Here is a 55505-nt window from a genome sequence, read left to right as displayed (position 1 = left end):
TCGTCTCGCCCCGGCAGCCCACTGCAGAGAAGGCGGCCATCGGGCAGGGCGGCGCCCAGATTGTGGAGATCGATGAAGGACGACAGCAGGCGCGCGGCAATGGCGCCGCATTGGTCGGGATCGAGGTCGCGCAGATTGTCCGACTTCGCCATCACGCTAAGCACCTTATCGATGCTCCGCAGCGCCCGATCTTCCTCGTGCTGCGCCACCGACAGCATGCGCATCACCTGCAGCTCGGCCTCATTGATCGCCTGGATGCGGTGCTCCCGCGAGTCCAGGACAACCATGGCCAGCACCGGCAGGACCGCAATCACGATCACGGCCCACAGCCTGACGCTGAGCGAAGTCGAAGCAGTTGCGGCCATCGGGAGAAGCGCAGACGCGGTCGATTGGGAGGCCAAAGAGGCTGCCAGCATAATCGCGTTGGCCCCAATATGGGCAGCCTGGATGGCCGCGACTGCCAACTCCGACACGCGGATGCGCTGAAGCCGCCCCCCGGCGCAGGCTCAGGACGGGCGCGTGGCAGCGCGCCACAGCGGGCGCAGCGCCAGCAGGCCGAGCAGCGGACCGGGCAGCAGCAGCCAGGCCACGCGCTCGCCGATCAGGGGCCAAAGGCGCATCGCCATCTCGATCGATACCATGCTGATGGCAAAGCCGATGGCATTCTGGAAGGCGAGCGCGCTGCCCACGATCTCGGGTGCGCAGGCGCGCGCCGACAGCGCGGAAAAGTGCGGCGAATCCGCCACCACGCTGGCGCCCCACACGAGCATCAGCAGCGCCAGCCACAGCGGCGGCCCGCTGACGGCAAGCGGATAGAGCGCGCAGCACAGCGCCGACACCACCAGCGCCGCGGCCGCCACCCGCGCGCTGCCGAAGCGGCGGCTCAGCGCCCCGCCCAGCACGCAGCCCGCCGCGCCGACCGCGATCACCGCGAAGGCCGGCCCTGACACGCCGCCGCCGGCGGGCGCGGCCGCGAGCACGAGCAGCGGCACCAGCGTCCACATCGCATACAGCTCCCACATGTGGCCGAAGTAGCCGCCCGCGGCAGCGCGAAAGCGCGGCTCACGCAGCGCCATCAGCACCGCGCCGAGCCTGAGCCGCGGCGCATCGGGCCGGCGCTTCAGCTGCGGCCCGTCGCCGAGGCGCAGGATCATGCCGGCTGCAATCAAGGCAAGAGCGGACGACACCAGGACCGTGGCCTGCCAGCCAAGGCCCGCGTCGAGCGCGCGCACCCCGTGCGGCAGGGCGGTGCCCAAGGTGAGCATGCCGACCAGCCAGGCGAGCGCCGCACCGGCCTGCTCGGGCACCCAGCTCACCACCAGCTTCATGCCGAGCGGATAGACGCCGGCGAGCGCCAGGCCGACGACGAAGCGCCACGCCAGGCCATCGCCCAGATCGCGCGCGAACAGCGCGAAGCCGGCATTGGCCAGCGCGCCGAGCAGCGCGCAGCAGGCGAAGATGCGGCTCGCGGCGAAGCGGTCCGCCAGCCCGCTGAGGGCGAAGCCGAGCGTGCCGAGGATGAAGCCGAACTGCACGGCATTGGTGAGGCGGCCGATGTCGGCCGCGCTCAAGCCCCAGGCGAGCATCAGGTCGGCGCCAGCGCTGTTGGCGGAGAACCACAGCGAGGTACCGAAGAGCTGGGCGAGGACGATGTGTGTGAGGGGCGAGGCGCGCATGGGCATGCAGTGTGCGATGCAAGCGCGGCCGCGCTCAAGCAGGGTCATCCCTCGCCCGCCGCGGGCGCGAGCGGCTGCGCCCGAAAAAAAAGCCCGGTCGCTTTCGAGACCGGGCTTCAATCCACATCACGAGGAGAGTGGAGGAGACGGAACGGATCATACACGCGGATTTTGTGCAATGCAACATGAGCAATTGCGAATTTTGCCTGGCGGAACAAAAAGTGTGTCGATGACTGCCCGCGGCCATATCCGCCCCCCGCGCCAGCGGCTAAGATTGCGCCTGCCTCGCCACCCGCCAGTTGCCTGCATCGTGCCCCTCAGCCCAGCCGACCGTCCTCGCGTCCCCCTCATCACCGTGGGCCTGCGCCCCCACCCGAGCAGCCCGGACGCCGGCGCGCCCGCCAGTGGCCCGGTCGGACGCCTGCTGGCGACGATGTATGCCCCGCCGGAAGGCGGCGCGGTGTTCGAGTTCCGCCTCGAGGACAGCCGCCCCGGCCGCCTGGCGATTCCCGCCGCGCGCACGCCCGGACCCGCCGATGAGCTGTGGAAGCACACCTGCTTCGAGGTCTTCCTCGGCGTGCCCGGCGAATCCCAGTACCGCGAGTACAACTTCTCCCCCAGCGGGCAGTGGGCGGTGTATGCCTTCCGCGCCTGGCGCGAGCGCATCGCGGATTTCGTGCCCGCCACCGCGCCCGAGCTGAGCATCGAGCACACCCAGGACGGGCTGCTGCTCGAGGCCTACGTGCCGGCGGCCCTGCTGCCGGTGGTGCCGCCGGGCACCGACCTGCAGGTCAACCTCGCCGCCGTCGTCGAGCGCAAGGATGGCCGACACGAATACTGGGCGCTGCGCCATGTCGCCGCCCAGCCCGACTTTCACGCCCGCGACACCTTCGTGCTCGCCCTCACCACTGCGCCCCGCGCAGTCGCCTGAGCCTGCCTCTGCCGCCATGCCTGACGCCATCCAGTTCGGCCTCGACCGCCTGCTCGCCGACGCCACGCTGCGCCGCCCGCTCACCGGGCGCCGCATCGCCCTGCTCGCCCATCCCGCCTCGGTGACGCGTACGCTGACGCACTCGCTCGACGCCCTCGCCGCCCTGCCCGACATCAGGCTGTCGGCCGCTTTCGGCCCGCAGCACGGTCTGCGCGGCGACAAGCAGGACAACATGGTCGAGTCGGCCGACTACATCGACCCGCTGCACCGCATCCCGGTGTTCAGCCTGTACGGCGAGGTGCGCCGGCCGACCGCGGCGATGATGGAGACGTTCGATGTGCTGCTGGTCGACCTGCAGGACCTCGGCTGCCGCATCTACACCTTCATCACCACGCTGCGCTACGTGCTCGAGGAAGCCGCCCGCCACGGCAAGGCGGTGTGGGTGCTCGACCGCCCCAACCCCGCCGGCCGGCCGGTCGAGGGCACTGCGCTGCGCCCCGGCTGGGAGAGCTTCGTCGGCGCCGGCCCGCTGCCGATGCGCCATGGCCTGACGATGGGCGAGCTCGCCGACTGGTTCATCGCCACCCTCAAGCTCGACGTCGACTGCCGCATCGTCACCATGCAGGGCTGGCAGCCCGATGCCGCGCCGGGGCACGGCTGGCCGCTGGGCGTGCGCAGCTGGATCAACCCCAGCCCCAACGCGCCCAACCTGTCGATGGCGCGCTGCTATGCCGGCACCGTGATGCTCGAAGGCACGACCCTGTCCGAAGGCCGCGGCACCACCCGCCCGCTGGAGCTGTTCGGCGCCCCCGACCTCGACGCCCGCGCCCTGATCGCCGCGATGCACGCGCTGGCCCCCGACTGGCTGCGCGGCTGCGTGCTGCGCGAGTGCTGGTTCGAGCCCACCTTCCACAAGCACGCCGGCCAGCTGTGCAGCGGCGTGCAGATCCACGTCGAGGACCCGGCCCACTACGACCATGCCGCCTTCCGCCCGTGGCGCCTGCAGGCGTTGGCCTTCAAGGCCCTCCGCGGCCTGCAGCCCGACTACCCGCTGTGGCGCGACTTCGGCTACGAGTACGAGTTCGAGCGCCGCGCGATCGACCTCATCAACGGCTCGCCGCTGCTGCGCGAGTGGGTGGACGACCCGGCCGCGAGCGCGGCCGATCTCGACGCGCTCGCTCATGCCGACGAAGCGGCCTGGGTCGAGGCCCGCCGCCCCTTCCTGCGCTACCCGGGCTGAGCGACGGGGCGCGGCGCGCCGCCGGCCGCGTGGGCAAGGCGCGAGCATGCATCGCCACGTGAACTAGAATGAACATGCCGGCCCGCGTCGCGACCGTCGTCAGGGCCGCGGCCAGACGGTGCCGGCCCGCTCCTGCCTCCCGTCCGAGGAGATCGACATGCGCCAACTGCCCGCTGCACGCCCCCTGGCCTGCGCGCTCGCCACCGCACTCCTGCTGTTGTCGACAAGCGGCTGCGAGAACATGCAAAAGCGCGACGTGGGGACCGCGATCGGCGGCATCGTCGGCGGCCTCATCGGCTACAAACTCGGCAAGGACAGCGCGGGCGGCGCCGTGATCGGCGCCCTGGTCGGGGGCGTGGTGGGACGCATGATCGGCCAGTACATGGACGATGCCGACCGCAAGCGGCTCGCCGAGACGATCCAGAGCGCGCCGCGCGGACAGACGGTGAGCTGGCACAACGAGGACAGCGGGCGCGACTTCGCAGTGACGCCGACCTCGGATTTTTATGCCGACGCGGGCAAGGAATGCCGCCGCTTCGACCAGGTCGTCTATGTGGATGGCCGGCGCGAGGTCATGGAGGGCCTGGCCTGCCGCACGCCGGGCAGCGACGCCTTCGACTTCAGCGGCCAGTCCGCCTGAGCGTGCGGCCTGCTGCGGGGAGACACCCGATGAAACCTGCCGGTGCGCATCGCACGCTGTGCCTCGTCCTCGGCCTCGCGCTGGCCGCAGTGCCGCCGATGAGCGGGGCGCAAGAGCGGGCCCCGGGGACCGCGCGGCTCGGCAGCCCGCCGGCCGTCACGGCGGCACCGGCGCAGCTCGCGCAGAGCCGTTATCCCTCGCCCAACCAGCCCTACGACGACGTGGGCGGCGGCACTGGGGGTGGCGATGGCGGCGACTACGGCGGCGATGACCGTCGCCCCACGGGCGAAGGGAGGAACTGGCTGATCCCGGCGATCGTCGTCGGCGCGGCAGCGCTGTTCGCGATCGGCAAGACCCTCGCACAGGAAAAGGCCGAGACGCGCGACGAGTCTGCCGGCACGCGCGAACTGCTGCGCGATGGCCCGCAGTTGGCGCCCCAGTTCAACGCCAGCGCCTTCGGCGTGCGCGGGCTGGTGCGCGGCGGCTGGCCGGTGGTGGTCGATTACGCCCAGCAGCGCCCCGGGCGGGTGCTGCTGCGCATCGCGATCCCGGGCGCCGAGACCGTCAGCTACCGCCTCGACCAGTTCGGTCTCGGCCGTCATGTGCTGCGCTTCGAGCTGCCACCCTTCCTCGGCGACAGCCTCAGGCCGGCGGTGATCGCGCTCACCGCTGCCGACCTCGAGACCGGGCAGCAGACGATCGACGGCTTCAGCGTCCATGGCCTGGGCATCGGCCCGCGCGCGGTGGGCTCGGTGGCGGTCGACCGGCTCGAGTTCGACCCCGGCCTGATGCGCCCGGCACGCGGCGACACCGCCCGCTACGCCTTCCGTTCGCGTTCCGACTTCGACCACGCCGCGGTCGAGTTCATGCAGGTGTCGCAGAGCCCGGACGGCGTGCGCAAGCGCTACGTCAAGGGCCAGCGCATCGGCCCGGTGCAGCGCGACAGCCGCATCGAGAGCCTCCCCGCGCAGCGCTGGGACGGCCGCGACGAGCGTGCGCAGCCCTCTGCGGGCCGCCACCAGTTGCAGGTGCGGGTGTGGGACGAGGGCGGCGACTGGGTCGGCGCCTGGTCGGAGTCGCTCGTGCTCGTGCAGTGAGGCGGGCTGGACGGGTCCCCGCCGCAGCCGCGGGGGCAGGCTCGCAAGCGAAGCCTCATGGGCCGCAGGCGCTTGCCGCGCGCTGCGCGCTGCGCATGCGCGCGCACCAGTCCGCCCCCGCCAGCACGCGAATCGCGCCCTGTTCATCCATCGTCGTCGCATTGCCAAGCGCAAGCCACTGCGCCACGCTGACGCTGCCGATGTCGGGCTGGGGCCAACGCCAGCGCCGCGCCTGCAACGCGTCCGCGGCAAGCAGCCCGCCATCGACCGCGCCGTGCTCGGGATACAGCACGTCCGAGCGCAGCACGGCGCTCAGCGGGCGGCCGCGGTCCGCATCCCATAGCCGCACGCTGCTGTTACCCCACAGCACGACGCGACCGTCGCCGAGCAGGGCGCCACCGCGCGCGCCCTCGTCGAGCGCAAGCGGTGGCGACAGACGCTCGCCCGGACCAAGGCGGCGCGCCAGCGGCCCGGCCGCGAGCAGCCACTGCTCGCCCTGGGCGTGCAGCAGCTGGTAGCCGTGCAGGCCGAGCGCATCGAGCCGCGCCTTGAGCGTCGCATCGGGGGCCTGCGGCCGCGGCAGGGCGGGCGCCCCGCCCGGCGCCGCGGGCGCCGTGACTTCCAGCGCCGGCTGCCGCCGCCACAGCCGCAGGCTGTCGTCGTCGGCCCAGCTCAGGATCGTGCCGCCGGCGTCGTCGACCGCGGCGCCGAGAACGCGGCCGACGTGCAGCAAGGGCAGGCTCAAGGGGGTCAGCGTGCCGGCGTCCCACAGCCGTGCGCCGGCCACCCGGCTCCAGGCCAGCACGCGCGTGCCATCGGCCGTGGCCACGGCCAGCACCGGCGCCTCGGCGCGATGATGGCGGCCGCGCGCGGCCAGCTCGCCCAGCGCCAGATCCCACACCTCGAGCCAGCCATCCGCGCCCGCGGTCAGCAACCTGCCGGCTCCCGGCAGCAGCAGCACGCGCGACAGGCTGCCCTCGCGATCGAGCGGGCGCTCGAAGCGCGGCGCGCCATCGGCCGCCTGCCACACGCGTACACGCCCGCGGCCCGCGCTCCACGACACCACCAGGCCCGCGTCGGCATCGAAACGCACGCCATCGACCAACTCGGGCGAGCTCCAGCGCGCATGCACCCTGCCCGCGTCCAGGTCGTGGCGCAGCAGAGTCGTGTCGCAAAAGCTGATCGCGCTGCGGCCGTCGGCGGCCAGTTCCACCCCGCGCGGCGCACAGCCGCTGTGCCATGCAAGCGCCGCACCGGCTGCGTCGACGCGCCAGAACGCCCCGGCCGCGGTCCACGCCAGCAGCCCGCCGCGCTCGACCAGGGCGGCGCCGGCAATCGCGCTGCCGGCAAGCCAGCGGCCAGCGGGCGTGGCGGCGGGCAGGGTCCACAGCTGCACGCCGTCGTCGCCCCAGCCGGCCAGCCGGCGCCCTTCGCGATCGACGGCAATGCGTGCCACCCCGCCGTGGGCGAGCGCGCGCGGCGGCGCCCCGCCGCCCCACAGCCACACGCCGCCCGCCGCGTCGCGGGTCAGCACCTCACCGCTCGGCAGGATGAGCCCCTCGGCCACCGTATCCGAGTGCAGGTGCGCATCCGTCTGGCGGCCGTTGTCGAGCGCATGCAGCCAGGCCTCGCGACCGCGCCAGGCCAGCAGCACGCGCGCGCCGGCGGCCACCTGGGTGCCGGCTGGCGCGCGCTCGCCGGCCGCTGTTCGCCCCCCATCCGGCGCTCCCGGCAGGGTGATCTCGCCCGCCAGCTCCAGCCCGCCTGCGAGCATGCCGATCGCAATCAGGGCGTTGTCGTGCGCGCGCCCCTCGCCGCCGAGGTCGGCCGCGCGGGCGAGGTAGTGGGCCGCGCGCAAGGCGTCGTCGCCCGCGTCGCGTGCCGACAGCGCACCGCTCCAGTAGCTGTCGATGCGCTGGCCCATGGCTTCGCGCTGCTGCTGCCAGAGTCCGGCGCCGAGCGCGGCCGAGGCCAGCAACAGCGCCGCCAGCCCGGCACGCGCGCCCACCTGGCGCCGGCGTAGCCGTCTCACCGCGGCAGCGCTTGCGTCGATGTAGCGGTCCAAGGCTTCGCCCAGCTCGTCGGCCCGCTCCGCCTGCCAGCGCTGCGCCTCGACGAGCGGTCCGCCACGCAGCAGCAGGCCGGCGTCGTCGGCCGCGCGCTGCCAGGCCGTGGCCGCCGGCAGCGCATGCTGGCGCCAGAGCAGGAACACGCGGTCCTCGTCGAGCCAGCGGCGCAACAGGTCCCAGGCGCGGAACAAGGCCTCGTGGGCCACCTCCAGCATGCGCGCGCCCCCCTCGTCCCGGCCCGACACCAGCAGCCGGGCAGCGACGAGGGCCTCGAGCAGCGGGTGCGCGGCGGCGGGCAGATCCTGCCAGCGCGCCGCACGCCGCGTGTAGCCGCCCTCGGGCTCGACCCGCACCAGCTGGCGAAAGGCGTGGCGCAGCGCACCGAGCGCCTCGTCGGCGGGCGCGAGGGCGGCGAGCACCGCCTCGGCTTCGTGGCGGATCGCGCCCTCCAGGCCGCCGAAGCGCGCGCGGTACTCGTCGAGGGTGATGCGTCGGTCATCGCCGAAGTCGCGCCACAGCCGGTTCAGCGTGAACGCGAGCAGCGGCAGCGCGTCGGGGCTGCCGGTGTCGTGCGCCAGCGCCTCGACCAGTCCCTCCTCCAGTTCGAGCCCGGCGACGCGCGCCGGGCCGCTGATGATCTCGGCGAAGTGGCTGGCGTCCATCGGCGCCAGCGGCTGCTGGCGGAAGGGCAGCGCCCCCCACAGCGGCAGGGCCTGCAAGGCTGCCAGATAGTCCGCGCGCAGGGTCGCCAGGCAGTACAACTCGCCGCGCTCGGGCGCGAGCGCCACGCGCAGGGCCTGCACGAAGCGCGCCGCGGCCTCGGGCTCGCTGGTGGTGAGGAGCTCCTCGAGCTGGTCGACCACCAGCAACACCGCCGGCCGCTCCGGCTCCGCGGCGAAGGCCGACGCCAGCGCCGCCCCGAGCACGGCCGGTGCACTGGCGGGCGCCAGCCCCGTTGGCAGCAGGCGGGCGAGCTCCTCATCGGGCCGGCGCAGCGGGCGCAGCGGGCCGAGCACGCGCCACTCCGCCATGCGCGCGATGCGCGGCAACACGCCCGCGCGCACCAGCGAGGACTTGCCGCTGCCCGAAGCGCCGACCACCACCAGCAGGCGCTCGCCGCCGTAGCGGCGCATCTGCGCCAGGGTGTCGAGACAGCGCCGCTGCTCCTGATCGCGGCCGAAATACACTGCGGCGTCGGCCGCCTGGAAGGGCGCGAGGCCCGGATAGGGTGCGCGCCCGCCGTCCCAGGCGAAGCTGTCGGCCGGGTCCAGGCCGGCGCTGCGCATGCCGCGCCACAGCCGCGCGTAGCCTTCTTCGGCGTCGGCGCGCAGATCGACCACCTGGGTGTCGAGCAGCAGTGGACGCAGGCTGCACTCGCCGATCACCACCGGGAACAGCCGCTTGCCGAGCGCACGCGCATGCGTGATCTCGGCGAAGCACCAGTCCGACGCCATCGAGTGCGCGCTGCACAGCACCACCACGCCGCTGCAGGTGCGCAGCCGGGCATAGATCTCGCGCTCCCAGTCGCGGCCGGCGGGAATGCCGTCGGCGGGATCGAAGTCGAGAAACAGCGACTGATAACCCTGCTCGCGCAGCCGCGCGGCCATCCCCTCTGCCGCCTGGCGGTCGCGACTGCTGTGGCTGATGAAGATTCCTGACACCGCTGCCCTCCGACCCGCCCCTCACCCGCCATGCAGCATGCACCCGCCGCCACCGTGCGCCAAGTCCTGCCGGGCGGGCTCAGCCCACTAGGCCGCGCGCCTCGCCCAGCGCCGCGCCGAGGTCGCTGCGCAGCAGCTCGGCCGGCAGGTGTGGCGCGCGCAGGCGCATCAGCTCGGTCTGGATCGCCGGCGGCACGACGATGAAGACCACGATCGACTGTGCTTTCAGGCGCTCGACCATTTCCTCGAGGGCAAACTGCGCCGACAGATCCATGAAGGGCACGCGACTGCAGTCGAACACCGCCACCCGCGTGCCGATCACCTGATCGACGCGATCGAGCAGCTGGCTGGTCGAGCCGAAGAAGAAGGGGCCGCCGACCTCGATCACGCGTACCCCGCTGTCCATGTCCGCCTCGCTTTGGCTCACGCCGCCCGCCGCGCCTGCGCCGGAGGCCACGCCGAAGGCAGGGCGACGACGCCGGCGGTCAGGCCGCCGAAAAAATCCCCCCGCAGGCGCGCAAGCGAATAGGGCCGCTCGTCCATCGACACTCCCGTGCTGGACACTCGGCCGGGCGGGCTTGGCCGACTCTGAGGGTGCTGTCTCCCCGCCGTGTTGTGTCGCAAAGATGTGGCAAACGCGCGGCCGACGCAAGCGCGGCCACGCCTCGGGTGCCATCTTCCCGTAGCATTACGGCGACCGCGCGTCGGGCCGACCGCCGCGTCCGCCTTCCACCCCACGCCGCGCAGGCCTGCGCGCCCCGCCACGACGGAGAATTCGATCGATGATCAAGCACGGCCTCCAGATCTTCGCCTGCAACGCCAGCCGCGAGCTGGCCTGCGACATCAGCCAGCGCCTGGGCATGCGCCCGGGGCAGCTCGACATCTCGCGCTTTTCCAACGACAACCTGCGGGTACAGGTCCAGGAGAACGTGCGCGAGCGCGACGTCTTCGTGCTGCAGTCCTTCGCCGAACCGGTGAGCGAGCACATCATGGAGCTGCTGATCACCCTCGATGCCCTGCGCAGTGCCTCGGCACAGCGCATCACCGCGGTGATTCCCTATTACTCCTACGCCCGCTCGGACAAGAAGGACGCGCCGCGGATCTCGATCACCGGCAGGCTGATCGCCGACCTGCTGCGCACCGCCGGCGCCGACCGCGTGCTGACGATGGACCTGCACGCCGACCAGGTGCATGGCTTCTTCAGCGTGCCGGTCGACCACCTGACCGCCGTGTCGCTGATTGCCGAGCACTTCCGCAACCACTACGACCTCTCGAACATGGTCGCCGTCGCCACCGACGCGGGCGGCGCCAAGCGCGCCGGGCGTTTCTCGGAGAAGCTCGGCATCCCGATGGCCATCATCGACAAGCGCCGGGTGTCGGACACCGCGGTCAAGCAGGGCCACGTGGTGGGCGAGGTCGGCGGGCGCGACGTGGTCATCTTCGAGGACGAGATCGCCACCGGCGGCACGCTCGTGTCCTCGGTGGACACGCTGCGTGCGGCCGGCGCGAAGAGCGTGCATGCGGCGGCGACCCATGGCGTGCTGTGCGGACCGGCGATCGAACGCCTGGGCGCGGCGGCGATCGACTCCATCGTGGTCACCAATACGGTAAGCGTGCCGGCCGAAAAGCGCCTCGACAAGCTGACCGTGCTCAACGTGGCGCCGCTGTTTGCCGCCGCCATCGAGCGCATCCACAGCGGCCAGAGCGTGGGCGCGCTGTTCGAGTGATGGCGCGCGCCCTGCGCCTCAATTGCCCGGGCGCAGCGACACCATCCAGTAGGTCACGCCCAGCGCCAGCACCACGACACCGATCGCGAACAGGTACATCGGCTCGATCGTGCTCAGGTCGAGCACGATGACCTTGCGTGCGATCGCCATCAGCGCGGTCGCGATCACGAGCTTGACGTGGATGACGTCGTCACGCAGGTAGAGCGTGATGTTGACGAAGATCTCGATCGCGATCAGCACGGCCAGAAAGGCGGCGAACACGACGAAGATGTCGTTGAGGTCGAGCAGCAGGAAGGGTGGGGTCGACAGCTTCTCGTACAGCACCAGCACGACGTCGGCGACCGTCCACAGGATCACCGCCACCATCAGCACGGCAAGCACGCGGATCGCCTGACGGATGACCCAATGCAGGCGGTCGATCAGGGGATCGTCGACGCGCTCGCCAAGGTGACTGTCGTGGTCCGCAGACCGTGTACTTTTCGCCGTATCCATGTTGGCCTCCCGGCCCCAGGTAGTACCGCCGGGGGCCGGGCCGCCGCGCCCTGCGACGCCCCCGGCCCCCGTCACCTCAGTTCAGACTCGAAGGGGCGCCGCGCATGCGCCACTTTTCCAGCGCACGCGCCAGCACCTCGACCTCGGCCGGCGTCTCCACGCCGTCGGCGCTGACGATGTCCTGCATGGCGCGCAGCAGGGCCTGCTGCAGCGCGGGCTCGGCAATGTCCTCGAGGATCTGGTCCAGCACCTCGTCGGCAAGCTTCAGGCGCATGCCGTCCATGTAGTGGGCACCGAGCAGCAGGTCGTCGCAGTACTCGCGCAGGATGCGCTCGAACTCCACGCTGCCGAGGCCCAGGCGACGGGCGAGGTCGGTGTGCATCAGGGTGTCGAGCTCGGTGTGGTCGAGGCCACCGTCGGCCAGCACGGTGAGGGCAAGGATGCGGGCGGCGGCGGGGGTGCTGTCGGTGTCGTAGTGGCGCATGGTGCTGTCTCCTTCTTGTGTCGGGATGGCTGCAAGGCCCGGGTCAGCCGGGTTGGGAGACCCCGACAGCGCTGCAGACGGATGCAGACTAAAGGAGAACCGTTCTCATAAAAAGTCGATTAAACTTTGTTATTGAATCGATTTTTTCGACGGAACGAGGCCAGCGCGATGATGACTGAGCTCAACTACAAGCACTTGCGCTACTTCTGGACGGTGGCGCGGGTGGGCACGATTGCCGAGGCGGGCCGGGTGTTGAACCTGGCGCCCCATTCGATCAGCGCCCAGCTCGCCACCTTCGAGGCGGCACTCGGCGTCAGCCTCTTTCGCCGGGTCGGCCGCCGGCTGGCGCTGACCGAGGCAGGCGAGCGCATCCTCGGCCATGCGGAGCAGATCTTTGCGCTCGGCGACCAGATCGCGGACATCGTGCGCGACGACACGCTGCGGCGCAGCCTGCCCTTTCGCATCGGCTTCCCCGACTCGATGCCCAAGTCGGTCGTCCATCGCCTGATCGAGCCCGCCCTGCATGTGGAGCGCCCGGGCCGCCTGGTGTGCCGCGAAGCGCCACTCGCGGAGCTGCTCGCCGAGCTCGCGGTGCATCGGCTCGACCTCGTGATCGCCGACCGGCCGCTGCCGTCCGATGTCAGCGTGCGCGGCTACAGTACGCTGCTCGGCGAGAGCACGCTGACGGTGTTCGCGGCCCCGGCGCTGGCGGCACGACTGGCGGACGGCTTTCCCGTCAGCCTCGACGGCGCGCCCTTCCTGCTGCCGGGCGAGGACGTGGCCCACCGCAGTGCGCTGCTGCAATGGTTCGAGCAGCGGCGCCTGCGCCCCTCGGTGGTCGCCGAATTCGATGACAGCGCCCTGATGAAGGCCTTCGGCCAGAGCGGTGCAGGCGCATTCGTCGCGCCAAGCTCGATCGCCGACCATGTCTGCCGGCAGTACGACGTGGCGGCGCTGGGCGAGATCGCCGAGGTCCGCAGCCAGATCTTCGCGATCACCACCGAGCGACGGCTGTCGCATCCGGCCATGCAGGCCATCCGCGACCAGGCCGCCGGCAGCAGCGAATCGCTCAGCTTTGCTGCTGTGCGGCCTGCTGCGCGCTGATCTCGGCGCGCACCTGGTCCATGTCCAGCCCACGCACCCCGGCGATCACCTGATTCAGCGCGTTCGCCGGCAGCGCGCCGGACTCGCGGAACACCATCACGCCCTCGCGGATCACCGCGATGGTGGGGATGGAGCGGATCTGGAAGGCGGCGGCGAGCTCCTGTTGGGCCTCGGTGTCGATCTTGCCGAACACGATGTCCGGGTTGGCCTCGGAGGCCGCCTCGTAGGTCGGCGCGAAGTTGCGGCAGGGGCCGCACCAGGCGGCCCAGAAATCGAGGAAGACGATCGGGTTCTGCGAGACCGTATCGTTGAAGTTGTCGCCGGTGAGTTCGACGGTTGCCATGTCAGCCCCTGATTGAATGAGCGACTGCCGATGATACACGCCCGGAAGTGGGGCCCCGGCGTCATTTCGTCGCGCACGCGCCGCGCGCCCCCGCCGCCCGCAGGCCGCGCAGGGGGGTACACGGCCCGCCCTACGCAGCGGACCTGCAGGCCGGCGATCAGAGCAGCGGCGCCAGCCAGCGCGCCGCCTCGTCCTCTTCCATGCCGGTGCGGCGTGCCCAGTCAGCGAGTTGATCGCGGCCGATCTTCGGGATCGCGAAGTAATGGCTCTCGGGGTGGGCGAAGTAGAAGCCGCTCACCGCCGCGGCCGGCATCATCGCGTAGCTCTCGGTGAGGTCCATGCCGATGCGCGCGCGCGCGCCGAGGAGCTCGAACAGCGGGCCCTTCACCGTGTGGTCGGGGCAGGCCGGATAGCCCGGCGCCGGGCGGATGCCGCGGTACTCCTCGCGGATCAGCGCGTCGTTGTCCAGCGTCTCGTCGGCGGCATAGCCCCAGCACTCACGGCGCACGCGCTCGTGCAGCCACTCGGCGCAGGCCTCGGCGAGGCGGTCGGCCAGGCTCTTCAGCATGATGGCGTGGTAGTCGTCGTGCGCGGCCTCGAACTCGGCGAGCTTGGCCTCAATGCCCAGGCCGGCGGTCACGGCGAAGGCGCCGACCCAGTCCGCCACACCCGAGTCCTTGGGCGCGACGAAGTCGGCCAGGCACCAGTGCGGCTTGCCGGCCGGGCGCTCGTGCTGCTGGCGCAGGCCGTGCCAGACCATGGCCAGATGCTTGCGGTCCTCGCCGGTGTAGAGCTCGATGTCGTCGCCGACGGCGTTGGCGGGGAACAGGCCGAACACCGCCTTCGCCTGCAACCAGGCCTCGGCCACGATCTTCTCGAGCATGGCCTTGCCGTCGGCGAACACGTTGCGCGCGGTCTCGCCTACCACCGCGTCGTCCAGGATGGCGGGGAAGCGGCCGGCCAGGTCCCAGGTCTGGAAGAAGGGGCCCCAGTCGATGTAGTCGACCAGCTCGCCGAGCTCGACGTCGATCGCCTGCACGCCGAGCATGTTCGGGCGCGGCGGAAAATAGGGGACAGACCCCGATTTCCCCTCAGGAAATTGGGGTCTGTCCCCTATTTCCCAGCGGAAAGCATTCGCACGCGCGGCCTCGATGCTCACCAGCTGCACGCCCTTCTTGTTGGCGTGCAGGGCGCGGATCTTCTCGTAGTCGGCGGCGACCTCGGCCTTGAAGGCCTCGCTCTGGCCTTCGGACAGCAGCGCGGTGACCACGCCCACCGCGCGCGAGGCATCCGGCACATACACCACCGGCTGGTCGTAGTGCGGCGCGATCTTGATCGCGGTGTGGTTGCGGCTGGTGGTGGCGCCGCCGATCAGGAGCGGCACGGAAAAGCCCTGGCGCTTCATCTCGGCGGCGACGTGGCTCATTTCCTCCAGCGAGGGCGTGATCAGGCCCGACAGGCCGATCGCCTGCGCGCCATGCTCCTTCGCCGCTTCCAGGATCTTCGTCGCCGGCACCATCACGCCGAGGTCGATCACCTCGTAGCCGTTGCAGCCGAGCACCACGCCGACGATGTTCTTGCCGATGTCGTGCACGTCGCCCTTGACCGTGGCCATGATGATGCGGCCCTTGCTGGTCGCACCGGTGCGCAGCTTCTCGGCCTCGATGTAGGGGATCAGGTGGGCGACCGCCTGCTTCATCACGCGCGCCGACTTCACCACCTGGGGCAGGAACATCTTGCCCGCGCCGAAGAGGTCGCCGACCACGCTCATGCCCGCCATCAGGGGGCCTTCGATCACCGCCAGCGGCGGCTTGCCTTCGGCCTCGAGCTTGGCGCGCACCTCCTCGGTGTCGGCAACGACGAACTCGGTGATGCCCTTCACCAGCGCGTGGGAGAGGCGCTCTTCCACCGACCAGGCGCGCCAGGCCAGATCCTGCGTGGACTCCTTGGCCTGGCCCTTCACCGTCTGCGCCAGCTCGACCAGCGCCTCGCCCGCCCCGGGCTTGCGGTTCATCACCACGTCCTCGACCTTGTCGCGCAGCACCGGTTCGAGTTCGTCATACACGCCGAGCTGGCCGGCGTTGACGATGCCCATCGACAGGCCGGCCTTGATCGCGTGGTACAGGAACACGGTGTGGATCGCCTCGCGCACCGGGTCGTTGCCGCGGAAGCTGAAGCTCACGTTCGACACCCCGCCCGAGGTCTTCGCGTACGGCAGGTTCTCCTTGATCCAGGCCACGGCGTTGATGAAGTCGACCGCGTAGTTGTCGTGCTCCTCGATACCGGTGGCGATGGCGAAGATGTTGGGGTCGAAGATGATGTCCTCGGCTGGGAAGCCGGCACCGCCCTCGGCGACCGGCTTGGTGAGCAGCGTGTAGGCACGCTCGCAGATCTCGGTCTTGCGGCGGAAGGTATCGGCCTGGCCCTGCTCGTCGAAGGCCATCACGATCACCGCCGCGCCGTAGCGGCGCGCGAGCCGCGCCTGGCGCAGGAACTCGGCCTCACCCTCCTTCATCGAGATCGAATTGACCACGCCCTTGCCCTGGATGCACTTGAGGCCGGTCTCGATCACCGACCACTTCGACGAGTCGAGCATGATCGGCACGCGCGAGATGTCGGGCTCGGTGGCAATGAGCTTGCAGAAGCGCTCCATGGCGGCGACCGAATCGAGCATCGCCTCGTCCATGTTGATGTCGATGACCTGGGCGCCGTTCTCGACCTGCTGGCGCGCGACCGCGAGCGCGTCGTCGAAGCGGCCTTCAAGGATCATGCGCGCGAAGGCCTTGGAGCCGGTGACGTTGGTGCGCTCGCCGACGTTGACGAACAGGGCGTCGCTGCCGACGTTGAAGGGCTCGAGGCCCGACAAGCGCAGCTTCTTGTCGATGACGGGCACGGCGCGCGGCGCAAGGCCGGCAACGGCTTCGGCGATCGCCGCGATGTGCGCCGGCGTGGTGCCGCAGCAGCCGCCGACGATGTTCACCAGGCCGCTTTGCGCCCATTCGCGGATCTCGCCGGCAAGGTGCTCGGGCGTCTCGTCGTAGCCGGTGGGCGACAGCGGGTTGGGCAGGCCGGCGTTGGGGTGGGCGGAGACATGGGTGTCGCAGGCGGTGGACAGCTCCTCGACGTACTGGCGCAACTGGTCGGCACCGAGCGCGCAGTTGAGGCCGAAGCTGATCGGCTGCGCATGGCTGAGCGAGTTCCAGAAGGCCTCGGCGGTCTGGCCCGACAGCGTGCGGCCGGAGGCGTCGGTGATGGTGCCGGAGATCATCACCGGCCAGCGCTTGCCCAGGTCGTCGAACAGCTTCTCGATCGCAAATACGGCGGCCTTGGCGTTGAGCGTGTCGAACACGGTCTCGATCAGCAGCAGGTCGGCGCCGCCTTCGAGCAGGCCCCTGGCCGAGTCGTAGTAGTCGTCGGCGAGCGCATCGAAGCTGATGTTGCGGAAGCCGGGGTCGTTTACGTCCGGCGAGATCGACAGCGTGCGCGAGGTCGGCCCGAGCACGCCGGCGCAGTAGCGCGGCTTGGCGGGGTTCTCTGCGGTGTATTCGTCGCACAGCTGGCGCACCAGGCGCGCACCCTCGACGTTGAGTTCGTAAGCCAGCGCCTCCAGCCCGTATTCGGCCTGCGACACGCGGGTGGCGTTGAAGGTGTTGGTCTCGATGATGTCCGCGCCGGCCTCGAGATAGGCGCGGTGGATGCCTGCGATCACGTCCGGGCGCGTGAGCACCAGCAGGTCGTTGTTGCCCTTGAGGTCCTTCGGGTGCTCGAGGAAGCGATCGCCGCGGTAGTCCGCCTCGCCCAGCTTTTCCTGCTGGATCATGGTGCCCATCGCGCCATCCAGGATCAGGATGCGCTCGGCGAGAAGCTGGCGGAGTTCGGTGCTGCGGTCGGCTTGCATGGGTCGGTCCTCGGTCATTCAACGGTCGCCGGGCAACGCCATGCAGAAAAAACGAACGGCGCCACAAACCGGCTGAAGGTTTGTGAGCGCCGTTGATCGGTTGCCGAGCCTGGCCCGCACAGGATCGGTGGGTCGCAGCGCTCCTCGGCAAGACGCGAATTCTATCGGCTGTACTGGCCGCCTGCCAAGCCCGTTGCCGCAGGCAAGCGCCACACTAAACCTTCACCAGATCCACGGATAGGCGAAGGGATGCGCATAGGGGTAGCCGTAAAAGCCGCGCGGGTAGCCCCAGCGCCCACCCCACACCCAGGGGCCGCGGTAGTAGCTACCCCAGAAGCCGAACATGCCGCCGTCGCGCGGGAACACATAGGTCTGGCTGGTGCGCACCACCTTGCCGTCGATGAAGTGCACATTGAACAGCGTCGCAATACCCGGGCCGTCGTTGCGAATATTCCAGTCCCACACCACCTCGCCCGACAGGTGGAAGGTCTGCACCGAGCGGTGCGTGCCCAGCAGGCGCGCCACCTGCGCCTCGTCCATGCCCGGCTCGACCCGCGCCAGATTCTCGGCGGCCAGCGCATCCCACTGGCGCAGCACGATGCCGCCCTGATCGACCTCCACCATCAGGCAGGTGTGGCCGTAGGGCTGGGTGGCGTACTCGAGCACGGTCGTGCCGTCGTCGTTGGTCCAGCGCCGGGTCGGCTCGCCACGCTCGGCGAGTGCCTCGGCCTCGGTGGTGTAGGGCCGCGGCGGTGCAAACACCGCACAGCCGGCAAGTTGCAGGGACACGAGGACAAGCAGCAGCCACAGCAGGGTGCGCAAGGGCGAGACCCATAGCGACGACCGTCCCGGCATCGCCGGGCACACGGGTCTCTCGGTCGTGATCATCATCGCTCTCCTTCAGCGGCGATAGCGGGTGTACCGCCCCGTGCCCGTGACCCGGCCCTCGGTGTTGAAGGACACGGTGAAGAACATCGGGTCGCCGCCGGTGCTATTGCCGTGGTCGAACTTCCACTCCCACACCGTCTCCTGCTTGAGCTGGAAGAACTGGCTGGAAGCCGGCTTGCCAAGCAGGCGCCGCACCTGATCGCCGTTCATGCCGCGTTCGACGCGCGCAAAGCTCGCTTCGTTCAACACCTGATCGATGCTGCGCAGGATGTTGTCCGCACCGATCGTGATCATGAAGCACTCGATGCCCTCGGGCTGGCGGCTGTACTCCCAGGTCGTCGAACCATCCTCGTTGCGCCACTCCATGTGCGGCGGCCCGAAGCGCTCGCGCACCTCGACCGCCGTCGACACGCCGGGCTGCAGCTCGCGGACGTTGATGTAGTCGCAGGCAGTGATGCCAATGGCCGATAGCAAGCTGCAAACCCAGGCAAGCAGGCGTCTCATCAGTCAGTGCTCCAGACGGGGGGCCGGACCCGAGGCCGGCGATCGATTTCGCCTCAAGCATCCGCCATGCAGGCGGCCTTTGCAATCCAGCAAGCGTGAGGCTTTGCAAATGCCGGACTGTGTGCGCCTCAAGAAACCGGCGAGGGCCGGGCGGGTTACCCCGGCCGGCCCTCCTTGGCGCTGCACGGCGTCGCCGCCGAGTACGCTCACTGCATGTCGGCGATCGCCTCGTAGGTGCTGCCGCTGACCTTGAAGAAGGCGTAGTTGCCCGGCACGTCGCCCGCCGCATCGAATTCATGGTCGCCGGCGGCGCCCTTGTAGTCGATGTCCTTGCCTTCGGCGATCAGCTGCTTGGCCTTCGCCCACTCGCCGGCCATGATCGGCTCGCCCGGCGCCGAGGCTACGGCGCGCAGCGACTCGGCGAGTTTGGCCTTGTCGCCGCCCGCCTTCTCGATCGCCAGCGCGGCCAGGAAGGCAGCGTCGTACGAGGTGGTGGTGAAGATCGCGTCGGGGTTGCCACCCGCGGCCGAGAAGGCGGCACGGAAGGCGTCGAGCGAGGCCGAGGCCTCGCCCACCGGCGCCGAGGCAAAGAAGCTGCCGAGGTTCTGCTCGCCGAGCGAGCGGATCACGGCCTCGGACTTCATGCCGTCGGCGCCGATGAAGGTCTTGAAGAAGTTGTTCTCCAGCGCCTGGCGCAGGATGGTGAGGCCGGTGCCGTCGCCGTAGTCGAAGATCACCAGGGTGTCGGCGCCGCCGCGCGCGAGCTGGGCGAGGTCGGAGCGGTAGGACGCCTTGCCGTCCTCGTGGCCGGAGTAGCCGGCGATGGTGCCGCCGTTGCCTTCGAACTCGGCCTTGAAGGACTCGGCCAGGCCCTTGCCATAGTCGTTGTTGAGGTAGGCCACCGCCACCTTGTCGATGCCACGCGCCTTGAGGGTGCGGGCGAGTGCGCGGCCCTGGTAGTCGTCGGAGGGCACGGTGCGGTAGACCAGGTCCTTGTCGTTGAGCCGGGTGATCTCGGGCGAGGTGCCCGAGGGCGTGACCATCAGCACGCCGGCGGGCACCGTGACCGAGTTGGCCGCCGCCAGCACGGCCCCCGAGCAATGCGGGCCCACGGTGGCGATCACGCGGTCGATGTTCACCGCCTTGGTGGCAGCGTCGGTGGCGTTCTGCGGGTTGCAGGCGCTGTCGCCGACGACCACCTCGAGCTTGCCGCCGTTGAGGATGCCGCCCTGCTCATTGACCTGGGCAACGGCCAGGCGCGAGGCATCCAGCATGGACGGCGCCATCGCCGCGATCGCGCCGGAGATACCGCCGAGCAGGCCGATCTTGACGTTCTGCGCATGGGCCGGGGTGGCAAGCACGGCCGCGCCGAGGAGCGAGCCGACGAGGGTTGCAAGGGTCTTCTTGTTCATTAGGGTCACCTCCAGAATGTGCCGTGGCACGTGTTGGCTGAATCGGAGGCCCTGCGGACCCCCGCGGTTGAATGCATCGAAGCCGCCCAGGCCCTCACCGAGGGGGCGGCGCGGCGCCGGCGTGGTGCTCGGGCAGGATGCCCTCGGGGCGGAAGCGCAGCACCAGTTGCAGGGTCAGGCCGATGATGAAGACCCGGGCGTACTTGGCCTGGATCGCGACCTCGGTCGGCAGGCGGTCGGTGAGCAGCTCGGACACCGACCAGATGATCCAGATCACCGCCGCGCCCAGGATGGCGCCGCGGTTGTTCCCCGAGCCGCCCAGGATCAGCATGATCCAGATCAGGAAGGTGGCGATCATCGGGTCGATCGCCTCGGGCGTGATCGAGCGGTTGAAATGCACGAACAGCGCACCGGCCAGGCCCATCAGCGCCGAGCCGAAGACGAAAGCCTGCAGGCGGCGATCGGCGACGCGCTTGCCCATCGCCGCGGCGGCGTTCTCGTTGTCGCGAATGGCCCGCATCATGCGGCCCCAGGGCGCATTCACCTGGCGCTCGACGAGCAGGTAGGCGAGCAGTACCAGCACCCCCACGATCGCCAGATAAGCGAGCTGAGACTGCATGTAGGGCAGTTCGCCAAAGGGACGCGGCACGCCGGTGATGCCGCGCACGCCGCCGGTGAGCCAGCCCTCGGTGCGGATCACCAGGCGGATGATCTCGGCGATGCCGATGGTGGCAATCGCCAGGTAGTCGGAGCGAAAGCGCAGGCAGATCTTGCCGATCGGCCACGCGATCGCCGCTGCCACGACCATTGCCGCCACCCAGCCCAGCACCATCGGCAGCTCGAAGCCGCCCAGCCGCTGCGCCGCCGGCAGGCTGGTGAGGATGGCCGAGGTGTAGGCACCGATCGCGAAAAAGCCCGCGATGCCGGCATTGAACAGGCCGGTGAAGCCCCACTGGATGTTGAGTCCGAGCGCGAGCAGGGCATAGATGCCGATCAGGATGGCCATGAAGACCGCGTAGTTGGCGAGACCGAGCAGATCCATCAGAGCACCTTGCCGTTGAGCAGGCCACGCGGGCGGACGAGCAGGATGAGCAGCAGCAGCGCAAAGGCAGTCGCCGCCTTGTACTGCGCCGGCAGGATGAAGATCGACATCTCCTCGGCGATGCCCACCACCAGGCCGCCGAGCACCGCGCCCTCGACACGGCCCACGCCGCCGACGATGGCGGCGGCGAACATCGGCAGCAGCAGTTGCCAGCCCATCATCGAATGCAGCTCGGTGTTGATGCCGAGCATGAAGCCCGAGGCCGCGCACAGCGCGCCGACGATGGCCCAGGTCAGCATCGTCACCTTGCGGTTGTCCACCCCCGACAGACGGGCCAGATCGGGGTTGTCCGACATCGCCCGCATCGCCTTGCCCCACTTGGAGTGGCGCAGGAAGAGCGCAAGGCCGATCACGATCAGCACCACCGAGGCCAGGGTGTAGAGCTCGCGCGGGCGCAGCAGGACGCCGAAATACGAGTCCGGCCGCACGATGCCGCTGGCGTAGGTCTTGGGGTCCACGCCCCACGTCACCTGCACCACCGAGCGCAGCATCAGCGCCACGCCAAGCGAGGCCATCACGGTGACGATCTTGGGCCGCGCCTTGAGGTAGTCGTAAAAGGCCTTGTCCACGCCGATGGCCACCACCGCGGTCACCGCCATCGCCAGCGGCAGGGCCGTCCATGGGTCCATGCCGCCGGCGACCAGGGCGAGCGCGATGAAGGCGCCGAGCGTGGCCATGTCGCCATGGGCGAAGTGGGCGAAGCGCAGGATGCCGAACACCAGCGTGATGCCGATCGCGCCGACCGCATAGATGGCACCGAGCACGATGCCCGGCACCAGGTAGAAGTTGAGGAAGTCGAGCAGGGTCATGTCGTCGTCCCGTCAGCCGCCGAGGAACATCTCGGCCACTTCGCGATCGGCGAGCAGGGCCTGGCCCGTGCCCTCGTGGCGGTTGGCGCCGGTCGCCAGCACGTAGCCGCGGTCGCAGAAGGCCAGCGCCTGCTTGGCGTGCTGCTCGACGAGCAGGATGGACACGCCGGCGTCGCGCACGTCGCGGGTGATCTGGAAGATCTGCTCCATGTACTTGGGCGACAGGCCGGCGGTCGGTTCGTCGAGCAGCAGCAGCTTCGGCGAGAGCATCAGCGCGCGCCCCATTGCCACCATCTGGCGCTGGCCGCCCGAGAGGTCGCCGGCGAGGTTCCTGCGCTTGGCCTTGAGATCGGGGAACAGGCCATACACGCGGTCGTAGGCCGCGGACAGGTCGCCGCTGCGCAGGAAGGCCCCCATCTCGAAGTTCTCGTGCACCGTCATCTCGCGAAACACGTTGTCCACCTGGGGCACGTAGCACACGCCGCGCTGCACGATACGGTTGGGCGCCCAGCCGGTGATGTCCTCACCGTCGAACACGATGCACCCGCCGCGCACGTTGAGCAGGCCGAACACCGCCTTCATCGCGGTGGATTTGCCGGCGCCATTGGGGCCGACGATGACAACGATCTCCTTGTCGGCCACCGTCATCGACACTCCCTGCAGGATGTCCGCATCGCCATAGCCGCCGCGCACCTCCTGCAGCTCGAGCAGCGCCATCACAGGTTGTCCCTGGGCAGTTCCTGCTCGCGCAGTTGCTCGACCCTGGGGTCATGCTCGGCCGCGTTGCGCTCGACCGCCGACGGCGTCTCGCCAAGATAGGCCTCGAGCACCCGCGCATCGGCGCGCACGGTGTGGAAGTCGCCCTCGATCAGGACCCTGCCCTCGGCCATGCACACCACCGGCTGACACAGTTTCTCGATCATCTCCATGTCGTGCTCGATGAGGATGAAGGTGTAGCCCCAGTCCCGATTGAGGATCAGGATCTTCTCCTCGAGCTTGCGCAACAGGGTGCGATTGACGCCGGCCGCCGGCTCATCGAGCAGCACCAGCCTGGCGTCGGTCATCATCGTGCGGCCCAGCTCGAGCAGCTTCTTCTGCCCGCCCGACAGGTTGCCGGCGCGCTCGTGCGCGACATGGCTGAGCTCGAGAAAGGCCAGCGTCTCCTCGGCCTTGCGCCGCACCGCCGCCTCGACCTCGCACACTTTGCCCCAGGCCAGCCAGTTGGCGAACAGGTTCTCGCCTGGCTGCTGCGGCGGCACCATCATCAGGTTCTCGAGCGCGCTCAGGCGTTGGAACTCGTGCGGAATCTGGAAGGTGCGCACCAGGCCCTTGTGGAACAGCGCATCGGTCGACAGCGGCGTGACGTCCTCGCCGAGAAAGCGGATCGTGCCCGCGGTGGGCTGCAGCGCCCCCGCGATCAGGTTGAACAGCGTCGTCTTGCCCGCGCCATTGGGGCCGATGAGGCCAAGGATCTCGCCCTTGTTCACCCGCATCGTGCAGCCATCGACGGCGCGAAAGCCGCCGAAGGCTTTGACCAGGCCTTGCACTTCCAGCATAAAGCGTGTCCCTTGCGTAACCCGCGCCGGCTGCGGCACGGCCGTTCGTCGCACGATCCCCTGACGAGTCGCAACGGCCGCGATGTCACACCCCTGACTGCATCGCTGGACTCTAGCTCAAGGCCCGCGGGGCGCAAAGTCAGGGGCAACCACAACATGCGCGCCCCGCGGCCATATCCGTTATTCAGAATATAATGCTGCGCCTGAGGAGCTGGAGCCCAACAAGAATGAAGCACATCACCCCCAAGGAAGCGCACGCGCTGCTGCAGTCGGACCCGGATGCGCTGCTGATCGACGTGCGCAGCGAGATCGAATTCCTCTTCGTCGGCCATCCGGTGGGCGCGATTCACGTGTCCTGGAACGATGGCCCGGACTGGGACATCAATCCGAGCTTCGTCGGCGAGATCAAGAAGCTGGCCGGCAACGGCGGCCATCGGCCGATCCTGCTCATCTGCCGCTCGGGCAATCGCTCGGCCATCGCCGGCGAGGCCCTGGAGCAGGCCGGCTTCACCGCCGTCTACAACATCAGCGACGGCTTCGAGGGCGAGCTCGACCACAATCACCACCGCAACACCGTAAACGGCTGGCGCCACGACGGCCTGCCGTGGGAGCAGTGCTGAGGGCAGCCGCGCCCGGCAGCGCGGGTCAGCCGCGATCGACGCTCACTGGCGCCCTGCCGCCAGCGCCAGCCACAGCACCCAGCCGAGCAGCCCGCAGCCGAGGAACACCGCCATGCCGCCTGCCAGGCTGAGCGGGCTGGCCCACAGCAAGGGCGCCGCCACACCGGCGCTGAGCGTATTCAGCCCGATCTGCACGAAGCTCTGACAGCTCGAAGCCATGCCGCGGCGTGCGGGGAAGAGCTCGAGCGCCAGCAGGCTCATGCTCGGCGTCGCCAGCGCCATGCCGCAACTGAACACCGCGATCGGCAGGATCGACTGCGGCACCCCTGCCGGCAGCCCGGCCGCCACCGCCAGGTTCAGCGCCACGCCGACGAGCATCACCGCGAAGCCCGCGCCGACGGTGCGCCGCGGCCGCCAGCGCCCGGCCAAGCGCTCGGACAGCAGCGAGCCGAGCATCATGCCGCTCACCGCCGGTCCGAACAGCCACACGAAGCCGGCCTGCGACAGGCCGAGATGCTCGAGGATGAACACCGGCGCCGACAACACGTACACGAAGAAACCGTTGAAGCTGAACGCGATCGCCAGCGCGAGCAGCATGAAGGCCAGGCGCCCGAAGATGGCCCGGTAGCCGCGCCACAGGTGGGCCGGGTGCATCGACTGGCGATCTTCCGCGGCCAATGTCTCGGGCAGGAAGCGCCAGGTCATCCACGCCAGCAGGGTGCCGAACAGCGCGAGAAAGGCGAAGATCGCGCGCCACCCTGCCAGCGCCAGCAAGGCCGCGCCGAACAGGGGCGCGACCGCCGGCGCCAGCGCAAAGATCAGCATCACGCGCGACATCAGGCGCTGCGCCTGCGGACCGTCGTGCAGGTCGCGCACCACGGCGCGCCCGACCACGACGCCGGCGCCTCCGCACAAGCCCTGCAGCGCCCGCCCGAACCACAGCCATTCGATGCTCGGCGCCAGCGCACAGATCAGCGAGGCGAGCGCGAACAGGCTGGTCATCACGATCAGCATGCGGCGGCGGCCGAAGCGGTCGGCGAGCACGCCCTGCCACAGCACCATCAGCGCCAGCGCGCCCATGTAGGCGGTGAGCGTCTGCTGCACCTCGATCTGGCTCGCCCCGAGCGCCGCACGAATGTGCGGGAAGGCAGGCAGGTAGGTGTCGATCGCGAACGGGCCGATGGCGGACAGTGCCGCCAGCAGCCAGGGCAGCCAGGAGGAATTGGAGGGCATTGAAGCGGCGGGTGGGTGTTGTCGTTATTGTTGCGCTTGCTGGCGTTGAGACCTGGCCCGGAATCCAGCTCATGAGCCGGATGCAGCGCCAACGCCGCGCGCGACCGACCCCGAGCTTACCCCAAGGCGCGCGCCGCGCCGCCCTCAACGCACGTCCACGCTGCGGCGGTATTGGATCGCCTCGGCGACCTGCGCCGCGCCGGGCCGGGCGGCGCCGGCCAGGTCGGCCAGCGTGCGCGCCACCCGCAGGATGCGGTGATAGGCGCGCGCCGACAGGTTGAGCCGCGCCATTGCCTGCTTGAGCAGGGCCGCGCCCGCCGTATCCGGTGTGCAGTGGCGGTCGACCTGGCCCGCCTCGAGCCGCGCATTGACCACCCCCTGGCGCTCGAGCTGGATCGCACGCGCCGCCTCCACGCGCTGGCGCACGGCCTCCGAGCCCTCGCCGGGCGCCGCCGCGACCAACTCCTCATGGGCCAGCGCGGGTACTTCGACGACCAGATCGATGCGGTCGAGCAGCGGCCCCGACACCCGCCCGCGATAGCGCGCCACCTGCTCCGGCGAGCACACGCAGCGCCGCGTCGGATGGCCGGCGTAACCGCAAGGGCAGGGGTTCATCGCCGCCACGAGCTGGAAGCGGGCTGGGAATTCCGCGCGCCGACGCACCCGCGACACGGTGACCGCGCCGGTCTCGAGCGGCTCGCGCAAGGCCTCGAGCACGCGGCGGTCGAACTCGGGCAGTTCGTCGAGGAACAGCACGCCGTGGTTCGCCAGCGAGATCTCGCCCGGCCGCGGCGTCGCCCCGCCGCCCACCAGCGCCGCGGCCGAGGCCGAATGGTGGGGCGCACGAAATGGCCGCTGGCGCCAGTGCGCCGGATCGAAGCGGCCTTCGAGCGAGAACAGCGCCGCGCTCTCGACCGCCTCGTCCTCGCTCATTGTCGGCAGCAGGCCCGGCAGGCGCTGCGCGAGCATGGATTTTCCGGTGCCGGGCGGGCCGAACATCATGATCGAGTGCGCACCGGCCGCCGCCACCTCGAGCGCGCGACGCGCCTGCAGCTGGCCGCGCACGTCAGCCAGGTCGGGCACGCCCGCCCGCGCAGCGGGCTGCAGGGCGGCGGCCGGCTGCACCGGCAGTGCCACATGGCCATTGAGGTGGGCGCACACGGCGAGCAGGCTGGCGGCCGGCAACACCCGTGCGCCCGAGGCGAGCGCCGCCTCGGCGGCGTTGTCGGCAGGCAGCACCAGTGCCCGGCCGCCACGCGCGGCGGCAAGCGCCACCGCGAGCACGCCACGCACCGCGCGCAGATCACCGGTCAGCGACAGCTCGCCGCAGAACTCCGCCGCTTCCAGGCCCTGCCCCGCCACCTGCCCGGACGCAACCAGGATGCCGACGGCGATGGCGAGATCGAAGCGCCCACCCTCCTTGGGCAGGTCGGCGGGTGCCAGGTTGACCGTGATGCGGCGCTGGGGGAATTCGAACTGCGAGGTCTGGATCGCCGCCCGCACGCGATCGCGCGCCTCGCGCACCTCGGTGTCGGGCAGGCCGACCAGGCTGAAGGCAGGCAGGCCGTTCGCCAGGTGTACTTCGACCGTGACCTCGGGCGCATCGAGGCCGGCAAGTGCGCGGCTGCGCACGAGCGCGAGGGACATGCGGTTCTCCTGAGCAGGCGGGACGCCAGTCTAGCGGAGAACGCAGTAATGACAAAAGGATAAGCCGGGCAGCGCGGACACGCCTGCCCGGCGTACGCGACTCAGTCGCTGCGGTCGGTCCGGTCGGCGTCCTCGGCGAGCAGGCGCTCGAGCTCCGCCACGCGCGCCTCGAGTTCGGCGAGCTTCTTGCGCGTATGCGCCAGCACCTCGCGCTGGACCTCGAATTCCTCGCGCGTGACCAGGTCGAGCTTACCCAGGGCGCCGCCGAGCAGGGCCTTGGCGTTCTTTTCAATGTCCCGGACCGGGCTGTTGGCGGCCAGTTCGGACAGCTTGGCGCCGATCTCGTCGAGGATGCGTGGAGTGCTCATGGTGGCTTGCGGCAAGGGTTGTGGATGCGGCGAAGTCTAGCACGCCGCCCCCGATGCACCAGAAACAGGCCTGCCCCCTACCGTGCGACGCACCAGACTGGTGCATGGAGGGCCATTCTCGTGCATGAAATCGTGCGGCAGTGCAGCAAACGCCCCCCGTGCGCGTGCATCGCAGGCCTCGGAAGCCTTGCTGGACAAGGCTTTTAGGAAGCTGGCACACACCCTGCTTAGGGATACCCGTCAAAAACTCTAAACCACCCGTCAGGAGCTCACCATGGGCAAGACCCTTCTCGCTACCGCCCTCACCGTCGCCGCCGCCCTGCCCGTGGCAGGCACCGCTCACGCCGACGGCCCGATCAGCGCCAACCTCACCCTCACCACCGACTACGTCTTCCGCGGCATCAGCCAGTCGCAGGGCAAGGCGGCGCTGCAGGGCGGCCTCGACTACGCCCACGAGAGCGGCCTGTACATCGGCACCTGGGGCTCGAACGTGGGCTGGGTGGATGACATCGCCAAGACCAACAACAGCCTCGAGCTCGACCTCTATGCCGGCTATGCCGGCGAGGCCGGTCCGCTGTCCTACGACGTCGGTGTGCTCCAGTACTACTACCCGGGCGACAAGATCGCCGGCACGCCGTCGCCGGACTCCACCGAGCTGTACCTGGCGCTGGGCTGGGAGTTCCTCGAGGTGAAGTACTCGCACGCGATCTCCAAGCACCTGTTCGGCTGGACCGGCACGAACGGCGAGAAGACCCGCAATAGCAACTATGTCGAGCTCAACGCCGAATACGAGATCGCACCGACCTGGTCGCTGTCGGCCCACGTCGGCCACCAGCGCATCCGTCGCAACAGCGACGCCTCGTACACGGACTGGGGTCTGGGCATCAGCAAGGACGTCGGCTTCGGCACGGTCGCCTTCAACTACTCCGACTCCGATGCCGACGGCAGCTGCGCGCTGAGCCAGCCCTACTGCTTCGGCAGCAACGGTAAGAACGCAGCGGGCGATCACTACGTGCTGTCCTTCAGCAAGGAATTCTGAGCCTTCACGATGTCCCGGCTCATCCGCGGATGAGCCGGGTGCAAGCCAACTTCACAGAGGTGGACCAACCATGAAATTCATCGCCGCCATCATCAAGCCCTTCAAGCTCGACGAAGTGCGCGAGGCGCTGTCCGCGATCGGCGTACAGGGCATCACCGTCACCGAGGTCAAGGGCTTCGGCCGCCAGAAGGGCCACACCGAGCTCTATCGCGGCGCCGAATACGTCGTCGACTTCCTGCCCAAGGTCAAGGTCGAAGCCGCCGTCTCCGACGACCTCCTCGACCAGGCCATCGAGGCCATCGAGAAGTCCGCCGCCACCGGCAAGATCGGCGACGGCAAGATCTTCGTCTTCGATCTGGAACAGGCCATCCGCATCCGCACCGGTGAGACCGGCTCGGACGCGTTGTAAGGGAGAACGAAAATGAAAAGACACTTTGCATTCCTGCCGGCACTGCTGCTCGCCGGCGCGTCGGGCGGCGCCTTCGCCCAGGAGGCGGTCGAGGCCGCAGTCGAGGTCAACAAGGGCGACGTGGCCTGGATCATGACCGCGACCCTGCTCGTGCTGATGATGGCCCTGCCCGGCCTGGCACTGTTCTACGGCGGCCTGGTGCGCGCCAAGAACATGCTATCGGTGCTGATGCAGGTGATGACCGTGTTCTCGCTCAACGCCCTGTTGTTCGCGATCTACGGCTACAGCCTGGCCTTCACCGAGGCCACACCCTTCATCGGCTCGCTCGACAAGGTCTTCCTGTCCGGCGTCACCATCGACTCGCTCGCCGACACCTTCACCGAGACCGTGAAGCTGCCCGAGTTCGCCTTCATCGCCTTCCAGGCCACCTTTGCCGGCATCACCGGGGCGCTCATCGTCGGCGCCTTCGCCGAGCGCATGAAGTTCTCCGCGGTGCTGATCTTCTCGGTGATCTGGTTCACCTTCTGCTACCTGCCGATCTGCCACATGGTGTGGGGCCCGGGCGGCTACCTGCTCGAGGACGGCGCGCTCGACTTCGCCGGCGGCACCGTGGTGCACATCAACGCCGGTATCGCCGGCCTGGTGGGCGCCTACATGGTGGGCAAGCGCATCGGCTTCGGTCGCGAATCGATGGCGCCGCACAGCCTGACGCTGACCATGGTCGGGGCCTCGCTGCTGTGGGTGGGCTGGTTCGGCTTCAACGCCGGCTCCAACCTCGAGGCCACCTCGGGCGCGGCACTGGCCTTCATCAACACCTTGTTCGCCACCGCCGCCGCGGTGCTGGCCTGGTCGCTGGGCGAAGCGCTGATCAAGGGCAAGCCCTCGATGCTGGGTGCGGCCTCGGGTGCGGTCGCCGGCCTGGTTGCCATCACCCCGGCCTGCGGCTCGGTCGGCCCGATGGGCGCCATCATCATCGGCCTGCTGTCCGGCTTCATCTGCCTGTGGGGCGTCAATGGCCTCAAGCACATGCTGGGGGCGGACGACGCGCTCGACGTGTTCGGCGTGCATGGCGTGGGCGGCATCGTCGGTGCCATCCTCACCGGCGTCTTCGCGGCCCCGTCGCTGGGCGGCACCGGCGGCGAAGACTTCGCCATGGGTGCCCAGGTGTGGATCCAGACCTGGAGCGTGATCGTGACCATCATCTGGTCGGCGGTGGTGGCCTTCATCGCCTACAAGATCGCCGACCTGCTCGTCGGCCTGCGGGTGCCGGAAGAGGAAGAGCGCGAAGGCCTCGACATCACCGCGCACGGCGAATCGGCCTACCGCGTGTAATCGCCCCTCAAGCACCTGCGGGACCGTGCTCCTGCGGTCCTGTTTCGAACGGCGCCCTGCGGGGCGCCGTATTTTTTGGTTCTTCGCGTAACCTGGCGGAGCTCGTGGCCGAAGCCCGGCATGTGGGCATCTGGGCCGCCTGAACACGCGACCTGCGCGGATACTGGCCCACACGGCGGCTTAGGGCTTCCTCGCGGTGCCGCCCCGCTGACTACTTTTCTCCCTTCTCCGCCGCGTGGCGCGCTTCGATCTCGCGACGGATGCGCTCGATCTCACGCGCCTTCGCCTGCGGTGTGCCCCACGCCGGCGGCTGCGCCTGCGCCTCGGCCCTCGCCTTCTCGCGCGCCGCGATCGCCTGGCGCCGTCGCTCTTCGGCCTGGCGCAAGGCCTCCGCCTGCGCCCGCTCGGCCTCCTCTTCGCGCGCGATGGCACGCTCCATCATGATCGGCGTCGGGCACGGCGCCAGCTTCGCCGCCGCGCCGTACTCGTCGACCATGCGCCAGGTCTCGCGGCGGGCAAACTCGGCCACCAGCGGCAGGTTCAGCGCCTGGAACACCGGGACCCAGGACTCCACCTCGCCCCCTTCCGCACCCTCGACGCGCACCCGGCGCCGCACCGACAGCTGCGGATTGAACTGGTACCAGCCCTGCTCCACGCGGCGGAAGAGCTGGCGGTTGTAGGCGTAGTCGCGTGCGACCTCGTTTCGCGCCAGCACGCTGGAAAGGTGCTGGCGCTTGTTGCGCTCGGCGCGCAGCACGCTGCCCGGCAGGTGCTGCCACGCATCGAGGATCGCCTGCGCCTCGAAGGCGGCCAGGAAACGGCGCTGCGGCCGGGTGAAGCGGCTGCGGAACAGCACCCACAGCGTCTGCACCAGGAAGTACTCGGCGTGATGGCGGTCGATGCGCACCAGGCGTTCGCCGGTGTTGAAGTCGATGCGCGCCGGCGCGACGCGCTCGAACACCGCGGCGAGCGGCCCGCGCGCATGGGCCGGGTCGCGGAAGGATTCGCGCAGCGCCCAGTGCAGCGCGTTCCAGCCGTAGTGGTCGGTGGCCTCGGGGTCGGCGCCGCGCTCGAGCAGCGCGTCGACCAGGGCGACGTTACCCGCGGCCGCGGCGGCCATCAGCGGCGTCTGGTTCATCGGCAGGCGGTGATCGACACCGTGCTGGTCGCACTGGCGCAGCACGTCCTTGAAGCTGCGGCCGAAGTACGGCATCCAGGTCTTGCGGCCGTGGGTGCCCAGCTGGCGCTCGAAGGCGCGCGCGGCGGCAAACTCGCCTTCCTCGGCGAGCAGTCGCGCGAGTTCCGGCTCGTCGTGGCAGGTGGCGTAGTCGTACAGTTGCTGGCGGTGCTTGCTGCCGGGGGCGCGCTCGCGGAAGGTCTTCACCAGCAGCTCGCGCAGCCGCACCTCGTCAGTCACCGGCCACGGCACCGGGCTCTGGCGCAGGATGTCGCGGCGGATGGCGTCGGCCTGTTCCTGCTTGCCCTGCAGCTCGAGCTTGCGCGCCTCCTTCTGCCAGTCCTCCAGCGTCGATTTCGCCGCCGCCAGCTTCACCGCGCCGCCCTCGGCCAGGCCCAGCAGGCCGAACAGCGGGTGCGCGGTATCCGACTCGATCACGTACAGGTTGCGGATCGCGCGCGTCAGCGCCACGTACAGCGCATTGACGAAGAACTTGTACACCTCCAGCGACTTGTCTTCCTTGTCGCGTGCGCGGCGGTATTCCAGGTTCTCCACCGCCAGGTCGGCCGCCTCGACGCCATCGACGATCTCGGCGAAGTCCTTGCGATGGTCGGAGACGAAGCGGTACAGCACGATGTTGTCGTACTCGAGCCCCTTCGCCTCGTGGATCGAGAACAGCAGTGGGGTGGCGAAGCGCTTTCGCGCCTCGGCCTTGTCCTCGTCGCGCATCACCAGCACGGCGAAGCGGGTGGACTGGCGCACGCTTTTGTCGAGCTCGCGCAGCGCGGCGTCCTTGTCCGCCATCAGCACCACCTCGCCCGGCTCGCCGCCGATCGCATCGACCAGGAAGTTGCTCTCGCGGTCGATCGAGCCGAAGCGGCGATGCTTGATCTTGAGCAGGGTGTTGGCCACCCGCGTGGCCTCGCGGCCGTTGCGGAAGTTGGCAGTGAGCACCGCCAGCTCCTGCCGCCGCGCGAGCTCCGGGTCACGCCAGAACAGGCTCTTCACCTGGCTCCAGGAGAAGAAGTTGGGATGCACGATCTGGTTCGAATCGCCGCATAGCAGGAAGTGGCCGGGCTTCTTCAGCGTCGCCAGCACCAGGTCGAGCTGCGCCGGGGTCAGGTCCTGCACCTCGTCGACGACCACGAAGTCGTAGCGCAGCGCGGCCAGCGCGCGCGAGGCCTGCGCGACCAGGCCGAGGTCGAACAGGCCGGCTTCGGCCAGCCACGCCCGATACTTGTCGAACAGGTCGTACAGGCGCTCACGGGCGTCGACCGGAAAGATCGACTGGCGCACGCCCAGCGCCAGGTAGTCGGCACGGCTCAGCACCCCGCCCGCACGGGCAACGATCACGCCGCGGATCTCCTCGAAGGCCTGATGCGCGTCGATGTCGCGAAAGCCCTGCCGCATGCGTGCGAACCACGCCGCAAAGTCGCGCCAGCTCGCCTCGCGCCCGGCCGGCACGCGGATCGATTCGACGAACTCGCGGAAGGACAGGAAGCTCGCGTCCTGGCCGGCATGCTCGAAGCCGTGGGCGTAATACAGGTCGCGCGCGCTCTGCGCCAGGTAGGCCGAGTGCGTGACGTACAGCACCTCGCCCTCGGCATGCTTGAGCTTTTCCAGGGTCAGCGCGGTCTTGCCGCTGCCGGCGCTGCCCACCAGGATCAGCGGTGGCGGCCGGCGGTAGATCGCCTGCTGGGCGTCGTCGAAGGACAACGGCTTGTCGAGCAGGTGGATCGTGGTGTGCTCGGGATGCAGGTAGCGCAGCGGCTGCGCCTCGCGCACCGCGGCATCGACGTCGGCATCGGCGATCTGCGCCTCGTCGATCTGCGCGCCGCGCAGGAAGCGCGACTTGTCGTAGGCGTGATGGGCGATCACCTCCAGCACCAGCACGCAGGTCTCGTCACGGTGGCGCAGCAGCGTGAACAGCAGGCGGTCGGCGTCGTTGAGGCGGGCGCGGTAATACGCCGCGCCACTCGCGCCGACCAGCTTCTTCACCTGCGCCGCACGAAAATCCCCGCGCCCCAAGGCCTCACACACCCTGGTGTAGGCCGCGCGCACGCGCGCGGTGTCGAGCCCTGCGTATTCGAGAACCTTCATTGCCCCCCGCTCCGATGCCGGCCCGCCGACCAGCACATCTGAAAGAAACGGGAATGATAAGGCGGTTTGCCGGCTGGCCCGACAACCGATGGCCCACAAGCCACGGCCCGCAGACAACGGGATGACTGCGGGCCCGGGTCGTCGGTTCAGCGCCCGGGCAGGGCGAGCTCAGGCGAAGACGAAGTACTTCCGCACCGTCTCCACCACCTCCCAGGTGCCCCTCATGCCCGGCTCGACGATGAAGATGTCCCCGGCCTTCAGATGGATCGGCTCGCCGCCGTCGGGGGTGATGATGCAGTAGCCCTCGCGGAAGTCGCAGTATTCCCATTTCTCGTAGGCGACCCGCCATTTGCCCGGCGTGCAGATCCAGGTGCCCATGATCTTCTTGCCGTCTTCCGAGGTGTAGGCGTTGAGGTTGACGGTGTGCGGCTCGCCGGCGATGCGCTCCCATTTGCAGGCATCGAGCATCGGCACGGGCACGGTCTCGCGGAGAACGGTGATGGGCTTGTTCATATTCGCTCCAGATAGTCGGGTTGGCGTTGCGAGGCAACGCGAATGCAGGACTCTAGAGCGCCTGGGCGCAACGCAATTGTCCGAAATGGACATGAAAGCGCCCAAAACCGGCATGCCTGCCCCGCCGCCGCGGAGGGTCCGTGACGGCGGGGCAGGCATGCCGAAGATGACGGTCCGGCTCGACTCAGGCGATGCTCTCGACGATGCCGCCCTCGACCCGCAGCGCCGCGCCGGTGGTCGCGCTGGCCTGCGGCGAGGCGGCATAGACGCACAGGTTGGCGATCCCCTCCGGGCTGGCGAAGCGCCGGATCAGGCTCGATGGCCGGTTTTCGGCGAGGAACAGGGCCTCCATTGGTGGCCGATACGCCGCGTTCCTGTGCCATGCTGGCGATGAACGCGACCGCGCCCTCGGTCCGCGTCGGCCCCGGCAGGATGGTGTTGACGGTCACCCCGCTGCCGGCCAGCCCCTAGGCGATGGCGAAACCAATGCCACCGGTGGAGCCGGTGACGATGGCAGTCTTGCCGGAAAGCTCGATGATCATGTGTCTGTCCTCTTGAAAAGTCAGTCGAAGCGGAAGGCCGACAGCGTGGTTTCCATCACCCTGTCGCTGAAGATGCGTTGGCCAGCGCCCGCGCCCGCCGCGCCGGCCACCACCATCAGCGGCAGCAGGTGTTCCTCGGCGCGCGGCGGATGGCACAGCCGCGCCGACGGTGCCTGTTCCCAGGCGGCCAGGGCCTGCTCGCGCTGCGGCGCGGCGGACTCGACGGTGCGCACCAGCCAGCGGTCGAAGTCGTCGGAGATCGGCCCGAAGCGCGGGTCGCCATAGCCGCGCATGTTGTGAAAGCTCATGCCGCTGCCGACGAACAGCACGCCCTCGTCGCGCAGTGCGGCAAGCGCGCGGCCGGCATCGAGGTGCGCCTGCGGGTCCAGATCACGGCGCAGCGAGAGCTGCACCACCGGGATGTCGGCGTCGGGGAACATCAGCTTCAGCGGGATGAACATGCCGTGATCGAAGCCACGTGCGGCGTCCTCCCGGGCCGGCAGTTGCGCCTGGCCGAGCAGGCCGGCGATGCGTGCGGCCAGCTGCGGCTCGCCGGGTGCCGGATAGCGCAGCTCGTAGGTGTGCTGTGGAAAGCCGTAGTAGTCGAAGAACAGCTCAGGCTGCGCGCCGCTGGTGACGCTGAAGGCCGGCTCCAGCCAGTGCGCCGACACCACCACGATGGCCGAGGGGCGCGCGGGCAAGGTGCTCGCCACGTTCTTGAGGAAATCCGCCATCGCGTTCCATGCGTCGGGCGGATTCCAGTCCATGAAGAAGCAGGGTCCGGCGCCGTGCGGGATGAACAGGGTGGGCATGCGGGTGTTGCTGTTGGCGGTCATGGTCACGCTCCGCTGGGTGAACTTGGACGCGAGGAGTATCGCCTGGATCCATCCGCACGATGATCCATCGAAAGCGGCAATCACTTCCTACCATCAGGAAAAAATCAAATGCTCGATCGCATCACCGGCATGCGCGTCTTCGTGCGTGCCAACAACGCCGGCGGCGCTCAGGCCGCCGCCGGCACGAAGCGCAGGGCCACGCCGTTGTTGCACCAGCGCTCGCCGGTGGGCGCGGGACCGTCCTTGAAGACGTGGCCGTGGTGCCCGCCGCAGCGCGCACAGTGGTATTCGGTGCGCGGCAGGATGAGCTTGAAATCACGCTTGAGCCCGAACACGCCGGGCAGCGTCGTGCAGAAGCTCGGCCAGCCGGTGCCGCTGTCGTATTTCATGTCCGAGGTGAACAGTTCCAGATCGCAGCCCGCGCAGACATAGCTGCCCGTGCGCTTCTCGGCGTTCAGTTCGCTGGTCCAGGCAGGCTCGGTGCCCTCCTCGCGCAGCACCCTGAACTGCTCGGGGGTGAGCAGGCGCCGCCATTCTGCCTCACTGCGCTCGATCCTCTCGATCATCGGGCGTCCCTGCCCATCGGTGGTGGTTGCGAATGCCCGGACGGCGGGCAGGGACGCCACACCGATCAGCCCGGTCAGGAAGTGTCGCCGTTTCATCGTCTGCTCTCCTTCAGCGCCGCCCCGGAGCCGCCCCACAGCTGATTGAGCCGCCTGTCGCGGCCGCAGCCGTTGCGGTAGTACTTGTAGCGGATCGGGTTCTTCAGATAGTAGTCCTGATGGTATTCCTCGGCCGGATAGAAGGCCGTGGCCGCCACGATCGGGGTCACGATCGCCTCCTTGAAGGGCCGATCCTTTTCGAGCGCCGCCCGCGAGCGCTCGGCCACATCGCGCTGGGCCTCGTCGTGATAGAACAGCGCCGGGCGATAGGGGCTGCCGCGGTCGCAGAACTGCCCCCCGGCGTCGGTCGGATCGATGTTGCGCCAGAACACCTCAACCAGGCGTTCGAAGCTGACCTTGTCCGGGTCATACACCACCTGGACCGCCTCGGTATGGCCGGTGCGACCGCTGGAAACCTCCTGGTAGGTCGGGTTCTTCGTATGCCCGTCGGTGTAGCCGGAGGTCGTCGACACCACGCCTTCGAGCGCATCGAAGGGCGGCTCCATGCACCAGAAGCATCCGCCGGCAAAGGTGGCGGTGGCGTGGCGCGCGGCCTCACCGCCCTGCGCCGAAGCAAGGCCGGGAAAGGCGAACAGCGCGCTGGCGATCAGCAGGCCGCCCAGCGTCGGGAGGCGCCGACTTCGGATCTGGCCTCGGGGTTGGGGTCTCATGGCTTGATGTCCTTGTAATCCACGCTTCACGGACGGCGGCTGGCATCGGTCACGCAGCGGCCGGCAGGAAGTCCTGACGCATTCATCACGACAAGCTCATCGCCGTGTTGTCGGCCGCGGCGCGTCTGCGCGCATCCGCCGCCCACCAAGCCTATGACCGCAAAAGTCGGCCGGTGATCGCTTCAACGAGGCCATTGCCTGGAGCCCATCGCATTGCGTCGGTGCGTGGCGGCCCGAAATTGCGTCCGCGCGCGCCGTCACAGTCCGGCCGCGGACGGCAAGCTTGCGGCCGAGCCATCCGCGCGTGCTTTGGGCTATAACCCTGGCATTCCTCCTTAGCCGTCTCCAATGCCATGCACGCGACCGCGCCCCACACCTATCCTCGCCGCATTCTCGTCGCCGTCACCGGCCTGTCGCCGCAGGTCGTCACCGAGACGCTCTATGCGCTCGCGGTCGCCGCCGACCTCCCCTTCGTGCCTACAGAGATTCACCTCATCACCACATCCGAAGGCGCCGAGCGCGCCCGCCTTGCCCTGCTCTCGGACAAACTCGGCGGGTTCCACCGCCTGCGCCACGACTACGCGCTGCCGCCGATCGCCTTTGACGCCTCGCACATCCACGTGCTGCGCGACGCGGCCGGGCAGGCCATGAGCGACATCCGCAGCCCGCAGGACAACCTCGCCTGCGCCGACTTCATCACCGAAACCATCCGCACCCTCACCGCCGACCAGGCCTCGGCCCTGCACGTGTCGATTGCCGGCGGGCGCAAGACCATGGGCTTCTTCCTCGGCTACGCCCTGTCGCTGTTCGGCCGCCCGCAGGACCGCCTCTCGCATGTGCTGGTCTCGGAACCCTTCGAGAACACCTGGGCGTTCTTCTACCCCACCCCCTACGAGAACGTCATCGAGACCGCCGACAAGAAGCTCGCCGATGCGCGCGACGCCCGCGTCAGCCTGGCCGAGATCCCCTTCGTCAGCCTGCGCCACGGCCTGCCCACGGCCCTGCTCGACGGCAGCGCCGGCTTCGACGCCGTGGTGTCGGCTGCGCGCGCAAGCCTCGGCCCGGCGCGGCTCGAGATCGACCTCGGCACGCGCGAGGTCCGCGCCGCGGGCCGCCGCTTCCGCCTGCCGCCGGCCGAGCTGGCGATCCTCGCCGTCTTCGCGCGCCGCGCCCTGACCGGCGAGCCCGCCCTGCCCGCGCCGCCCAAGGACGTACCGGACGCCGCCTGGGCCGAGCGCTACCTGCGCGAGCTGCGCGCCATCGTTGGCCCGCTGCGCGACATGAGCTCGGCCGAGCACGCCCTGCGCGGCGGCATGGACGGCAGCTACTTCTCGTCGCGGCTGTCGAAGCTGCGCAGCGCGCTCACCCGCAAACTCGGCGCCGCGGCCGGCCCCTACCTGATCGAGGACGGCGGCAGAAGGCCGCATCGGTATCGGCTGGGGCTGGAGGCCGAGGCGGTCCGGATCGTGTGCTAGCGCACGACGACAAGCTTGCCAAATGGGCATGGTTAAGCCCGTTGCGTAGAATCTTGGCATTCCACCGAGGCCTCGACATGAGAACGACGACGCTCCAGATCCGCTTCAACTCCCCCGCTTTCCTGGGCAATGCAGACCAGAACGGCCAGTGGCGCACCCCGCCGATCAAGGCGCTGCTCAGACAATGGTGGCGCGTGGCATTCGCCATGCAGAACGGATTCCGCGTTCGTGAAAACGAGATGCGCCACATCGAGGGGCGGCTCTTCGGCCACGCCTGGCTGGACGACGATGTCGACGAAACCGGTGCGAAAGTCCATGCCCGCCGCGGCGCTGTCCGCATCCGGCTGGCGCGCTGGGACCTCGGTCGGCTGAAGACCTGGGAGGGGCTCGAGCAAAGAACCGTCCACCATCCCGAGGCTGAGCGGGCCCGACACCAGGTCGGGCCCCATGCCTATCTTGGTTACGGACCGCTCGACGGACGGAACGGGACGCGGTTTGAAAAACGCAATGCCGCGATCCAGGCCGACGAATCCAACGTCCTTTCCCTCGCCTATCCGGAAGAGGACGCGCCGCTGATCGAACACGCCCTGTGGCTGATGGATCGCTACGGCACCCTTGGCGGCCGCAGCCGCAACGGCTGGGGCTCGTTCTCCCTGTGCACCGCGCAAGGCGGCCCAGCACTGGCCGGTCGCGTGCCCTTACGCCCCTGGCGTGACTGCCTCGGCCTCGACTGGCCTCACGCCCTCGGCAGCGACGCCAAGGGCGCCCCCCTCATCTGGCACACCGCGCCAAACGACGACTGGCGGTCGTTGATGCGCACGCTGGCCGACATCAAGATCAGGCTGCGGACCACCGCGTTCGAGTTCCCCCGAGAGCGTCCCGACGGCGAGATCCATGATCGCCACTGGCTCAGCTACCCGGTCACGACGCACAAGGTACGAGCCTGGGACAGGGAAAATCTCCGTCTGCCGAACAGCCTGCGCTTCAAGCTGCGGCCCATATCGCAGACCGCGCGTGTCGGCGTGATCTTCCACGTACCCTGCCTCCCGTCCGCTACTTTCCGGCCCGACCGGCAGACCATCGAGTCCGTCTGGCAACGCGTTCATCAGTTCCTGGACAACCGCCAGGACCTCACCCGCATCCCGGAGTAATCCATGACTCAAGACATCCTGTGGCAGACCAAGCTCGCCGCGCGCCTTCACGATCCGGCGGAAAAGGCACTGGTCCTGCTGCGCGATCCGGCCGGGCATGAAGGCGGCACCAGCCGGGCGCTCACCCGCCTGCTGGGCCTGGACTCGATCGACGGCGAAAGCATCGACCCGGACAACGACCAGGCACTGGCGAGCACCCTGTTCGGCACCGGTCTTCCTCGCTCGATCTACCGCCACGTGCAACGTGCCGACTGGTGGGCGGCGGGCGCCGACCGCCCGCAATGGCCGATGCAAAGCATCACCGTGACGACACGGCGAGGGGAGCAGAAGACCATCGCCGTAGCGCCTTGGGCACAGGTACGCTGGACCCGACGCCCCGTACTCATTCACCCGCTGACGGGTGCGCAGTTCGATCTGGGTGCCTCGGGCGGTCTGTCGGAAACGGATCTTGCCGATCTCAAGCAACGCAGCTTCGATCACTTAGCGGGCCTGCTCGCAGCTCTCGGCGCCGGCGAATCCTCCGCCCAGGACCAACGCAAGACGCTGCTGGCGCTCTGGCGCTTCGGCCCCGAGCTGCGCGAACACGACGACAACGGCAAGCTCGGCGCCTTATGGCACCTGCTGCCAGCGGACACCCGCATTCCGGACCACTCCATCTGGGACCACCTCGACCTGACCTCCGCCTTTGCCGGTGCCTTTGCCGCCGATCCCGACGGCGAAGTCGCCCTGCTGTCGCTCTCGATCGGCCCGGTGCAGACCTTCATCGCCGCCGCACGCAGCACCTCCGACCTGTGGGCGGGCTCACACCTGCTGTCGCGGCTAGCCTGGGAAGCGATGCGCCCCGTTTGCGAACAGCTTGGACCGGATGCGATCCTGTTCCCACGCCTGCGCGGCATCCCGCAGGTCGACCTTTGGCTGCGCGACACCATGGGCCTGCCCGATGCGCTGTTCGATGACTGCAACTGGAACAAGGGCGCCACTGACGCCAATCCGTTGTTCTCCGCGGCGCTGCCCAACCGCTTCGTCGCCCTGGTACCGGCCGGCCGCGCTCGCCAGATCGCCGAAGCGGTGGAGCAGAGCGTTCGCCAATGGCTGCGCAGGCTGGGCGACGATGTCGTGTCCCGGTTGCTCGCAACCGCCGGGTACGACGTCGAGCACGCCGACGTCCCCTACGCACAGATGCGGGAACAGCTCGAAGGCTTTCCTGAAGTGCATTGGGCCGCGGTGCCGTTCTCGCTCGCTTCCCCGCGCAACGAGACCAAACAGACGGATCTAGACACATGCGCGCTGTCGGCCGCAATGGCGCCCTTCTTTGGCGCGAACGAGGGCGAAGATTGCGGCTTTCTCGCAACGCCCGCCTGGAAGATCCTACAAAAGGAACTCAACTGGCGCGACGGCACGTGCTTTTTCGCGCCCAAGCCCGGAGTGCTCTATCCGGCGATCTACGACCTCGCCGAACGTGCGCTGGCCGCGGCGAAGTCGGTACGGCAGTTCGGCCAGCAGATCCACGAGGGTTGGCGCTGCGCCCTGACTGGCGAGGCAGAGTGGCTCACGACCGACCGCGCGCAACTGCAGCACTCCTACCGCCAGCAGACGGACACCCTTTGGGCGCGAGTCGCAGCCAGGAAACCCGCATGGGCAAAGAATGGCGAGCATTTGTCAGCACTGCCGGCGATCAAGCGCCTGTGGCCAACGATCTTCGCAGAAGAGGTCGGCAAGGCCCTGGCCGCGACGGAAGATGGCGCGAGCCTGCCAGTAGGTCGCTTCGTCGTATCCACCCACACCATGGCGCTGGCTCACCAGCTCGACCAATGGCTGAAACGGGGTGGCCCGACGGTTGCCGAGTTCGGCTCAGCCTGCAGCAGGCACGGTGCGGAGAGCGTTGCGCTGCCGCGCAAGCTCGCTACGGCGCACGCCCGACGCCCCGCATTTGCTGATGCCAAACGCCTGCCCGGCCTGCTTGAGGCCGCACGCGATGCGAGCGACGATACGGCAATGGAGCAGGTCCAAAGCCTGGTTCGTTCTACGCTCGCGATGGGTATGGATAAAGACAAAGGCGAGGGCATCCGCCTCGAGACCTATTACGCGCTGATCATGCTAGACGGCGACCGCATGGGCGCAATCCTCTCCGGGGACGATGCCAACCAGATCCGCTATATCGACAGCTTCCACCCTGACGTGCGCAGGGGATTCGAACAGCATGCCGAAGGCGAGCCGCTGATCCGCCAGTACGGCGCGCAGCAGCGTCCGGTGTCACCGAACCGGCATCTGGCGATTTCCGGCGCGCTCAATGATTTTTCGCAGACCGTGGCACGCCACGTGGTCGAGGAAGAACACCTCGGTCGCGTCATCTACGCCGGCGGCGACGACGTGCTGGCGATGTTGCCGGTAGCCGACCTGCTGCCCTGCGCACAGCGGCTCAGACACGCCTACTCCGGCACCCTGCCCGAAGACAAAAGCGGAGACTGGGGCGATCTACGCCTGAGGCGCGGGACGCTGCATTGTCGCAATGGTTTCGCCTGGCTCGACGGACGGCTGATGCGCATGATGGGCGAGCACGCCACCGCCAGCTGCGGCGCGGTCATCGCCCATCACCAGGCCCCGCTTGGCGCGGTACTGCGCGAACTTCGCAGCGCGGAGCAACGCGCCAAGAACGAGGGCGGCCGTGACGCCTTCTCGCTCACGGTCATCAAACGCTCGGGCGGAGCGCTTCATCTCACCGCCAAGTGGGGCGACGCGATCGTCATACTCGAGGCACTGATCGACTACCTGCGTGCCAGCGGGGTCTCGCGCCGTGCGGTCTACAACACCCTCGAATGGCTCGTCGATCTGCCCGACCCGGGATCCGAGCCGCGACTGCTCGAGGCGCTCCTCGCCTACCAGCTCGCCCGCCAGGCATCGAACGACGAAGACAAGGCCAAGGCGCCGCCGCTTGCGGCCCGACTTGTGCAAGCGGCGCTTCGCGCGTCGAACACGCCGCTGCCCTGGCTGCAGAACCTTCTCACCGTGGGCGAGTTCCTCGCCCGCGAAACCCGCGCTGGAGCCCGCTTATGACGCCCCACTCCCTACGCTTCCTCGAACCGCTGGATGTGCTCTTCCTGCGCGGCAACAAGCTCTTCGGCGACCCCGGCAGCCACGGGGAGTCACTCGTGCCGCCATGGCCCTCGGTCGCCGCCGGTGCCCTGCGCAGTCGCATGCTTGCCGATGAAGGCGCGGATCTCGCAGCCTATGCACGCGGCGCGCTCGCGCACCCCATACTGGGTACACCCGCACAGCCGGGCAGCTTCAGGATCACAGCCTTCCACCTTGCCCGGCGTGGATCGGACGACACCGTGGAGCCGCTACTTGCCCCGCCCGCAGACGTGGTGATCGAACAAGCGCTGGCCGACACGTATTCCAAGCCGCAGGTCCGCCAGCTCACACCCGTCGCACCGCCGGCAGGCTTCGTCCATTCATACCCGTTGCCGTACATTCCCATCCTTGGCCAAGCGCAACGCGGCAAGGCGGAATCCGGCTACTGGCTGACCACTGAGGGCTGGCGCAGCTACCTGATCGGACGCCCGCTCGCGCCGGAACACTGCGTGCCTTCCTCGGCGCTCTGGCGCATCGACCCCCGCGTTGGTATCGGCCTGGACGCGGCGACACGGCGTGCCGCAGACGGCCGGCTATTCAGCGTCCAATCCATTTCGATGCGGCCCGGGGTGGGCTTCCTGACGGCCGTGTCCGGCGCGACCCCACCGAGCAACGGCACCGTTCGCCTTGGCGGCGACGGGCGGGCGGCAGCCCTCTCAACCGCCAACACGACGCTGCCCGCACCCGACCATGCGGCCCTGAGCGTGAACCGGCGCTGCCGATTGGTCCTCACTTCACCCGGCATCTTCCCGCTGGGCTGGTTGCCGCTGGGTACCACCCCGACCGCCGACGGCAGCTATCGGTTCGAACTGCATGGGGTACGCGCCCGGCTGGCATGTGCCGCCGTACCCCGGTACGAAACCGTATCCGGCTGGGATCTCGCCCAATGGCGCCCGAAGGCGGCGCAACGCACAGCACCCACCGGCAGCGTGTACTGGCTCGACGAACTCGAAGCCAGCGAAGAGGCGCTGCGCAAGCTTGCCGAGCACGGGCTTTGGAGCGAGACCTGCGAGGATCCGCAACGTCGCGCCGAGGGCTTCAACCGCTGCACCCTTGCAGTCTGGAACTGATCTGAGAACGAGGAACGAGACATGTTCGAAAAACACGCAGCGCTGTTTCTGTATGCCGTCAGCCCGGTGCACATGGGTGCAGGCCAGGCCGTAGGCGTCATCGACAACCCCATCCAGCGGGAACGCCACACCCAGCACCCGTGCTTCGCCGGCTCCGGCATCAAGGGCGCGGTACGCCATGGCTACCTCGCGCTCGCACGCGAGGAGGGCGACGAAGCCACGCTGCAGAAAGTCATCGACCGCCTCTTCGGGCCCGAGGCCGGCGCGAGCGAGCTACACGCTGGCGCCATCAGCTTCGGCGACGCCCAGCTCATCGCCCTGCCGGTGCGCAGTTTGCGCGGCGGCTACGTCCATGCCACCTGCCCGCAGGCGCTCGCCCGTGCCCGCCGCCTGCTCGGCCTGATCGGCGTTCGCGCCGAATGGCCTGCGCTCGAGGTCGCGGAGGGGCAATGCCTGGTCGCCAACCCCGCACTGCTCAATGGCGACAAGCTGCACTTGGAAGCCTTTGAATACACTGCCAAGGCATCGGAACCGCTGGGCCAGCTAGCCGACGACCTCGCCCGGCGAGCACTCCCGCCGGAACCGGGTTACGACTTCTTCCGCAACAAGCTCGCCACCGACATGGTCGTGCTGTCAGACACCGACTTCGGCTACTTCGCCGAGCACGCCATGCTGGTCGAAGCGCATGTCCGCATCGACCCCGACACCGGCGCAACCGACCCCGGCGGCCTGTTCTACACCGAGAACCTGCCGCCCGAATCGCTGCTGGTCGCCCCCATGCTGGCAAGCAGGACGCGTACCGGCAAGAGCCCGGAAACGCCCGCCGAAGCTGTGATGGCCCAGGTCCGAGGAGCGCTCGACGGCAAGCTGCTGCAAATCGGTGGCGACGTGACCACCGGCCGCGGACTGGTCGTGGCCAAGCTCGTGGAGGCTTGATCATGCCCATGACCACCGAACAACGGCGCGCCCAGCATGCATGGAACAAGGCCCGCGAGGGTGTCGCTCGCTACCCCGGCGACTACGTCAATGACGCCAAGGGTCTGCCCGCGCTCATCATGAACAGCGGACTGATGCAGGTCATGGCCTTCCTGCATGGCAAGGGCGGCCGGCACGATCTGCTTGGCGCGCACCTGCGCGACTGGCTTTCTGAGCAATGCCAGACACCGCAGGATTTCGACGGCTTCATGAAGACGCTGGTCGAAATGAACGATGCCCGCCGTTTCCAGGCGATCACCGCCGAGGCCTTCGCGTGGCTGAAGTGGCTGCGCCAGATCGCCCCGGCCTGCCGCAACGGAGACTGACATGCCGATCGCCGCTGTGCCCCACTATCTCGCCAATCAGGACCTCTCCACCGCTTCACCCGCGTTGCGCTTCGGAATGTATCTGCGCCTTTGGGGCATCGACAGCCGCAGCCGGGAATGCCTCTGGACCACTCACGACGTCAATTACCGGACCGCCGGGCGCGACCGCACCGAGCGTGCATTCAAGGACGAGAACAAGACCAGAGCCCTGCGCGAATCCGCGCGGCTCAACGACAGCGACCGCTGCATGCTCGATGGGCTTGCGTCTCGCCAGACCACGCTCGCGGCGCTTGCCGCATGCTCACACCCGGTATTCACCCTCGACGCACTTAGCATCGCCCCCTTCACCACCGGGCTGGGCAACGAGCACCCGCTGGAGAACGGCTTCGCCTTCCTCAACCCCTACGGACTACCCTACCTGCCCGGCAGTGGCGTCAAGGGCGTGCTGCGCCAGGCCGCGCGGGAGCTGGCCGCGGGCGGCTGGGATGACCCCGCAGGCTGGGACGATACGCCCCACTATCCACTGATGACCGGAGGGCCAGAACACCGCAAGGCCCTGCTGGACAAACGCCAGCGCCCGGTCATGCTGTCCTCGCTCGACGTACTGTTCGGCCGCGAAACACCGGACGGCGACAGCAACCACGTTCGCGGCGCGCTGACGTTCTGGGACGTGATTCCGCAGATCCCCGGCGACAGCCTGTCGGTCGAGATCATGACCCCGCACCAGTCGCACTATTACCAGCAGAAAGCGCAGGCGGGCAGCACCACGCCACATGAATCGGGGCAGCCCAACCCGATCAGCTTTCTCACCGTGCCGCCGGGCGCCCGCTTCGTGTTCCATGTCCAGTGCGACCTCGCGCATCTGCGCCGCCTCGCCCCTGCACTCGCCGCCGACGAACGCTGGCGCACGCTACTCGACGCTGCCTTCCGCCACGCCTTCGACTGGCTCGGTTTCGGCGCCAAGACCGCTGTCGGCTATGGCGCAATGCACGAGAACCCGGCTGCTGCCGCGGCACGGGCCGCCGAACGGGCGAGCATCGAAGCCCAGCGCCAGGCGGAAGAAGACGCCCGCCAGCGCGCCGCACTGCCACCCGACGCACGGCTGCTTGCAGAGCTTGATCTCGAACTTGCGCGCCTGCCGCAGGACCCTCGGACGAAGACCCCGATCATGCAGCAGACTTCCCGCCAGGAATGGCCTTGCTTGCTCGACAGACTGGCCGCGCAGGCACCCACTCTTGACGGCCTTGCCAAAGCCGAGCGCGAAGCGCTCGCCACTGCCATCAAACAGCGCCTGAGCCGGCATTTCAAGGTCGAAGGCAAAGCAGACAAGGCGATGAAGCAGGTTCTTTCAACCGTGCGCGGAGCTTGATCAGTATGCATGCACGCGCGCCTGGTCCGGCGACCGACATCGCCATCTTCGAAGCCCCCTCCGGCCAGATCGACGTACGTCTGGAAAGGGACAACGTCTGGCTCAGTCTCCCGCAGCTCGCTTCCCTTTTTGGCCGCGACAAGTCGGTCATTTCCCGCCACATCCGTAACGTGTTCGCCGAAGCCGAACTCGAGCGCGCCGCAACCGTTGCAAATTTTACAACGGTTCAGGATGAAGGCGGACGCGCGGTCGAGCGACAGCAGGAGCACTTCAACCTCGACCTCATCATCTCCGTCGGCTACCGCGTGAAGTCCCGCGAAGGCGTCCGCTTTCGCCAGTGGGCCACCCGCATCCTCAAGGACCACCTCACCCGCGGCTACACCCTCGACCGCCAGCGCCTCGAGCACAACTCGCGCGAGCTCGAAGCCGCTCTGCTGCTCGTCCGCCGAGGACGGCAGCGCGGTGGTCAACGACGTCGGCCTGGCGGCGCTGTCGCTGCTCGTCGCGCAGTCGCGGCCCGAGGAAAAGGACGTGCTGATCCGGCTGATCATGAACATGCTCGCCGGGGAGGCGGCGTGACCACCTGGTTCGTCGTCCACACCTTCAACGCTGTCGCGGCGCGATTGCCCTCTTGCCGCCCGCGACCTTGCGCACCACCGTGTCGCCCAGCAAAAGCCAGGGCGGTTCGTTTGAACGCTTTGGCGTCCTACACTGCCTATACTGACATCACGCAATAAGTCTGGAGATTCGATCATGCATTACATGAAAATGTCAGACGGTGGCCGTGTTGTCATTCCCGCCGAGATCCGCCACTCCCTCGGTCTCAAGGAGGGCGACACGGTCTTGTTCGAACTGCTCGACGGCGAAGCACGGATCACCAGCCGACAGGCACAACTGCAACGCGCGAGGGCGCTGTTTCGTCGCTATGTGCCGGCCGATGCACCGTCATCCGCCGACGAACTGATCGCCGAGCGACGCGCCGAGGCCGCGCGCGAATGAGCGCGCCCGTCATCCTCGACGCCTCGGCGGTGCTGGCCTGGCTCAACGGCGAGCCCGGCGCAGAAGCGATCGATGCACTGCTTCAGGCGGGCGCCCCCTGCCTGGTGCCGGCCGCCAACCATGCCGAGATCATCGCCAAGGTGCTCGACCGCGGCGTCGCCGCGGACGCCGTGCGCGACATCGTCACGAGCATCGGCTACACGGTCATCGACACCTCCGCCGACGATGGCGCGGCTGCGGGCTGGATGCGCCCGGTCACGCGGGCGCACGGTCTCAGCCTGGGCGACCGGCTCTGCCTGGCAGCCGCACAGCGACTGAAGGCACAGGTGCATACCGCCGACCGTGCGTGGCTCGATGTTGCCGAGGCGCTGCAACTCGACATCCGATGCATTCGTCCGGATGCGAAGTGAATGCATCATGTTCGAACAGCAAACGCCGCATGTGCCGTTTGTCGACGTGCGCGCCGCCATAGGCTTCGCTGCCGCGAAGGGCAACACGAACGCAGTGCTACACTAGATTCGTGATCTTTTGTGGAGACTGGATCGTGCCCAACCTCACCATCACCGCCGACGAGCAAACCCTGCAACGGCTACGCGTCGAGGCGGCCACCCGCAATCTCAGCGTGTCGCGCTTCGTCGGCGAGATCCTCAAGGAAAAGTTTGGCGAAGATGACGCCTATGAGCGCGCGATGGCGGATTTCTTCTCCCGGCAGCCTTACCTCGAGCCCGCCGCCCGTGACGACGGCCGCAGTTGGCCCACCCGTGACGAACTCTACGATCGGCAGGTGCTGAAGTGAGCCTGGTCTTCGTCGACACCAACATCCTCGCCTACGCGCGCGATCGACGCGACCCGCGCAAACAGCGCATCGCCATGGACTGGCTCGCCGCGCTCGCACGCCAGCGCAGCGGACGACTCTCCTGGCAGGTGTTGATCGAGTTCTACGCGGTGGCGACACACTCGCGCAAGTTGGCCATGGCCGAGACTGCGGCCCAGGCCGACGTGCGCGCCCTGCAAGTCTGGCAACCGCTCGCGCCAGACGCAGAATTGCTGAGTACCGCGTGGGCAATGCAGGCCCGGCACGGCTTTTCGTGGTGGGACGGGATGATCGTCGCTGCCGCACTACGCGCGGGTTGCAGCGTCCTGCTGTCGGAGGACCTGCAGCATGAGCAGCTCATCGACGGCACGCTCCGCCTGATCAACCCCTTTGCGGACTCCGCGCCGCAGCCGCCGGCCGCGCAATGACCACCTGGTTCGTCACCCGCCACCCCGGCGCCGCGGAGTGGGCGCAGCGCAAGGGCTTGCAGATCGATCGCCATGTCGCCCACCTCGACCCCGCCGGCATCGCGCCCGGCGACACGGTGATCGGCATCCTGCCTGTGCATCTCGCTGCGCAGCTCTGCGCACGCGGCGCGCGCTACCTCAACCTCTCCCTGGATCTTCCGGCTGCAGCACGCGGCCGTGAGCTGTCGGCCGAAGAACTCGACGCCTACGGCGCGCGCATCGAGGGCTACGAGGTTCGCCCCGAAGGCCTGTGCGACACCCAACCAAACAAGGAAGCGTCGCTTTGACAACGACATTCGTCACCCGCCACCAGGGCGCCATCGACTGGGCCCGTGAAGAAGGACTGCTCGAAGAAGGCAGCCGCATCGCGGCCGACTACGACCCCGAGACCGTCCAGGTGGGGGAAATCGTGATCGGCACCCTGCCCGCACAGCTCGCCGCGCGGATTTGCGAGCGCGGCGGTCGCTACCAGCACCTGACCCTCGACCTCAGCCCCGAATTGCGCGGCAAGGAACTATCGGCCGCAGAGATGCGAGCCTGCAATGCCCGCCTGGAAGAGTTCTTCATTCAGCGTGCCAGCGTGACGCCAACACGGGCGCGCAAGCTCACACATCTGTGCATCGTCTCCGACCAGAGCCTGCAGAACCTGCTTCCGACGCGGGTGGAAAGCATGACCCCTGACCGCTGTGTGTTGCTGGTCAGCACGGAGATGAAGCGCAAGGGCGCAGAAAAGCGTCTGCGGCACGCACTCGCGCAGAGCGGGCTCAAACAGATCGACCTTATCGACGACGCACCAGACCACGATGTGGCGACCATCATCGCCTGGGGCGATCGACTGATCGCCCGCCTGCGCGCGGAGCACCCGGATCATCGTTTCATACTCAACCTGACCGGTGGCAACAAGCTCATGAGCATCGGCCTGCTCCAGGCGCTGCGCCCCTGGTGCGAAGCCATTTATTGCGATACCGCGAACGATATCCTGGAGACAATTCACCCACCGGGGAAAGCCGCCGTGGCGCTGGCACCCGACCTGCTGAACGTCAAGCTTTACCTCGCGGCGCAGGGCTTCAGCGTCCGCAACGAACCGCGTGACGACAGGGTGCTCGACAACCGCCGTGGGATGACCCAATGGCTGGCCGGCAACGCGAGCCAACTCGAGAACTTCATCCGCAAGCTGAATGGTGCTGCGGCCTACTACGAGCCAAACAACAAGGCCAGCCAGAGCCCCAACCTCGCGCCACCGCGCGACCAGGCGGAAGAAGACGCCATCAAGCGACTGACCGCGGCGGGGCTCCTGGAGGATGCTGGCAGTCGCGCGCGCGTCCCAGCGGCTTATGCGAGCTACCTGCGCGGCGGCTGGCTCGAGGAATACTGCTGGGCGGTCGGCCGCGAGCTCGAAGGCGAAGGCCTCATCAAGCGTGCCCGCTTCGACATCGGCGTCAAGATCGATCCGATCGAGCAGACACGCCAGGACCGCTACCCGCTGAACGAGCTCGATGCGGTCTTCGTACACCGCAACCGCATGCTCATCATCGAATGCAAGACCGGCGCGCAGCTTGGCGACGAGGGCAAGAGCCAGAGCATTCTCAATCGACTCGAGGTGCTCGGCGAACACGCCGCAGGGCGCTTTGCCGAAAAGATCCTGCTCACGGCCCAGACCCGTATCGACGCCAAGAGCGCTGAGCGCGCCCGCCAGTACCGCATCCGAGTCGTCAGCGCAGGCGAGTTGCCCACGCTCAAGCAGCTCGTCCGCGAATGGATGAACGCCTGACCCAGCCCCACCATGCTCCCCCTCGCCCGCTACCGCTTCACCTTCCGCCTGCACGCCCCGCTGCGCCTGCCCGACTACGCCGGCTCGCTGCTGCGCGGGCAGTTCGGCGCCGCGCTGCGCCGCGTCGCCTGCATGACCGACGCGCCCACCTGCGAGGGCTGCCCGCTGCGCGCCACCTGCCCGTACCCGGCCATCTTCGAGGCCCCCGCGCCGGCAGAACACGCCATGCAGAACTTCAGCCACGTGCCCAACCCCTACGTCATCGAGCCGCCCGCCTTCGGCACGCGCCACATCGACGCGGGTGGCACGCTGCAGTTCGGGCTCGTGCTGTTCGGGCACGCGGTGGCGCAGTTGCCGCTGGTCAGCTTTGCGCTGCAGCGCGCGGTGGAAGGCGGGCTCGGGCGCGAGCGTGCGCGCGGGGTGCTCGAGCGCATCGAGTGGCAGCGCACCGACGACGAGCCGGCCGATCCCTGGCGCGGCACCCACACCTTCATCCCCGTCTGGCAGCCGGGCGACGCCGCCATCGCGGTGCATGACGCACAGGTCGCCCCGCCCACCGCCGTCACGCGTCCCGCACCCGAGCGCCTGACGCTGGCCATCCACACCCCGATGCGGCTGCAGCAGCAGGGCAAGCCGCTGCGCCCGGCAGCGTTGACTCCGCGCAAGCTGGTGGCCGACCTGCTGCGCCGGGTCAGCCTGCTCGCCGAGTTCCACGCCGGCCGCCCCGGCCTGGTCGCCGACGTGCCCGCACTGGTCCGCCACGCCGAGGCGCTCGCCCACCAGACCGCGCTGCGCTGGCAGGACTGGTCGCGCTACTCCAGCCGCCAGCAGCAGGAGATGACGCTCGGCGGCGCCGTCGGCCACTGGACCCTCGAGGGCGACCTCGCCCCGCTGCTGCCCTGGCTGTGGCTGGGCCAGTGGCTGCACGTGGGCAAGAACGCCACCATGGGCATGGGCGGCTATGCGCTGCAGCCCTGACAGGCCTCAGCCGGATCACCTCGAGCATTCGGGTTGTCGTGCTGCCACCGTACAACTACACTGCGTAATACCAATCAGCAACTGGTATTACGCGAGATGAACACCATTTCCATCAAGATCGATCCCGAACTGGAACGGGCGCTCGTGCTGGCCAGCGAGCGCGAACACCTGAGCAAGTCCGAGCTGATACGCCGCGCGCTCGCGAGCTACCTGAACCAGCGCAGCGCAGCGGCGGCACCTTCCGCCCTCGACCTGGTCGGCGACCTTGCCGGCTGCTTCAGTGGGGGACCTGCAGACCTGTCATCCAACCCCCGCCACCTCGACGACTTCGGCCGGCGATGAACCACCGGCTGATTCTCGATACCGGCCCCTGGGTCGCACTCCTGTGCCGCGATGACACGCACCACGAATGGGCCAAGGCGCAGTTCGGCCAATTCCCCGGCCCCTTCCTTACGTGCGAAGCCGTCGTTGCGGAGACCTGCTTCCTGCTCGCCCGCGCCGGCTTCGACCCCGCGCGGGCGCTCATGCTGCTCGAACGCGGCGCCGTGCAGATCGCCCTGTCGCTGGAATCGCAGATCGCGCCCGTGCGCAGGCTGTTCGAACGCTACGACAATGTGCCAGCCTCGCTCGCCGACGCCTGCCTCGTGCACATGTCCGAGCTGTTCGAGCCCTGCAGCGTCCTGACCCTCGACAGCGATTTCGGGATCTACCGGCGCCACGGCCGCAAGACGATTCCTGTCATATCACCTCGCGCGTAACGCGCATCGCCCCGGCGCACCCTCGCCCGGCACGCCGCCACGTGGCGCGCAGCCGCAAGCTTGCCGCCTCTGACATCACCGCCGCATCACCCCACACTGGCGCCATCCCCTCACCGGATGCCCGCCATGCCCCAGCGCGACTTCTTCCTCGCCGCCTACGACGTCTCCAGCCCGCGCCGCCTCGTCGCCGCCCTCGCCCTGGTGCGCGGCTACACCACCGGTGGGCAGAAGTCGGTGCACGAGGTCTTCCTCACCCGCGGCGAGCGCTTCGAGCTGCTGCACAACATGGCGCTGCTGCTCAACGAGGCCGAGGACCGCTTCTTCCTGCTGCGCCTCGACCCCAGCGCCCGCAGCTATGCGCTCGGCGTTGCCGCCCAGCCCGCCGATCCCGACTACTTCTACGTGGGGTGAGACCATGGCCACGCTGCTGCTCGACCGCGCCGACCTCGAAGTCCGCATCACCGATGGCGCCCTCGCCCTGTACGAGAACGGCACCCGCAGCCAGACCGTGCCGCTGCGCCTGATCGACCGCGTCGTCATCCAGGGCGCGCGCACCCGGCTCGACAGCGCGGTGTTGCTCAAGCTCGCCGAAGCCGGCGCCGCCACCGTGCTGCTGAGCCCGCGCGCCAGCCGGCAGGTGGCGATCGTGCTCGGCCCGGCGCACAACGACGCCGCCGTCCGCCTCGCCCAGGCGCGACGCACCATGGACCACGCCTTCTGCGACGCCTGGTCACGCCAGCTCGTCGTCGCCAAGCTGCGCCGCCAGCACCGCCTGCTCACCCGCGCCGAGGCGCGCCGGCCCGACGCGCGCAAACCACTGTTCGACGGCCGCCGGGGCGTCGCCGACGCGCTCGCCCAGGCCGCCGAGCCGGGCACCGCCTGCGCCCGGCTGCGCGGGCTCGAAGGCAGCGCCGCGCGCGCCTACTTCCACGGCTACACCGCGCTGTTCGCGCCGGAACTCGACTTCACCGGCCGCAACCGCCGCCCGCCGCGCGACCCGGTCAACGCCTGCCTGTCGCTCGCCTACACCCTGCTGCACTTCGAGGCGGTGCGCAGCGCCCACGCCGCCGGCCTCGACCCGCTGCTCGGCTTCTACCACCGCCCGGCCTTTGGCCGCGAGTCGCTCGCCTGCGACCTCATCGAGCCGCTGCGCCCGGCGGTGGATGACTGGATCTGGCACCAGTTCAGCAGCGCCCGCCTGCGCCCCGAGCACTTCGGCACCGACAAGGGCGCGTGCCTGCTCGGCAAGGCCGGCCGCGGCCACTTCTACGCCGGCTGGGAGCAGTTCGCCCCCTTGCCCCGGCGCTGGCTGCGGCAGCGCTGCGCCCGCCTCGCCGCGCAATTGCGCGCCGAAGGCGAGCCCTGGCTCGAGCATTTCGAAGACGACGAGGACTTCTGACCATGCCGACCCTCGCCCAGCGCCATCCTGGCGCATCCACCCGCCCCGCCGACCTGCCCGCGCGCAAGCCGCTCTACCTCATGAGCCCGGCGCCCGCACGCATGGACGCCGGCAGCGACCACCTCCTGCTGCGGCCCGCGGCCGGCGCGCCGATGCGGTTTCCGCTCGCGCGCATCTGCCGCGTCATCTGCAACCGCCACCTGGCGTGGAGCGGCGGCGCACTGGCGCTGTGCCTCGCCGAAGGCGTGCCGATCACCTGGGTCGATGGCCACGGCCACGCGCTCGGCAGCACCCAGGCGCGCTACGCCCAGCCGCTGCCCTTCTCCACGCTGATCGAGACCTACCTCGAACTCCCCGACTGGCCGCAGCGCTTCGCCAACTGGCGGGCGCGGCGCAGGCTCGAGACGCTCACCGTCTGCGCCAAACGCGCCGCCGACACCGGCCACGGGCTGGACGCCCTCAGCTTCCACGAGTTGAAGCGCGAATACGTTTACAACGGCTGCCACCCGGTCGCCTTCGACGCCGACGGCGAGGCCTGGTGCCACGCGCTCGCCACCGACCGCCTGCATCGCGAGGGCCTGCACGGCTGCTACTGGGGCTTCGACGCCAGCCGCCTCGAGCTCGCCGCCGAGCTCGCCGCCCTGCTGTGGGCAGAGCTGAACCTGGACTGCGGCACGCTGCCCGCCGGCGCCGGGCACGGCATCGTGGTCGCGCGCCTGTTCGAAGCCTGGGCCCACCGCCGCGAAGACCGCCTGCTGCTGCACCTGGGCGACCTCAAGCGCCACCTGGCACGGGAGATCGAGGCATGGCACTGAACACGCCGCGCGGCTGGCTCATCACCTACGACATCACCGACCCCAAGCGCCTGGTCCGCCTGCACCGCTTCCTGGTCAAGCAGGCCACACCGGTGCAGTACTCGGTGTTCCATTTCGAGGGCAGCGCGGCGCAGATGGGCCGCCTGATGGCCGACATCGCAACGCGCATCGACGCCCGCACGGACGACGTGCGCGGCTACCAACTGCCCGAGCACCTGAGCATCGACACCATCGGCCGCGGCAGCCTGCCCTCCGACATCCTGCTGCTGTCGCCGACCTCCCCGAGCTTGCAGACGCTGCTCCAGGCCGCGGGTCGGTGATACCATCCCGGCACCCAAACGCGCGCACAAGCCCACGTGACAATCCGCTCCTGCCACCGCTCCACATCGTGGGAACCCGGTTTCCAAGCTGCTGATTGCCTGCTGGTTTTTCGTGCGAGCGGTCCGGACTGATGCCCTGATATCAAAGGGATTAAGACCTGTTTTGATTGCTCGTCACAATCAATTTGATGTCCGGACTGATGCCCTGATATCAAAGGGATTAAGACACAGCTCACCAACTGGGTCGGCGGCTGTATAGTCCGGACTGATGCCCTGATATCAAAGGGATTAAGACGGTACGGCGTCACGCATGTTGCGCCCGTCGTGCGTCCGGACTGATGCCCTGATATCAAAGGGATTAAGACTCGACCTCTTTGATCGGATCATCGACGCCGCCCAGTCCGGACTGATGCCCTGATATCAAAGGGATTAAGACGTTGAGTAGTGTATAACGTCCCTTTTACCATAGTCCGGACTGATGCCCTGATATCAAAGGGATTAAGACATCACCATGTCAATAAACGTGTTGGCTTGCTCCGGTCCGGACTGATGCCCTGATATCAAAGGGATTAAGACATATAGGACTCGCCTACCGTATCATCTCGGAACCGTCCGGACTGATGCCCTGATATCAAAGGGATTAAGACCTTTCAGCTAACCTGAGAACGACGTTACGAAGCGTCCGGACTGATGCCCTGATATCAAAGGGATTAAGACCACAGCATCGGTTACACCCTGCATGTAGGTAGGCGTCCGGACTGATGCCCTGATATCAAAGGGATTAAGACGTAACATTATGAATGTTGCCCATTTGTAGCCTCTCTGTAAGTCCGGACTGATGCCCTGATATCAAAGGGATTAAGACCGATCTTTCCGCGCAGATGTGCGATCAGATCGTCCGGAC

55 protein-coding genes, 1 CRISPR repeat array and 1 riboswitch (1 of these 57 running past the window's edge) are annotated in these 55505 nt (G+C 68.7%); of the genes, 31 read left to right on the top strand and 24 right to left on the bottom strand.

Features of this window, described 5'->3' with window-relative positions:
• Positions 1 to 365, bottom strand: the start of a protein-coding gene (locus ACMV5O_RS16365; protein ID WP_416164460.1) for an EAL domain-containing protein. The gene continues 2449 nt to the left of window position 1, outside the view; the window shows 365 of its 2814 coding nt (coding positions 1-365); the start codon lies at positions 363 to 365; the stop codon falls past the left edge of the window.
• 141 nt (positions 366 to 506) lie between these two features.
• Positions 507 to 1676, bottom strand: coding sequence for an MFS transporter (locus tag ACMV5O_RS16360; RefSeq protein ID WP_416164459.1), 1170 nt, complete (start codon positions 1674 to 1676; stop codon positions 507 to 509).
• Between the two features lie 310 nt (positions 1677 to 1986).
• On the opposite strand from ACMV5O_RS16360, the gene ACMV5O_RS16355 reads away from it, so the two are divergent.
• The 4 genes from ACMV5O_RS16355 to ACMV5O_RS16340 all read left to right on the top strand — a co-directional run bounded on the left by ACMV5O_RS16355 (position 1987) and on the right by ACMV5O_RS16340 (position 5584).
• Positions 1987 to 2607, top strand: coding sequence for a DOMON-like domain-containing protein (locus ACMV5O_RS16355; RefSeq protein ID WP_416164458.1), 621 nt, complete (start codon positions 1987 to 1989; stop codon positions 2605 to 2607).
• A gap of 16 nt (positions 2608 to 2623) precedes the next feature.
• Positions 2624 to 3847, top strand: a complete 1224-nt coding sequence (locus ACMV5O_RS16350; protein WP_416164457.1) for an exo-beta-N-acetylmuramidase NamZ domain-containing protein — start codon at positions 2624 to 2626, stop codon at positions 3845 to 3847.
• Between the two features lie 157 nt (positions 3848 to 4004).
• Positions 4005 to 4487 carry a glycine zipper domain-containing protein gene (locus ACMV5O_RS16345; protein WP_416164456.1) on the top strand — a complete coding sequence of 161 codons (483 nt, stop codon included), beginning with the start codon at positions 4005 to 4007 and terminating at the stop codon, positions 4485 to 4487.
• 29 nt (positions 4488 to 4516) lie between these two features.
• Entirely contained in the window at positions 4517 to 5584 is a 1068-nt protein-coding gene (locus ACMV5O_RS16340) for a hypothetical protein (protein WP_416164455.1), read from the top strand.
• A 55-nt stretch (positions 5585 to 5639) separates the two neighbouring features.
• Here ACMV5O_RS16340 and ACMV5O_RS16335 read toward each other — a convergent pair whose 3' ends face one another.
• On the bottom strand, positions 5640 to 9314 hold the full coding sequence (locus ACMV5O_RS16335) for a TIR domain-containing protein (protein WP_416164454.1): 3675 nt from the start codon (positions 9312 to 9314) through the stop codon (positions 5640 to 5642).
• Positions 9315 to 9393: 79 nt separating this feature from the next.
• Positions 9394 to 9741, bottom strand: coding sequence for a sodium-independent anion transporter (locus ACMV5O_RS16330; protein WP_416164453.1), 348 nt, complete (start codon positions 9739 to 9741; stop codon positions 9394 to 9396).
• A 355-nt stretch (positions 9742 to 10096) separates the two neighbouring features.
• Here ACMV5O_RS16330 and ACMV5O_RS16325 point away from each other — a divergent pair, with 355 nt between their 5' ends.
• Entirely contained in the window at positions 10097 to 11041 is a 945-nt protein-coding gene (locus ACMV5O_RS16325) for a ribose-phosphate diphosphokinase (protein WP_416164452.1), read from the top strand.
• Positions 11042 to 11059: 18 nt separating this feature from the next.
• Here ACMV5O_RS16325 and ACMV5O_RS16320 read toward each other — a convergent pair whose 3' ends face one another.
• Positions 11060 to 11533 (bottom strand): phosphate-starvation-inducible PsiE family protein, encoded by a 474-nt coding sequence (locus tag ACMV5O_RS16320; RefSeq protein WP_416164451.1) that lies wholly within the window; start codon positions 11531 to 11533, stop codon positions 11060 to 11062.
• A 76-nt stretch (positions 11534 to 11609) separates the two neighbouring features.
• On the bottom strand, positions 11610 to 12017 hold the full coding sequence (locus ACMV5O_RS16315; RefSeq protein WP_416164450.1) for a TerB family tellurite resistance protein: 408 nt from the start codon (positions 12015 to 12017) through the stop codon (positions 11610 to 11612).
• A gap of 171 nt (positions 12018 to 12188) precedes the next feature.
• Between ACMV5O_RS16315 and ACMV5O_RS16310 the strand changes: the two genes are divergently transcribed.
• The gene (locus ACMV5O_RS16310) at positions 12189 to 13121 is read left to right on the top strand and encodes a LysR family transcriptional regulator (protein WP_416164488.1); all 933 of its coding nucleotides are present in this window, start codon (positions 12189 to 12191) and stop codon (positions 13119 to 13121) included.
• On the opposite strand, the gene trxA is transcribed toward ACMV5O_RS16310, so the two are convergent.
• The 9 genes from trxA to ACMV5O_RS16265 form a co-directional block, all read right to left on the bottom strand.
• Positions 13087 to 13464, bottom strand: a complete 378-nt coding sequence (gene trxA, locus ACMV5O_RS16305) for a thioredoxin (protein WP_416164449.1) — start codon at positions 13462 to 13464, stop codon at positions 13087 to 13089. The two genes, ACMV5O_RS16310 and trxA, sit on opposite strands and share 35 nt — an antisense overlap.
• A 157-nt stretch (positions 13465 to 13621) precedes the next feature.
• Positions 13622 to 17362 (bottom strand): methionine synthase, encoded by a 3741-nt coding sequence (metH, locus tag ACMV5O_RS16300; protein ID WP_416164448.1) that lies wholly within the window; start codon positions 17360 to 17362, stop codon positions 13622 to 13624.
• A 77-nt stretch (positions 17363 to 17439) separates the two neighbouring features.
• Positions 17440 to 17514, bottom strand: a riboswitch (S-adenosyl-L-homocysteine riboswitch).
• A 70-nt stretch (positions 17515 to 17584) separates the two neighbouring features.
• The gene (locus ACMV5O_RS16295; protein WP_416164487.1) at positions 17585 to 18217 is read right to left on the bottom strand and encodes a hypothetical protein; all 633 of its coding nucleotides are present in this window, start codon (positions 18215 to 18217) and stop codon (positions 17585 to 17587) included.
• Between the two features lie 45 nt (positions 18218 to 18262).
• Positions 18263 to 18754, bottom strand: a complete 492-nt coding sequence (gene bamE / locus ACMV5O_RS16290; RefSeq protein WP_416164447.1) for an outer membrane protein assembly factor BamE domain-containing protein — start codon at positions 18752 to 18754, stop codon at positions 18263 to 18265.
• A gap of 206 nt (positions 18755 to 18960) precedes the next feature.
• The gene (locus ACMV5O_RS16285) at positions 18961 to 20166 is read right to left on the bottom strand and encodes an ABC transporter substrate-binding protein (RefSeq protein WP_416164446.1); all 1206 of its coding nucleotides are present in this window, start codon (positions 20164 to 20166) and stop codon (positions 18961 to 18963) included.
• A gap of 94 nt (positions 20167 to 20260) precedes the next feature.
• A complete protein-coding gene (locus ACMV5O_RS16280; protein WP_416164445.1) occupies positions 20261 to 21208 on the bottom strand; it encodes a branched-chain amino acid ABC transporter permease in 948 nt (315 codons plus the stop codon).
• The gene (locus tag ACMV5O_RS16275; protein ID WP_416164444.1) at positions 21208 to 22077 is read right to left on the bottom strand and encodes a branched-chain amino acid ABC transporter permease; all 870 of its coding nucleotides are present in this window, start codon (positions 22075 to 22077) and stop codon (positions 21208 to 21210) included. Before ACMV5O_RS16275 ends, ACMV5O_RS16280 begins: the two co-directional genes overlap by 1 nt.
• Positions 22078 to 22089: 12 nt before the next feature.
• Positions 22090 to 22794 carry an ABC transporter ATP-binding protein gene (locus ACMV5O_RS16270; RefSeq protein ID WP_416164443.1) on the bottom strand — a complete coding sequence of 235 codons (705 nt, stop codon included), beginning with the start codon at positions 22792 to 22794 and terminating at the stop codon, positions 22090 to 22092.
• Positions 22794 to 23633: an ABC transporter ATP-binding protein gene (locus ACMV5O_RS16265; RefSeq protein ID WP_416164442.1), complete on the bottom strand. Its 840-nt coding sequence runs from the start codon at positions 23631 to 23633 to the stop codon at positions 22794 to 22796. The genes ACMV5O_RS16270 and ACMV5O_RS16265 overlap by 1 nt, the downstream gene beginning before the upstream one ends.
• A 227-nt stretch (positions 23634 to 23860) precedes the next feature.
• On the opposite strand from ACMV5O_RS16265, the gene ACMV5O_RS16260 reads away from it, so the two are divergent.
• Positions 23861 to 24253 (top strand): rhodanese-like domain-containing protein, encoded by a 393-nt coding sequence (locus ACMV5O_RS16260; protein ID WP_325437973.1) that lies wholly within the window; start codon positions 23861 to 23863, stop codon positions 24251 to 24253.
• Between the two features lie 42 nt (positions 24254 to 24295).
• Here the strand turns inward: ACMV5O_RS16260 and ACMV5O_RS16255 are convergent, their stop codons facing one another.
• The 3 genes from ACMV5O_RS16255 to ACMV5O_RS16245 all read right to left on the bottom strand — a co-directional run bounded on the left by ACMV5O_RS16255 (position 24296) and on the right by ACMV5O_RS16245 (position 27501).
• A complete protein-coding gene (locus tag ACMV5O_RS16255; RefSeq protein WP_416164441.1) occupies positions 24296 to 25486 on the bottom strand; it encodes a multidrug effflux MFS transporter in 1191 nt (396 codons plus the stop codon).
• Between the two features lie 144 nt (positions 25487 to 25630).
• Positions 25631 to 27133, bottom strand: coding sequence for a YifB family Mg chelatase-like AAA ATPase (locus ACMV5O_RS16250; protein ID WP_416164440.1), 1503 nt, complete (start codon positions 27131 to 27133; stop codon positions 25631 to 25633).
• 101 nt (positions 27134 to 27234) lie between these two features.
• Positions 27235 to 27501 (bottom strand): accessory factor UbiK family protein, encoded by a 267-nt coding sequence (locus tag ACMV5O_RS16245; RefSeq protein WP_416164439.1) that lies wholly within the window; start codon positions 27499 to 27501, stop codon positions 27235 to 27237.
• A 274-nt stretch (positions 27502 to 27775) separates the two neighbouring features.
• Between ACMV5O_RS16245 and ACMV5O_RS16240 the strand changes: the two genes are divergently transcribed.
• The 3 genes from ACMV5O_RS16240 (at position 27776) to ACMV5O_RS16230 (ending at position 30281) form a co-directional block, all read left to right on the top strand.
• A complete protein-coding gene (locus tag ACMV5O_RS16240) occupies positions 27776 to 28540 on the top strand; it encodes a TorF family putative porin (RefSeq protein ID WP_416164438.1) in 765 nt (254 codons plus the stop codon).
• Between the two features lie 70 nt (positions 28541 to 28610).
• Entirely contained in the window at positions 28611 to 28949 is a 339-nt protein-coding gene (gene glnK / locus ACMV5O_RS16235) for a P-II family nitrogen regulator (RefSeq protein WP_416164437.1), read from the top strand.
• Positions 28950 to 28961: 12 nt separating this feature from the next.
• Positions 28962 to 30281, top strand: a complete 1320-nt coding sequence (locus ACMV5O_RS16230) for an ammonium transporter (protein WP_416164436.1) — start codon at positions 28962 to 28964, stop codon at positions 30279 to 30281.
• A gap of 211 nt (positions 30282 to 30492) precedes the next feature.
• Here ACMV5O_RS16230 and ACMV5O_RS16225 read toward each other — a convergent pair whose 3' ends face one another.
• The 6 genes from ACMV5O_RS16225 to msrA form a co-directional block, all read right to left on the bottom strand.
• Positions 30493 to 33558, bottom strand: a complete 3066-nt coding sequence (locus ACMV5O_RS16225) for an ankyrin repeat domain-containing protein (protein ID WP_416164435.1) — start codon at positions 33556 to 33558, stop codon at positions 30493 to 30495.
• A gap of 168 nt (positions 33559 to 33726) precedes the next feature.
• Positions 33727 to 34071 (bottom strand): cupin domain-containing protein, encoded by a 345-nt coding sequence (locus tag ACMV5O_RS16220; protein ID WP_416164434.1) that lies wholly within the window; start codon positions 34069 to 34071, stop codon positions 33727 to 33729.
• A 184-nt stretch (positions 34072 to 34255) separates the two neighbouring features.
• Complete coding sequence (locus ACMV5O_RS16215; RefSeq protein ID WP_416164433.1) at positions 34256 to 34423, bottom strand: SDR family oxidoreductase; 168 nt, start codon at positions 34421 to 34423, stop codon at positions 34256 to 34258.
• A 210-nt stretch (positions 34424 to 34633) separates the two neighbouring features.
• Complete coding sequence (locus tag ACMV5O_RS16210; RefSeq protein WP_416164432.1) at positions 34634 to 35449, bottom strand: DODA-type extradiol aromatic ring-opening family dioxygenase; 816 nt, start codon at positions 35447 to 35449, stop codon at positions 34634 to 34636.
• A gap of 167 nt (positions 35450 to 35616) precedes the next feature.
• Positions 35617 to 36111, bottom strand: coding sequence for a peptide-methionine (R)-S-oxide reductase MsrB (gene msrB, locus ACMV5O_RS16205; RefSeq protein ID WP_416164431.1), 495 nt, complete (start codon positions 36109 to 36111; stop codon positions 35617 to 35619).
• On the bottom strand, positions 36108 to 36782 hold the full coding sequence (msrA, locus tag ACMV5O_RS16200; RefSeq protein WP_416164430.1) for a peptide-methionine (S)-S-oxide reductase MsrA: 675 nt from the start codon (positions 36780 to 36782) through the stop codon (positions 36108 to 36110). Before msrA ends, msrB begins: the two co-directional genes overlap by 4 nt.
• 353 nt (positions 36783 to 37135) lie before the next feature.
• On the opposite strand from msrA, the gene csm6 reads away from it, so the two are divergent.
• The 21 genes from csm6 to cas2 all read left to right on the top strand — a co-directional run bounded on the left by csm6 (position 37136) and on the right by cas2 (position 54601).
• On the top strand, positions 37136 to 38257 hold the full coding sequence (csm6, locus tag ACMV5O_RS16195; RefSeq protein WP_416164429.1) for a CRISPR-associated ring nuclease Csm6: 1122 nt from the start codon (positions 37136 to 37138) through the stop codon (positions 38255 to 38257).
• 77 nt (positions 38258 to 38334) lie between these two features.
• Entirely contained in the window at positions 38335 to 39408 is a 1074-nt protein-coding gene (locus tag ACMV5O_RS16190) for an RAMP superfamily CRISPR-associated protein (protein ID WP_416164428.1), read from the top strand.
• A gap of 3 nt (positions 39409 to 39411) precedes the next feature.
• Positions 39412 to 42462 carry a type III-B CRISPR-associated protein Cas10/Cmr2 gene (gene cas10, locus ACMV5O_RS16185; RefSeq protein WP_416164427.1) on the top strand — a complete coding sequence of 1017 codons (3051 nt, stop codon included), beginning with the start codon at positions 39412 to 39414 and terminating at the stop codon, positions 42460 to 42462.
• Positions 42459 to 43610: a type III-B CRISPR module-associated Cmr3 family protein gene (locus ACMV5O_RS16180; RefSeq protein WP_416164426.1), complete on the top strand. Its 1152-nt coding sequence runs from the start codon at positions 42459 to 42461 to the stop codon at positions 43608 to 43610. Before cas10 ends, ACMV5O_RS16180 begins: the two co-directional genes overlap by 4 nt.
• A gap of 21 nt (positions 43611 to 43631) precedes the next feature.
• The gene (gene cmr4, locus ACMV5O_RS16175; protein WP_416164425.1) at positions 43632 to 44546 is read left to right on the top strand and encodes a type III-B CRISPR module RAMP protein Cmr4; all 915 of its coding nucleotides are present in this window, start codon (positions 43632 to 43634) and stop codon (positions 44544 to 44546) included.
• Between the two features lie 2 nt (positions 44547 to 44548).
• Entirely contained in the window at positions 44549 to 44911 is a 363-nt protein-coding gene (gene cmr5 / locus ACMV5O_RS16170; RefSeq protein WP_416164424.1) for a type III-B CRISPR module-associated protein Cmr5, read from the top strand.
• A gap of 1 nt (position 44912) precedes the next feature.
• Positions 44913 to 46280: a type III-B CRISPR module RAMP protein Cmr6 gene (gene cmr6, locus ACMV5O_RS16165; protein ID WP_416164423.1), complete on the top strand. Its 1368-nt coding sequence runs from the start codon at positions 44913 to 44915 to the stop codon at positions 46278 to 46280.
• 5 nt (positions 46281 to 46285) lie between these two features.
• Complete coding sequence (locus ACMV5O_RS16160) at positions 46286 to 47017, top strand: virulence RhuM family protein (protein ID WP_416164422.1); 732 nt, start codon at positions 46286 to 46288, stop codon at positions 47015 to 47017.
• A gap of 16 nt (positions 47018 to 47033) precedes the next feature.
• A complete protein-coding gene (locus ACMV5O_RS16155; RefSeq protein WP_416164421.1) occupies positions 47034 to 47279 on the top strand; it encodes an AbrB/MazE/SpoVT family DNA-binding domain-containing protein in 246 nt (81 codons plus the stop codon).
• Positions 47276 to 47689, top strand: coding sequence for a type II toxin-antitoxin system VapC family toxin (locus ACMV5O_RS16150; protein WP_416164420.1), 414 nt, complete (start codon positions 47276 to 47278; stop codon positions 47687 to 47689). The genes ACMV5O_RS16155 and ACMV5O_RS16150 overlap by 4 nt, the downstream gene beginning before the upstream one ends.
• A 134-nt stretch (positions 47690 to 47823) precedes the next feature.
• Positions 47824 to 48075, top strand: a complete 252-nt coding sequence (locus tag ACMV5O_RS16145) for a hypothetical protein (protein WP_416164419.1) — start codon at positions 47824 to 47826, stop codon at positions 48073 to 48075.
• A complete protein-coding gene (locus tag ACMV5O_RS16140; protein ID WP_416164418.1) occupies positions 48072 to 48521 on the top strand; it encodes a PIN domain-containing protein in 450 nt (149 codons plus the stop codon). Before ACMV5O_RS16145 ends, ACMV5O_RS16140 begins: the two co-directional genes overlap by 4 nt.
• On the top strand, positions 48518 to 48847 hold the full coding sequence (gene csx16, locus ACMV5O_RS16135) for a CRISPR-associated protein Csx16 (protein ID WP_416164417.1): 330 nt from the start codon (positions 48518 to 48520) through the stop codon (positions 48845 to 48847). Before ACMV5O_RS16140 ends, csx16 (ACMV5O_RS16135) begins: the two co-directional genes overlap by 4 nt.
• A complete protein-coding gene (gene csx16, locus ACMV5O_RS16130) occupies positions 48811 to 50331 on the top strand; it encodes a CRISPR-associated protein Csx16 (RefSeq protein WP_416164416.1) in 1521 nt (506 codons plus the stop codon). The genes csx16 (ACMV5O_RS16135) and csx16 (ACMV5O_RS16130) overlap by 37 nt, the downstream gene beginning before the upstream one ends.
• Positions 50332 to 50343: 12 nt before the next feature.
• Positions 50344 to 51309 (top strand): CRISPR system precrRNA processing endoribonuclease RAMP protein Cas6, encoded by a 966-nt coding sequence (cas6, locus tag ACMV5O_RS16125; protein ID WP_416164415.1) that lies wholly within the window; start codon positions 50344 to 50346, stop codon positions 51307 to 51309.
• A 96-nt stretch (positions 51310 to 51405) separates the two neighbouring features.
• A complete protein-coding gene (locus ACMV5O_RS16120) occupies positions 51406 to 51651 on the top strand; it encodes a ribbon-helix-helix protein, CopG family (protein ID WP_416164414.1) in 246 nt (81 codons plus the stop codon).
• Positions 51648 to 52067 carry a type II toxin-antitoxin system VapC family toxin gene (locus tag ACMV5O_RS16115; protein WP_416164413.1) on the top strand — a complete coding sequence of 140 codons (420 nt, stop codon included), beginning with the start codon at positions 51648 to 51650 and terminating at the stop codon, positions 52065 to 52067. The genes ACMV5O_RS16120 and ACMV5O_RS16115 overlap by 4 nt, the downstream gene beginning before the upstream one ends.
• 126 nt (positions 52068 to 52193) lie before the next feature.
• Positions 52194 to 52478, top strand: a complete 285-nt coding sequence (locus ACMV5O_RS16110; protein WP_416164412.1) for a CRISPR-associated protein Cas2 — start codon at positions 52194 to 52196, stop codon at positions 52476 to 52478.
• A 4-nt stretch (positions 52479 to 52482) separates the two neighbouring features.
• On the top strand, positions 52483 to 53466 hold the full coding sequence (cas1, locus tag ACMV5O_RS16105) for a CRISPR-associated endonuclease Cas1 (protein WP_416164411.1): 984 nt from the start codon (positions 52483 to 52485) through the stop codon (positions 53464 to 53466).
• A 2-nt stretch (positions 53467 to 53468) separates the two neighbouring features.
• Positions 53469 to 54281: a hypothetical protein gene (locus tag ACMV5O_RS16100; RefSeq protein ID WP_416164410.1), complete on the top strand. Its 813-nt coding sequence runs from the start codon at positions 53469 to 53471 to the stop codon at positions 54279 to 54281.
• The gene (cas2, locus tag ACMV5O_RS16095) at positions 54272 to 54601 is read left to right on the top strand and encodes a CRISPR-associated endonuclease Cas2 (protein WP_416164409.1); all 330 of its coding nucleotides are present in this window, start codon (positions 54272 to 54274) and stop codon (positions 54599 to 54601) included. The genes ACMV5O_RS16100 and cas2 overlap by 10 nt, the downstream gene beginning before the upstream one ends.
• Positions 54602 to 54722: 121 nt before the next feature.
• A CRISPR array of direct repeats spans positions 54723 to 55466; the repeat unit is 37 nt; unit sequence GTCCGGACTGATGCCCTGATATCAAAGGGATTAAGAC.
• Positions 55467 to 55505: the final 39 nt, after the last annotated feature.

It is taken from the genome of Thauera sp. WH-1 (assembly GCF_047806685.1).
Classification (GTDB): domain Bacteria; phylum Pseudomonadota; class Gammaproteobacteria; order Burkholderiales; family Rhodocyclaceae; genus Thauera.
The sequence above is the reverse complement of the archived record's forward strand: the minus strand, read 5'-3'. Positions and strand labels throughout refer to the sequence as shown.

Coding starts and splice junctions, on each gene's coding strand:
- ACMV5O_RS16360 (WP_416164459.1), bottom strand. CDS start 1,676: ATGCGCGCCTCGCCCCTCACACACATCGTCCTCGCCCAGCTCTTCGGT.
- ACMV5O_RS16350 (WP_416164457.1), top strand. CDS start 2,624: ATGCCTGACGCCATCCAGTTCGGCCTCGACCGCCTGCTCGCCGACGCC.
- ACMV5O_RS16345 (WP_416164456.1), top strand. CDS start 4,005: ATGCGCCAACTGCCCGCTGCACGCCCCCTGGCCTGCGCGCTCGCCACC.
- ACMV5O_RS16340 (WP_416164455.1), top strand. CDS start 4,517: ATGAAACCTGCCGGTGCGCATCGCACGCTGTGCCTCGTCCTCGGCCTC.
- ACMV5O_RS16325 (WP_416164452.1), top strand. CDS start 10,097: ATGATCAAGCACGGCCTCCAGATCTTCGCCTGCAACGCCAGCCGCGAG.
- ACMV5O_RS16320 (WP_416164451.1), bottom strand. CDS start 11,533: ATGGATACGGCGAAAAGTACACGGTCTGCGGACCACGACAGTCACCTT.
- ACMV5O_RS16315 (WP_416164450.1), bottom strand. CDS start 12,017: ATGCGCCACTACGACACCGACAGCACCCCCGCCGCCGCCCGCATCCTT.
- ACMV5O_RS16310 (WP_416164488.1), top strand. CDS start 12,189: ATGACTGAGCTCAACTACAAGCACTTGCGCTACTTCTGGACGGTGGCG.
- trxA (WP_416164449.1), bottom strand. CDS start 13,464: ATGGCAACCGTCGAACTCACCGGCGACAACTTCAACGATACGGTCTCG.
- metH (WP_416164448.1), bottom strand. CDS start 17,362: ATGCAAGCCGACCGCAGCACCGAACTCCGCCAGCTTCTCGCCGAGCGC.
- ACMV5O_RS16295 (WP_416164487.1), bottom strand. CDS start 18,217: ATGCCGGGACGGTCGTCGCTATGGGTCTCGCCCTTGCGCACCCTGCTG.
- bamE (WP_416164447.1), bottom strand. CDS start 18,754: ATGAGACGCCTGCTTGCCTGGGTTTGCAGCTTGCTATCGGCCATTGGC.
- ACMV5O_RS16285 (WP_416164446.1), bottom strand. CDS start 20,166: ATGAACAAGAAGACCCTTGCAACCCTCGTCGGCTCGCTCCTCGGCGCG.
- ACMV5O_RS16280 (WP_416164445.1), bottom strand. CDS start 21,208: ATGGATCTGCTCGGTCTCGCCAACTACGCGGTCTTCATGGCCATCCTG.
- ACMV5O_RS16275 (WP_416164444.1), bottom strand. CDS start 22,077: ATGACCCTGCTCGACTTCCTCAACTTCTACCTGGTGCCGGGCATCGTG.
- ACMV5O_RS16270 (WP_416164443.1), bottom strand. CDS start 22,794: ATGGCGCTGCTCGAGCTGCAGGAGGTGCGCGGCGGCTATGGCGATGCG.
- ACMV5O_RS16265 (WP_416164442.1), bottom strand. CDS start 23,633: ATGCTGGAAGTGCAAGGCCTGGTCAAAGCCTTCGGCGGCTTTCGCGCC.
- ACMV5O_RS16260 (WP_325437973.1), top strand. CDS start 23,861: ATGAAGCACATCACCCCCAAGGAAGCGCACGCGCTGCTGCAGTCGGAC.
- ACMV5O_RS16255 (WP_416164441.1), bottom strand. CDS start 25,486: ATGCCCTCCAATTCCTCCTGGCTGCCCTGGCTGCTGGCGGCACTGTCC.
- ACMV5O_RS16250 (WP_416164440.1), bottom strand. CDS start 27,133: ATGTCCCTCGCGCTCGTGCGCAGCCGCGCACTTGCCGGCCTCGATGCG.
- ACMV5O_RS16245 (WP_416164439.1), bottom strand. CDS start 27,501: ATGAGCACTCCACGCATCCTCGACGAGATCGGCGCCAAGCTGTCCGAA.
- ACMV5O_RS16240 (WP_416164438.1), top strand. CDS start 27,776: ATGGGCAAGACCCTTCTCGCTACCGCCCTCACCGTCGCCGCCGCCCTG.
- glnK (WP_416164437.1), top strand. CDS start 28,611: ATGAAATTCATCGCCGCCATCATCAAGCCCTTCAAGCTCGACGAAGTG.
- ACMV5O_RS16230 (WP_416164436.1), top strand. CDS start 28,962: ATGAAAAGACACTTTGCATTCCTGCCGGCACTGCTGCTCGCCGGCGCG.
- ACMV5O_RS16225 (WP_416164435.1), bottom strand. CDS start 33,558: ATGAAGGTTCTCGAATACGCAGGGCTCGACACCGCGCGCGTGCGCGCG.
- ACMV5O_RS16220 (WP_416164434.1), bottom strand. CDS start 34,071: ATGAACAAGCCCATCACCGTTCTCCGCGAGACCGTGCCCGTGCCGATG.
- ACMV5O_RS16215 (WP_416164433.1), bottom strand. CDS start 34,423: ATGGAGGCCCTGTTCCTCGCCGAAAACCGGCCATCGAGCCTGATCCGG.
- ACMV5O_RS16210 (WP_416164432.1), bottom strand. CDS start 35,449: ATGACCGCCAACAGCAACACCCGCATGCCCACCCTGTTCATCCCGCAC.
- msrB (WP_416164431.1), bottom strand. CDS start 36,111: ATGAAACGGCGACACTTCCTGACCGGGCTGATCGGTGTGGCGTCCCTG.
- msrA (WP_416164430.1), bottom strand. CDS start 36,782: ATGAGACCCCAACCCCGAGGCCAGATCCGAAGTCGGCGCCTCCCGACG.
- csm6 (WP_416164429.1), top strand. CDS start 37,136: ATGCACGCGACCGCGCCCCACACCTATCCTCGCCGCATTCTCGTCGCC.
- ACMV5O_RS16190 (WP_416164428.1), top strand. CDS start 38,335: ATGAGAACGACGACGCTCCAGATCCGCTTCAACTCCCCCGCTTTCCTG.
- cas10 (WP_416164427.1), top strand. CDS start 39,412: ATGACTCAAGACATCCTGTGGCAGACCAAGCTCGCCGCGCGCCTTCAC.
- ACMV5O_RS16180 (WP_416164426.1), top strand. CDS start 42,459: ATGACGCCCCACTCCCTACGCTTCCTCGAACCGCTGGATGTGCTCTTC.
- cmr4 (WP_416164425.1), top strand. CDS start 43,632: ATGTTCGAAAAACACGCAGCGCTGTTTCTGTATGCCGTCAGCCCGGTG.
- cmr5 (WP_416164424.1), top strand. CDS start 44,549: ATGCCCATGACCACCGAACAACGGCGCGCCCAGCATGCATGGAACAAG.
- cmr6 (WP_416164423.1), top strand. CDS start 44,913: ATGCCGATCGCCGCTGTGCCCCACTATCTCGCCAATCAGGACCTCTCC.
- ACMV5O_RS16160 (WP_416164422.1), top strand. CDS start 46,286: ATGCATGCACGCGCGCCTGGTCCGGCGACCGACATCGCCATCTTCGAA.
- ACMV5O_RS16155 (WP_416164421.1), top strand. CDS start 47,034: ATGCATTACATGAAAATGTCAGACGGTGGCCGTGTTGTCATTCCCGCC.
- ACMV5O_RS16150 (WP_416164420.1), top strand. CDS start 47,276: ATGAGCGCGCCCGTCATCCTCGACGCCTCGGCGGTGCTGGCCTGGCTC.
- csx16 (WP_416164417.1), top strand. CDS start 48,518: ATGACCACCTGGTTCGTCACCCGCCACCCCGGCGCCGCGGAGTGGGCG.
- cas6 (WP_416164415.1), top strand. CDS start 50,344: ATGCTCCCCCTCGCCCGCTACCGCTTCACCTTCCGCCTGCACGCCCCG.
- ACMV5O_RS16120 (WP_416164414.1), top strand. CDS start 51,406: ATGAACACCATTTCCATCAAGATCGATCCCGAACTGGAACGGGCGCTC.
- ACMV5O_RS16115 (WP_416164413.1), top strand. CDS start 51,648: ATGAACCACCGGCTGATTCTCGATACCGGCCCCTGGGTCGCACTCCTG.
- ACMV5O_RS16110 (WP_416164412.1), top strand. CDS start 52,194: ATGCCCCAGCGCGACTTCTTCCTCGCCGCCTACGACGTCTCCAGCCCG.
- cas1 (WP_416164411.1), top strand. CDS start 52,483: ATGGCCACGCTGCTGCTCGACCGCGCCGACCTCGAAGTCCGCATCACC.
- ACMV5O_RS16100 (WP_416164410.1), top strand. CDS start 53,469: ATGCCGACCCTCGCCCAGCGCCATCCTGGCGCATCCACCCGCCCCGCC.
- cas2 (WP_416164409.1), top strand. CDS start 54,272: ATGGCACTGAACACGCCGCGCGGCTGGCTCATCACCTACGACATCACC.